The organism is Brevundimonas huaxiensis (genome assembly GCF_014218725.1).
Classification (GTDB): Bacteria; Pseudomonadota; Alphaproteobacteria; order Caulobacterales; family Caulobacteraceae; genus Brevundimonas; species Brevundimonas huaxiensis.
Map to the genome: position 1 here is coordinate 114,070 of NZ_JABBJE010000005.1, position 57,671 is coordinate 171,740.

The 57,671-nt window shown below is 66.7% G+C and carries 42 protein-coding genes, 1 tRNA gene and 1 pseudogene (2 of these 44 only partly in view); 28 read left to right on the forward strand and 16 right to left on the reverse strand.

Annotated features, from left to right (window positions below):
• From HF680_RS11310 to HF680_RS11320, 3 genes are all read left to right on the forward strand, one after another.
• On the forward strand, nucleotides 1-324 hold the 3' portion of the coding sequence (locus HF680_RS11310) for a TIGR02300 family protein (RefSeq protein WP_017504360.1). The gene continues 138 nt to the left of window position 1, outside the view; 324 of the gene's 462 nt are visible here — the last part of the coding sequence; the start codon falls outside the window, past its left edge; its stop codon occupies nucleotides 322-324.
• A 289-nt stretch (nucleotides 325-613) separates the two neighbouring features.
• Nucleotides 614-689, forward strand: a tRNA-Ala gene (locus tag HF680_RS11315).
• 390 nt (nucleotides 690-1,079) lie between these two features.
• Nucleotides 1,080-2,321 (forward strand): hypothetical protein, encoded by a 1,242-nt coding sequence (locus tag HF680_RS11320; protein WP_185225126.1) that lies wholly within the window; start codon nucleotides 1,080-1,082, stop codon nucleotides 2,319-2,321.
• 53 nt (nucleotides 2,322-2,374) lie between these two features.
• On the opposite strand, the gene HF680_RS11325 is transcribed toward HF680_RS11320, so the two are convergent.
• The 13 genes and pseudogenes from HF680_RS11325 to radC form a co-directional block, all read right to left on the reverse strand.
• Entirely contained in the window at nucleotides 2,375-3,259 is an 885-nt protein-coding gene (locus HF680_RS11325) for a phage exclusion protein Lit family protein (protein ID WP_185225127.1), read from the reverse strand.
• Nucleotides 3,260-3,306: 47 nt separating this feature from the next.
• A complete protein-coding gene (locus tag HF680_RS11330) occupies nucleotides 3,307-9,237 on the reverse strand; it encodes a tetratricopeptide repeat protein (protein ID WP_185225128.1) in 5,931 nt (1,976 codons plus the stop codon).
• Nucleotides 9,238-9,429: 192 nt separating this feature from the next.
• The gene (locus HF680_RS11335) at nucleotides 9,430-10,338 is read right to left on the reverse strand and encodes a PD-(D/E)XK nuclease domain-containing protein (protein ID WP_205196228.1); all 909 of its coding nucleotides are present in this window, start codon (nucleotides 10,336-10,338) and stop codon (nucleotides 9,430-9,432) included.
• Nucleotides 10,339-10,821: 483 nt separating this feature from the next.
• Nucleotides 10,822-12,072 (reverse strand): DUF3363 domain-containing protein, encoded by a 1,251-nt coding sequence (locus HF680_RS11340; RefSeq protein WP_185225130.1) that lies wholly within the window; start codon nucleotides 12,070-12,072, stop codon nucleotides 10,822-10,824.
• A 317-nt stretch (nucleotides 12,073-12,389) separates the two neighbouring features.
• A pseudogene (locus tag HF680_RS16265) lies at nucleotides 12,390-13,328 on the reverse strand (DUF2493 domain-containing protein).
• 307 nt (nucleotides 13,329-13,635) lie between these two features.
• Nucleotides 13,636-14,043: a GcrA family cell cycle regulator gene (locus HF680_RS11350; protein WP_185225131.1), complete on the reverse strand. Its 408-nt coding sequence runs from the start codon at nucleotides 14,041-14,043 to the stop codon at nucleotides 13,636-13,638.
• Nucleotides 14,044-14,164: 121 nt separating this feature from the next.
• The gene (locus tag HF680_RS11355; RefSeq protein ID WP_185225132.1) at nucleotides 14,165-14,590 is read right to left on the reverse strand and encodes a single-stranded DNA-binding protein; all 426 of its coding nucleotides are present in this window, start codon (nucleotides 14,588-14,590) and stop codon (nucleotides 14,165-14,167) included.
• A gap of 34 nt (nucleotides 14,591-14,624) precedes the next feature.
• Nucleotides 14,625-14,978 (reverse strand): single-stranded DNA-binding protein, encoded by a 354-nt coding sequence (locus HF680_RS11360; RefSeq protein ID WP_185225133.1) that lies wholly within the window; start codon nucleotides 14,976-14,978, stop codon nucleotides 14,625-14,627.
• Between the two features lie 151 nt (nucleotides 14,979-15,129).
• Nucleotides 15,130-16,140 (reverse strand): DUF4238 domain-containing protein, encoded by a 1,011-nt coding sequence (locus tag HF680_RS11365; protein ID WP_185225134.1) that lies wholly within the window; start codon nucleotides 16,138-16,140, stop codon nucleotides 15,130-15,132.
• A gap of 30 nt (nucleotides 16,141-16,170) precedes the next feature.
• Entirely contained in the window at nucleotides 16,171-20,451 is a 4,281-nt protein-coding gene (locus tag HF680_RS11370; protein ID WP_185225135.1) for a strawberry notch-like NTP hydrolase domain-containing protein, read from the reverse strand.
• A 140-nt stretch (nucleotides 20,452-20,591) separates the two neighbouring features.
• Nucleotides 20,592-22,658 carry a ParB/RepB/Spo0J family partition protein gene (locus HF680_RS11375; RefSeq protein ID WP_185225136.1) on the reverse strand — a complete coding sequence of 689 codons (2,067 nt, stop codon included), beginning with the start codon at nucleotides 22,656-22,658 and terminating at the stop codon, nucleotides 20,592-20,594.
• A gap of 26 nt (nucleotides 22,659-22,684) precedes the next feature.
• Nucleotides 22,685-23,608, reverse strand: coding sequence for a toprim domain-containing protein (locus HF680_RS11380; protein ID WP_185225137.1), 924 nt, complete (start codon nucleotides 23,606-23,608; stop codon nucleotides 22,685-22,687).
• The gene (radC, locus tag HF680_RS11385; protein ID WP_235968947.1) at nucleotides 23,605-24,300 is read right to left on the reverse strand and encodes a RadC family protein; all 696 of its coding nucleotides are present in this window, start codon (nucleotides 24,298-24,300) and stop codon (nucleotides 23,605-23,607) included. Before radC ends, HF680_RS11380 begins: the two co-directional genes overlap by 4 nt.
• On the opposite strand from radC, the gene HF680_RS11390 reads away from it, so the two are divergent.
• From HF680_RS11390 to HF680_RS11485, 20 genes are all read left to right on the forward strand, one after another.
• Nucleotides 24,284-24,793 carry a thermonuclease family protein gene (locus tag HF680_RS11390; protein ID WP_235968948.1) on the forward strand — a complete coding sequence of 170 codons (510 nt, stop codon included), beginning with the start codon at nucleotides 24,284-24,286 and terminating at the stop codon, nucleotides 24,791-24,793. The genes radC and HF680_RS11390 overlap by 17 nt on opposite strands.
• 193 nt (nucleotides 24,794-24,986) lie before the next feature.
• Nucleotides 24,987-26,864, forward strand: a complete 1,878-nt coding sequence (locus tag HF680_RS11395; RefSeq protein ID WP_205196229.1) for a type IV secretory system conjugative DNA transfer family protein — start codon at nucleotides 24,987-24,989, stop codon at nucleotides 26,862-26,864.
• Complete coding sequence (locus HF680_RS11400; protein ID WP_185225138.1) at nucleotides 26,851-27,288, forward strand: hypothetical protein; 438 nt, start codon at nucleotides 26,851-26,853, stop codon at nucleotides 27,286-27,288. The genes HF680_RS11395 and HF680_RS11400 overlap by 14 nt, the downstream gene beginning before the upstream one ends.
• Nucleotides 27,285-28,211 carry a P-type conjugative transfer ATPase TrbB gene (gene trbB, locus HF680_RS11405; protein ID WP_185225139.1) on the forward strand — a complete coding sequence of 309 codons (927 nt, stop codon included), beginning with the start codon at nucleotides 27,285-27,287 and terminating at the stop codon, nucleotides 28,209-28,211. The genes HF680_RS11400 and trbB overlap by 4 nt, the downstream gene beginning before the upstream one ends.
• 94 nt (nucleotides 28,212-28,305) lie before the next feature.
• Nucleotides 28,306-33,651 carry an acetate and sugar kinases/Hsc70/actin family protein gene (locus tag HF680_RS11410; protein WP_185225140.1) on the forward strand — a complete coding sequence of 1,782 codons (5,346 nt, stop codon included), beginning with the start codon at nucleotides 28,306-28,308 and terminating at the stop codon, nucleotides 33,649-33,651.
• Between the two features lie 357 nt (nucleotides 33,652-34,008).
• The gene (locus tag HF680_RS11415) at nucleotides 34,009-34,329 is read left to right on the forward strand and encodes a TrbC/VirB2 family protein (protein WP_185225141.1); all 321 of its coding nucleotides are present in this window, start codon (nucleotides 34,009-34,011) and stop codon (nucleotides 34,327-34,329) included.
• Nucleotides 34,329-34,607, forward strand: coding sequence for a VirB3 family type IV secretion system protein (locus HF680_RS11420; protein WP_185225142.1), 279 nt, complete (start codon nucleotides 34,329-34,331; stop codon nucleotides 34,605-34,607). Before HF680_RS11415 ends, HF680_RS11420 begins: the two co-directional genes overlap by 1 nt.
• A gap of 8 nt (nucleotides 34,608-34,615) precedes the next feature.
• Nucleotides 34,616-37,075, forward strand: coding sequence for a conjugal transfer protein TrbE (gene trbE, locus HF680_RS11425; protein WP_185225143.1), 2,460 nt, complete (start codon nucleotides 34,616-34,618; stop codon nucleotides 37,073-37,075).
• 28 nt (nucleotides 37,076-37,103) lie between these two features.
• Nucleotides 37,104-37,787, forward strand: a complete 684-nt coding sequence (locus HF680_RS11430) for a conjugal transfer protein TrbJ (protein ID WP_317134056.1) — start codon at nucleotides 37,104-37,106, stop codon at nucleotides 37,785-37,787.
• Between the two features lie 11 nt (nucleotides 37,788-37,798).
• Nucleotides 37,799-39,166 (forward strand): P-type conjugative transfer protein TrbL, encoded by a 1,368-nt coding sequence (gene trbL, locus HF680_RS11435; RefSeq protein ID WP_235968949.1) that lies wholly within the window; start codon nucleotides 37,799-37,801, stop codon nucleotides 39,164-39,166.
• A gap of 2 nt (nucleotides 39,167-39,168) precedes the next feature.
• Complete coding sequence (trbF, locus tag HF680_RS11440; RefSeq protein ID WP_185225144.1) at nucleotides 39,169-39,852, forward strand: conjugal transfer protein TrbF; 684 nt, start codon at nucleotides 39,169-39,171, stop codon at nucleotides 39,850-39,852.
• A complete protein-coding gene (locus tag HF680_RS11445; RefSeq protein WP_185225145.1) occupies nucleotides 39,831-40,889 on the forward strand; it encodes a TrbG/VirB9 family P-type conjugative transfer protein in 1,059 nt (352 codons plus the stop codon). Before trbF ends, HF680_RS11445 begins: the two co-directional genes overlap by 22 nt.
• Nucleotides 40,886-42,067, forward strand: a complete 1,182-nt coding sequence (locus HF680_RS11450) for a TrbI/VirB10 family protein (protein ID WP_185225146.1) — start codon at nucleotides 40,886-40,888, stop codon at nucleotides 42,065-42,067. Before HF680_RS11445 ends, HF680_RS11450 begins: the two co-directional genes overlap by 4 nt.
• The gene (locus HF680_RS11455; RefSeq protein ID WP_235968950.1) at nucleotides 42,064-42,567 is read left to right on the forward strand and encodes a S26 family signal peptidase; all 504 of its coding nucleotides are present in this window, start codon (nucleotides 42,064-42,066) and stop codon (nucleotides 42,565-42,567) included. The genes HF680_RS11450 and HF680_RS11455 overlap by 4 nt, the downstream gene beginning before the upstream one ends.
• Nucleotides 42,561-43,172 (forward strand): lytic transglycosylase domain-containing protein, encoded by a 612-nt coding sequence (locus HF680_RS11460; protein ID WP_185225147.1) that lies wholly within the window; start codon nucleotides 42,561-42,563, stop codon nucleotides 43,170-43,172. The genes HF680_RS11455 and HF680_RS11460 overlap by 7 nt, the downstream gene beginning before the upstream one ends.
• Entirely contained in the window at nucleotides 43,169-43,477 is a 309-nt protein-coding gene (locus HF680_RS11465; RefSeq protein WP_185225148.1) for a hypothetical protein, read from the forward strand. Before HF680_RS11460 ends, HF680_RS11465 begins: the two co-directional genes overlap by 4 nt.
• Complete coding sequence (locus HF680_RS11470) at nucleotides 43,474-43,659, forward strand: hypothetical protein (RefSeq protein ID WP_185225149.1); 186 nt, start codon at nucleotides 43,474-43,476, stop codon at nucleotides 43,657-43,659. The genes HF680_RS11465 and HF680_RS11470 overlap by 4 nt, the downstream gene beginning before the upstream one ends.
• Nucleotides 43,649-44,014 (forward strand): helix-turn-helix transcriptional regulator, encoded by a 366-nt coding sequence (locus tag HF680_RS11475; RefSeq protein ID WP_185225150.1) that lies wholly within the window; start codon nucleotides 43,649-43,651, stop codon nucleotides 44,012-44,014. Before HF680_RS11470 ends, HF680_RS11475 begins: the two co-directional genes overlap by 11 nt.
• 136 nt (nucleotides 44,015-44,150) lie before the next feature.
• Nucleotides 44,151-45,983 (forward strand): type II toxin-antitoxin system HipA family toxin, encoded by a 1,833-nt coding sequence (locus HF680_RS11480; RefSeq protein WP_185225151.1) that lies wholly within the window; start codon nucleotides 44,151-44,153, stop codon nucleotides 45,981-45,983.
• Nucleotides 45,984-46,459: 476 nt separating this feature from the next.
• The gene (locus HF680_RS11485) at nucleotides 46,460-47,005 is read left to right on the forward strand and encodes a hypothetical protein (RefSeq protein WP_185225152.1); all 546 of its coding nucleotides are present in this window, start codon (nucleotides 46,460-46,462) and stop codon (nucleotides 47,003-47,005) included.
• Between the two features lie 200 nt (nucleotides 47,006-47,205).
• Here the strand turns inward: HF680_RS11485 and HF680_RS11490 are convergent, their stop codons facing one another.
• The 3 genes from HF680_RS11490 to HF680_RS11500 are packed head-to-tail and all read right to left on the reverse strand — an operon-like array spanning nucleotide 47,206 to nucleotide 53,779.
• Nucleotides 47,206-49,443 (reverse strand): DEAD/DEAH box helicase, encoded by a 2,238-nt coding sequence (locus tag HF680_RS11490; RefSeq protein WP_185225153.1) that lies wholly within the window; start codon nucleotides 49,441-49,443, stop codon nucleotides 47,206-47,208.
• Entirely contained in the window at nucleotides 49,440-50,750 is a 1,311-nt protein-coding gene (locus tag HF680_RS11495) for an ATP-binding protein (protein ID WP_185225154.1), read from the reverse strand. The genes HF680_RS11490 and HF680_RS11495 overlap by 4 nt, the downstream gene beginning before the upstream one ends.
• On the reverse strand, nucleotides 50,747-53,779 hold the full coding sequence (locus tag HF680_RS11500) for a tellurite resistance TerB family protein (protein ID WP_185225155.1): 3,033 nt from the start codon (nucleotides 53,777-53,779) through the stop codon (nucleotides 50,747-50,749). The genes HF680_RS11495 and HF680_RS11500 overlap by 4 nt, the downstream gene beginning before the upstream one ends.
• On the opposite strand from HF680_RS11500, the gene HF680_RS11505 reads away from it, so the two are divergent.
• The 5 genes from HF680_RS11505 to HF680_RS11530 all read left to right on the forward strand — a co-directional run.
• Nucleotides 53,726-54,646 carry a HEPN domain-containing protein gene (locus tag HF680_RS11505; protein ID WP_185225156.1) on the forward strand — a complete coding sequence of 307 codons (921 nt, stop codon included), beginning with the start codon at nucleotides 53,726-53,728 and terminating at the stop codon, nucleotides 54,644-54,646. The two genes, HF680_RS11500 and HF680_RS11505, sit on opposite strands and share 54 nt — an antisense overlap.
• A gap of 228 nt (nucleotides 54,647-54,874) precedes the next feature.
• Nucleotides 54,875-55,123, forward strand: a complete 249-nt coding sequence (locus HF680_RS11515; RefSeq protein WP_185225158.1) for a hypothetical protein — start codon at nucleotides 54,875-54,877, stop codon at nucleotides 55,121-55,123.
• A 184-nt stretch (nucleotides 55,124-55,307) separates the two neighbouring features.
• A complete protein-coding gene (locus HF680_RS11520; RefSeq protein WP_292088097.1) occupies nucleotides 55,308-56,192 on the forward strand; it encodes an Abi family protein in 885 nt (294 codons plus the stop codon).
• Nucleotides 56,193-56,681: 489 nt separating this feature from the next.
• A complete protein-coding gene (locus tag HF680_RS11525; protein WP_292088098.1) occupies nucleotides 56,682-57,182 on the forward strand; it encodes an RNA polymerase sigma factor in 501 nt (166 codons plus the stop codon).
• Between the two features lie 15 nt (nucleotides 57,183-57,197).
• A protein-coding gene (locus HF680_RS11530) for a FecR family protein (RefSeq protein ID WP_185225159.1) crosses the window boundary here: on the forward strand, nucleotides 57,198-57,671 show its 5' end (the start). It continues 510 nt past the right edge of the window; the window shows 474 of its 984 coding nt (coding positions 1-474); the start codon lies at nucleotides 57,198-57,200; its stop codon lies beyond the right edge, outside the window.

Here is a 57,671-nt window from a genome sequence, read left to right on the forward strand (position 1 = left end):
CGCCGCGCCCGTCCCGGTTATCCGTCCGACGATGAGGACACGGACGATCAGGTCACGGACAAGAAGGTCGACGGCGACGAGGATGAGGAAGACGACGTCAAGACGCCGGAAATCGACGAGGAAGGCCACGAGCCGATCCTGACGCCGGACGACGAGGACGAAGACTCCCCGGCCGACGCCTCGGAAGAAGCCGGCATGGGCTCGACCGACGGCGACGACGATCTGCTGGCTGACGACGATGACGACTCCGTGCCGTTCATCGAAGACGAAGACGACGACTCGATCGACGACGAGATCGCCAAGCCGTCGCGCGACGACGACTGATCTTTTTTGGGCCTATCGCGCTTCGCGCGACTTGAGGCCCGACCTAATCGAGGCCTGTGGATAGGCTCAGAAACTTGTTGCACCCGCCGCATTTCCCGTTAGGGAGACGCGGCGGGACAGCAGGCCTTTCAATCCTTCCGGTTTGAAAAACCTGCGTATTTTCACCCTTGGGAACGCGGTGAAAATAAATCTCGAAACGGGCTTGATCGCAGAAAAAGCCTGACCTAGTTTCCGCCGCCTCGCCGGGGGCCATCGCAAGATGAACCGGGCGATCCAGACCGACAGGTCCGGGGCTTTAGCTCAGCTGGTAGAGCGCTTGCATGGCATGCAAGAGGTCAGCGGTTCGACTCCGCTAAGCTCCACCAATTTTCAAGGGGTTAGCAGTTCCGCTGCTAACCCCTTTTGCTTTGGGGTAACATCGGGGTAACGAACGGCGTTATTATTTTAGTTGTCTCAGGGCGTTTCGCCGGGTCGCTTCGGGTTCCGAAAAGCGGAGTGGCATTTCGAAGATCCTCGGATCGCCGTCTCGTCGTCAGTGCTCCGCAGCATCCCCTAGAGCGCGCCTAGCGCGACATCGACGATCACGGGCGTTGAAGGGTCGGCTGATCGTGAAGTGCATCAGAGGCCTTTCCATGCCGAAGCCGCGCTGATGGGCGGCTGGAAGCCTTACCGACCACCCTTTTCTGCCTACCACCTCACTCCATCTATAGGGCTCACTCCGGAAACCTCCTGCGGACCGGAACCCGAGGCGCGCGATGAAAGTCTTTTGGTCCTGGCAAAGCGACACCCACCAGGCCTCCGGCCGCCACTTCGTGCGTGCCGCGCTGGAGGCGGCCGTTGAACGACTGGTCGATCATCCCGGACTCGAGGACGCCGAGCGCCCCAGCGTGGATTCCGACACCAGCAATGTGCCGGGATCCCCTCCGATCGCGGAGACCATCCTGCGCAAGATTCGCGAATGCGCGGTCTTCGTCGCCGATGTGACCCCGATCGAGACGACGGTGGGGGGCAAGAAGCTTCCTAATCCGAACGTGATGCTGGAACTGGGTTACGCCTTGGCAAATCTCGGTCTCGAGCGGATCATACTCGTGATGAATCAAGCAGAGGGCGCGTCCCTACGGGCTCTGCCGTTCGATCTGCGCCATTGGCGCGCCCCGCTGACATACGCCCTGAGACGGGACGCCCCGGACGATCAGAAGCAGGAGGTCCTCGCTACCCTGGTGGACGATCTAGTGGCCAGTGTCGGCCCCTGCCTCGCCTTCGTCGCCGCCAACCAAACGGCGCCCCTCCACCCGGAAGGAGTTCCTGCCGATCCGGGAGATCCGGCGATCTGGGATGGCGCAATGCCGACGGTCCGGGTCCGATCCTCGCCGATGCAGCAGGAATCCGACCTGCCTGTGGTCGCGGGCCCGAAGCTGTGGTGCCGGATCATTCCCGCAGGGCCCGTGGAGGCGAGCCGGCAGGACGTCTCGCGACCCCGGAATGGATCCCTCAGCCTCGCGCCGCTCGGCGACTACGCCAACCTCTGGACGGGCGTCTCGCAGGACGGAGCCGCAGCTTGGGTCTGGGAAGCCGGTCAGCAGAAGCTGAACGCCCTCACCCAGTGGTTCCAGGAAACGGGGGAGATCTGGGGTTTCTGGCCAGACGTCCTCACCGACTGGCAGGAGGCTTCGATGTTCAGCGACGTCTACGCCGCTAGAGGCTTGGTGCGCTCTCTCGACGTCCATGCCGCGACCTTGCAGCATTTCGGCGCCGCCTTCCCCTGGCGAATCAAGGTCGGTGTGCGAGGCCTGCACGGCAGCGTCCTGCCCACCTCCGGACGCATGGGGCGCTTGCAGGCCTTGAGCGACCGCGCGGTAGTTGAACGGATGATCCCGGCCTGGTCGGAAACCCTCTCCGGGGACATCGCCTTCGAGTTCATCGGCCGCGTCCACGATGCCTATGGCGCAACGAATCTGACACGGGAGGCATTTGATCGCATGCTGACGAACGGCTGAGGCTGACGCGGCGGCCGCGGCACCTCGCCCTCCCCGGCAGACGATCTTTCCCATCAGTGACGAGGGAAAAGCGCCTCCAGCCGGTCCGTCATCCAATCGAAAGCCGCCACGGGCGCCATATCGCCCGGCATCGGTCCGGCAGGATCGAAGATGGCCTTGAGAAGATAGACGCTGCGCTCAAGGGCCACGCTGTCGTCTCCCAGATCGAACTGGGAGGTCGCCTCACGGAACCGAAGGATGGCCGACGGATGGTCACCGCCGCCCCGTTTCGCCTGCTCGAACACGAACAACCAGGCTAGGGCGACGACGATGGCCAAGGCCCGAAACTCCCTCTCCTCACCCGCAGCCGTTTTCAACGCCCATTGGGTCGCGAAATTATCAGCGTCCCACTCCTGCCGAACCATCAAGTCGCGCCCAAACAGCTTCGTATGATTTTTGGTGATGTGTCCCAGTTCGTGGAGCATGATCCAGCTCACGGCGCCGAGCGCTAGGCTGGTGACCAGGCCGGGCTCGGTCCTCAGCGGCGCCTTGACATCAGGCATGTCCAAGCTTTCCGGCCAGGGTTCGTCCTCCCCCATCAGCCGGCGGGCGTAGTCGACATAGTCGCCGAGCCGGAATTCCGCCCATAGGCGGCCCACATCGACCGACCCGGCTCCCCGCAGTTCCGGATGGCTGGCGAGCCAGGACCCGGCGTCGCTTACATGGAAGGCGGCGTGTGCGAGACACCAGATCCCGCCGAGGCCGGAAGGAGAGACGTACAGATGGCGATCTTCGACGACAGCCGCGAAGAAGGAGGCAAGGTCGCTACGTCGCATCTCGACCGGCGTGTCACCAAACACCTGAGCGGCAAGATCGTCGGCGCGTTCCGGCGCGATCGCAAAGGGCGCGGATGCCGCCATTCGCGCCAGACCCTCGGTCGCCTCTGAGGTGGTCACCATAGTCTGTCTCCCGGTGTCGGCGGCTGCATGTGTTCACGCGGTCAGGCTCACACGGCACGAGCGGCTCGTAGCGCCTTCCAGAAGGGGCCGGCGAGACGGACCGGCGTCCGGTCTATCAGGGCATCGAGGATGTCCCGAATCGCGGGCGCGGTGTCCGGACAAGTGTCGACCAATCGCGCGATGGCCTCGGAGAAACGCTCCGGGCCGCTTCCCTCATAAGATCGCGCCGCAGCCGCGAAGGCCTCCACAAGGCCTTCGAGACGACCTGGGGCCTCCGAGGGCGCCTTCAGCCAAGTGGGGGCGAACGCCGACAATCGGGCGAGAAAGGCCTCGCTAACCTCTTCACTCGTGAACCGGCCGGCCGCCTCCGCGGCGTATCTCAAGGTTTCGACGGGCCTGTCGCGGGCCACGAGCGCCGCGGGATCGACCCGGTCGATCACGCCGTTCAATCGGCCTGCCGCCGCCTCGGGCAGAACCGGCAGGCCGACATTGAAGAGGAAGGCCCAAGCGTTTTCGTTGTCGACGGTCTCCTCCAGAACCTCCACGGCTTGGTTGAGCATCGCGTCAAGGTCGTGCCCGACCAGGATCGCTTCCGGGGTCGGGCGGTCCATCCATGTCGGCCCGACTTCGGGACGGGGGGCGAAGACGCGAATGGAGGGCCGAGGGTCCGATGCGTCCGGAGGCACCGCGAGACCACGCGCCACAGTCTCGACCGTTTCCTTCGGGAGGGCCAACATATGCCCATCGTCGCCCAAGGCATATTCCAGACCCGCCATCAGAAGGGCCGGGCCGTTCACGGCCGTGGGATGGAGGGACGAGTCGCTATGGCCATGTTCCAGGCGCAGGAGATCAACGCCGTCGAGCCGTGGCTTCTGGTTGCGGAAGAACGCGACCACTTCCTCGCCGTCCAGCCCTAGCGTCCCGAGAAGATCCGTCAGCCGGTCGGCGAAGCACCAGGTCACGACATGCTTCTGCAGCGGGGACAGATCATCCCAGTCTTCCTGGCCGGCGAACGCCTGCATCCCCCAGTGCAGAAGCGCGATAAAGAGGCCCCCGAGGCGTGTGACAGCCTCGGCGGTCGCCAGAATTTCGCCGCCTAGATCCGCTTCCACTGAAGAAACAAGGCCAAGGCGCAGCGCGCGAAGACGCTGGATGCGAGCCATTGGCGTGATCGCACGCAACCGACCCAGGTCCACGCCCGTCCATAGGGCGTCCGGCGGCGTAAAGGGCAGGCCCGCTATTCGGCCCAAGGCGGCGATCGACGGAAGATCTTTGCTGAGCCAGTCGACCGCCTGATCCATCCGCGTCTCGGGATCCCGCCAACGGACATAGGTCAGCCAATCCCGGGCTGCGGGCGGTTCGAACGCCTCCACCCCGACGTCGTCGCCCGCCTGCAGAGCAGCCGCCACCCCGTCTAGGTATAGGCGCACCGAACGGTCACGAACTTTGCGGGCGAGCTGGATGCGGCGGTCCGGCTCGGCTTCGCCGAGGAGGGCGGCCTCGAGCTCGGACCGGTCCTCGGGGAGGATGTCGCACTCCTCGAACAGCGCCGCCAGGCTGCTCTCGCGTACCTCGGGATCCCGGCTGAGCAGGCCGAAGTTCGAATCCCTCAGACTGATGTGGAGATCGCCCGAGAGATCGATCCTCCAAGGCTCGTCCTGCGCCCGCCGAATCGTGACCCGCCCCTTTTCGTCGCTGAAGGGCGCCGCCCCGCTCTCGCCATTCATGGCATCGGCGACGGCGGACCAGAAGACGCTGGCCGCGAAGGTCTTGTCCTCGACCGTGATCGCCGTCGTCTCCCCGAAGCCCAGATCCTGCATGAAGCCCAGATCGGCAGACATGGCGTCACGCAAAGAGTCCGGTAGTTGGGTAAGCACCGCCCGAGTCAGAGCGCGCACGCTCTCACGCGCCTCGGCGCTCAAGGTCTGGCCTTCCATATCGTCCAGTCGGAAGAGATCGCGGGCCCAGTCGATCGTACGGGCCGCCGTAGCCGGATCTCTCTCAAGGCGATCCATCAGCACACTGTCATTCAGCCAGGCGAGGTAGTGTTCCCGACGCTTCCAGGAAGGGTCGCCATAAGCGCTACTGAGCTGGAACGCCGCTGCGACGAGACCGGCGAAGTTCAGGGCGGCGACAGTCTCCGCCCCGTCGGCGATCGCATTGTCCTCAGCGCCGGCCCCGGGCCGAGGCAGCGTCTCGGCGCGTAGGCACCGCCAGATCCAGTCGCAGTGCGCCCGGGCGGTGTCCACGGAGATCTGCGCGTTCCATCGCGCGATCACGGCCCCTTCACAGATGCGCCGAAGATGCAGCAAGAAGGGCAGTTCGAGGGGGCGCTCGTCAGGTTCGCCCGTGGGCGTGAGCCGCAGCTTGTCGGCTAGGGTTTGGGCCAGGGCCACGTTCCTGCGCAGGACCGATAGGCCCTGCGTCTCGACCACCACGCCGTCCCGCACCTCCGCCGCCGCGAGATGATAATCGATCTCGGCCGTCTCGATTGGCAAGAAGAGGGCGCCGCCCTGTCGCAACTTGGTCAGGCGGTCGAAATAGCCAGCGTCATCGATCCGTTCGGCCCGTCGGAGTTCACCGAGGATGTCGAGCACCCCGACGATCGGCGCCTGTCCCGCGTGGGCAAAGCTGCTGAGGTAGCGATCTTCCACCCAAAGCCGGTTTTCCGTAGCCTCCCCGGCGGCGCTCATGACCTCGGCCAGGGACCGGCCGACGGCGCTCCTGGAGAAGGCGTCGTCGTTGGGATCAATCTCCAGCGCCCCACGACCGACGAAAGCGTAATGCGCTTCCGCCTGTCTTGCGATCCGACGCCGCAACCGGGAAATTGAGAGGACCAGATTGGCGGTTCGCTGGAGCGTGTCCACGAGCGCACGGGTCCGCGCCAATGACGCCGCGTCCATAAAGACTGCATACGTCGAGGCCACGGCGTCGAAAGCACCCATCTCGAAGAGGCTGTCCAGCACGTCGTCGGTGAAGACCAGCATCACGCCGGGCAAGGGCCAGCTCGACGCGGCCGCGGGCGCGGAGCACGGCAGGGCCTCACGCCACCGTTCGAGCTGTTCAGACGAGGCCGCGCCGGCCGCTTCGATTCCGAAAAGGACCTGCCCGAGCGCGAAGCCATCCTGCGGCGTTTCACCATCGGAGCCAACCGTCCGGGCGTCCGGCGGCGGCTCCAGACCGATGCGGCGGCCAACCTCCGCAAGGATCCGCCGCGCCGCCGTGCCTCGCCTTGGTTGATGATGGCGGGTGGTTCGCTCGATCTCCATCAGGGCATGCGAGGTCGCCGCTCCAATGTGCAGCCGTGGCCCGAGGGCCTCCAGCACCGGCAGCAGATCGAGCTGATGTGCAATCAACAGGGCGCTGATGTCGAGATGGTAGCGGCGTTCCCCCAGAGGCGCGGGGTCGATCCCGGCGTCCTCGCGCGAACCGGCGCGCAGGAACAGGGGGCGAGGCGCGTGCGGCGTCAAATTATAGATTTCGGCCAAGCTGGCGCCGGAGGCTTCGGCCAGAAAGTGAGTCGGCGCGATCGCCCGCTTCCACTTGTCGTCCAGTTCCGCGGCCCGCTCGCGTCCTCGCCCCAGTTCCTCGACCAGCTCATCGATCGAGACCTTCCAGACGCCTTTGCCCTCATCCGCCAGTCGACCCACGGCGACGAGCAGGTCCGGCTTCTCTCCCTCGACTCCCAAGTTGAAGCTCAGACCGTACGCCTGCAGCGCCATGGCGTCGTCGAGGTCGCGGTTGACTGCGTGGCGCCAGAGATCGCGCGCGAGCTCCGGGTCCTGGGACACGAGGTTCTGGGACCAGACCAAGGCGTCCATTGGCTCCAAGGCGCCGCCTTCGAGCGCGGCCTTCACCTTCGGAATGGCGCCCTCCAGATCGCCGAGGTTCAACCGCAAACGGGCTTCCCGCAGCCCGTCCGTCACCGTCCGGCTATCGGCCGCTAGGGCGGCGGCGCGGCTGACCGCCTGTAGAGGATCGCCGACCTGGGCCAGAGCTTCGGCCTCCACCCGGCGCAGATCGAACGGGAGGCGGCCGCCGGGGAAGAGGCTCACGTCAGAGCTGAGGATGTCCAGCGCGCCAAGCGGATCGCCATCGTTGTAGGCGGCGATCGCCGCGATACGGCTTGCGGCTGCGGTGGCGAAGCGCTGAAGGCCGGCGCGATGACGGGCGAGGACGCTCCACCGCTCGCCGTTGCTAAGGGCCGCAGCCTGGGTCAGGGCGGTGAACGGCGGCGGATCGGCGCTGATAGCCGATTCAAACTGCGACTCCGCCTGCGCCCAGTCGCCTGTCCTGTGGGCCGCTGCGAGCGTAGCGGGCACGATCTCGTCGCCGGAGGGCGCGGGGCCTAAGCGATCGCGGACATTCTCGACTTCCGCACGGACAGCCTGCGCCACACCGGTCGTCAGGGCCGTCTCGACAAGCGCCAGCAAGGCGGGTTCGTCAGCTTCCTCGGTCAACCAGTCCAGCGTCTGCGCTTCGCCGGGCGCCAGGTCGCCCTCCTTGAGGGCCCGGGTCAAGGCGGCGCGCGATGAGGTCAAATCGACCTCCAAATCACGCATCAGCACCCAGCCAATAACCTGTGTGTCGCGCGGATCGGCGGCGAGCATCCGGGCCGCCTGGTCGGCCGCCTCCTCACGCCGGGCGGGCAGATTGCCGAGGCAAGCCAGCACCCAGGCCTCGTCCGCCCACCGGCTCTGACGTAGCGGATCGCCGGCCGCCAGACGTCTGAAGCGTTCCAACGCCTGCTCCAGCCGACCCGTTGACGTATCGTCGCGACGGACCAGCATCCAGTTGAGAGGATTGGGGTTGAGAACCGTCGGAGGCGGCGCCAGCGGGGAGAGGGCCTGGGCGTAGAGGGCGGTCGCCAGGGTCCTGGAAATAGCCGTGTTGTCGGGGTCGATCATCTCGGCCCGTTCGACCGCGGCCAGACCGGCAGACCGCTCCCCACGCTGCAGATGAAGATAGGCGCGCAGCCGCAGCGCTTCGGGATCGTCCGCCTCCAGGGCGTCGAGATCGGCCTCCGCCTCCTGGGGTTTGCCGGTCACGAGCAGGAGACTCGCGCGTAGCGCCCGGCCTTTCGCCGTGGTCGGTTCGCCCAGCGCCGACAAGCCCGCCGCCGCCCCATGCGCATGCATGGCGATCAGGGCCGCCAGACGCGGCTCCACGCTCGGCGCATACCCGTCGGCTTCGGCGCTGAAAGTCCGAGCGCCGTCGATATCGCCCCGGCTCAGCGCTGCCGATCCCTGGAGCCTGACGATGCGCGATCTGAGATCATCGGGCATGCTGTCCCAGCCAACGCCGGTCCTGAGGTCCGCCAAGACGGCTTCGACCTCCGCGATGTCGCCCCGCTCAAGGCTTTTCGACGCGACAGCGAGGGTCTTCTCCGCCTCGCCCGTGAGCGCCATGGCGAAACTGTCCAGACGGTCCCTGAGATCGGTTCGGGCCGCGTCTTCCGTCCGCGCCGCCTCCGCATCCGTATCGTCGCAGATCCTGTCGACCCAGTCCCGACCGCCGAGATACTGAGACACCATTCCGGGCTGACGCCGCAGCTTCTCCTGGAGCTGCCGGGGCGACCAGACCTCGAACTCCAGGCCAAAGGTGGCGAACCGAGCCTTTGCCGCCTCGATGTCCGCAATTCGAACGCGATGATGGGTGTCGGCGGTGACGGCGAGAACGAACCGTTTCACCGATTCCGCCTTCCACCGGGAATCCCAATGCCGAAGGAAGTCATCGCACCAACCGGCGATCTCCCCTTTGACGATCTTCTGGTAGCGTTTGCAGGAAACGACGATCAATCCCTGCGGCGTCTCGCCGAACGCATCGATACCATACTGAGCATCGAAGCGGGTGTGGTAGAGGTCCGCCCGTGTGACGCCCGGCTCCTTGTCCAGCAGCGAACAACACAGCTCCTCGAAATCCTCCGAGGTCAGCTCGGCGAACTTCGGCGGATCCGCACGGCGCAGGCTCGGCGTCACGCTCTTGCGAGGTCGCGAATCACTCTCCTTGGACGTCTCAGGCCGCTTCATGCATGAAGGGTAGGAGTTTCAATCGCGAAGTCGAACAACGGAATGCGTGAAGCGGACGCCCCGTCCACAGGCGGATGGGGGCCGGTCCGCGGTTCGACCAATCCGTCAATATTCCCTGACGATCGCCCACCCTCGTGTCCATCAGCGCGGCGGCGAGACCACCACCTTGATCTCCTTCAGCCCGGTTCGCGACCCGGACAGGTCGGACTGGAAACCGGTGGCGTTCTTAAGGTGATTTCCCGGGTCGTAGACAAGGCAGACCAGCCGATCGACTTCCTGGTTGGCGCCGTAGTCAACGAAGTCGTTCGCCAGCTCTTTCTTGATCTTGCCGGTATCGGATGTCTTCCTCACATACTTCAACTCGATCATGGTCCGGAGCGGCTTGATGAAGAACTCGCACCGGGAAGCGCTACCGCCTACGGACGGGCTCCATTCCTCTTCTCGGACATCAGGGAAGTAGGCCGCCAGGATCGATCGGAAGAGATACTGACAGTCCCATTCGTCGTTGATTGCATAGGTCGCGCCGCCATGAGGATGGGTCTTGAGCGCCAGCACGCTCTCGTGGAACCGGCGTGTCAGCGCAACGACCAGATCGAGCGCGGTCTGTTCGGGATCGATCGCGGCGGCGGGCGGCGCGGGCCTGCGTGACAGGGCATGATCGATGGCACCCATAACATGAAAAACCTGGCGGCGCGCGACGTCGACGATGTGCGGCGCACCGACTAGGTTGTGCTTCTTTTCGTAATCGGCCTGCTCCTTGTCCAGGTCGTCGGCCATGGCCTGAACGAAGGCGCGGTACGTGACTAGGCCCTGCTCGAACTGTTCCGGCGACGCAAACATCTCGTTCGGGATCCGGATATCGGCGACGAATTCCTCGGAATAGTGATAAAGGTTGGAGATCACGTCGCGCGACGCGCCATGCCAAGGATCCTTCCAGGACCCTGGATAGCCCTTGGCGTCCTGCATGGCGTTGCGGAACTCTTCATCGATCGCTATCCGAGCCTTGCGGAGATACTCAAGGCTCTCCAACGCCCATTCCATCCTGTCCATATGTCGGCATCTCTTGTAGGAGCGCCGCCGTTCCGGCGACAACGCCGTCACTTGGGGATCCCTAGCTGCTACGACCAGTTCGTAAGCCGCTGGCGCATTCGAATTTCGGTTCTGGCACCCGAAAGCTGAGAGCGAGATCGAGCGTGAATCCGGGCCAGCCTGCGCCAGTTCCTCCGGATCCATTGCAGTCAGCGAAATCGGTGAAGAGTTGCGACCTCGGGACGAATGCCGTGAGGTCGCGACAAAAAGCGGACCAGGCTTCGAGCCACAAGACAGCGGACTGCGTGGAGACTGAATGGGCAAGCGAGCGACGGGCAGACGTCGGAAAAGGCCGTTTGCGCGTCCGACGCAGGAAGCCCGGCTCCAGGTCGAATCCTTCGGCAATCCGCCCGAGGACCATGAGGCTTTCAAGACGGCGATCCTTGAGGCTGCGACGGCGAACGTGGGCGCCTTCCATCCCGACGTCGCCACTGATGGCGGGCGCTAATCGCGCGCCAGGCCCGCGCCTCGCTGAGCGCCCTGGATAACCTGCGCGAGACCGCGCGCGTCCAGGGCCAGGGTGACGGTCTTGCCGACGGCGGGCGGCGTCTTTCCAACACCCAGCCGCCCGTAGTGCTCCTGACCGTCGCCGGTCCGAACGACGACATAGGGCGAGCCGCCCAGTTCGTCGTGGAAGCCGGACTTCATGACCCGCCCCCGCACGGGACCGCGGTCGAGTTGCTGGACCTTCCCGGCCCCTTCAAGCCGTCTCTGATTGAGCGTTCGGATCACGTCCTTCGACAGTTGCAGCCGGCGCAGCTTCGCTTCCAGATCGGGCGACAGCCGGAACCGGCGTCCCGAACGCTGCGCCAAGCCCAGCCTTTCAAGGTGACGCAAACGACCCCTCGTCAACGCGGTCCAGGCGTCCGTGCCGCCGACCCCGTCCTCGACCCGCCCATCGGCGTCGGCCGCAGCCATCAGTCGCCTGTCGAAGGCGGTGAAACGATCGGCCTCGGTCTCGCGCCAAACCCGCCGCTCGGCATCCTGGCGGCTGAGGTCTCCAAGGCGTTCCTGCGCCACTTCCTGAGCCCGGGCGCGAAAGCCGTAGGCGATGTAGTCGCGCGGGATGACGAGGTCCCGGCCATCACCGCGACGCCCGCGAACCAGCACATGGGCGTGCGGCTGGTCCGTGTCGAAATGGCAGACTGCGAGCCAGTTCAGACCCGGCTCTCCGAGGTCGTCGGCGACTCGTGACAGAACCTCTCTCGTATACCCCTTGAGATCCGCGATCCGATCGCCGTGTTCAGGCGAGATAATGAAACGGAAGTGGTGTCGGTCTTTGGCCCAGCCCTCTGTCGCGGCGCCCGCGTCCACGCCGTCGTGGACCGGTCCGAAGAAGGCGGCCTGCTCGCCGTCCTCGCCAGCGCCCATCCGGCCGAGGTAGCTGATGTGCGCGGCCAGGGCCGCACCGCGCGCGAACCCCTTGCCCATGTGTCGGGATACGAGCGCCTTCACCATCACCCGCTGGCGAACGTCGAGCCGGAAGGGTCGGCCGGACCGGTTCTGGGCGGCGCGCAGGCATCCCGCCCGATCCCCGTAGGCGAACAGACGCGACGCCGCGAGGCGCTGGAACATCGCCACACGCACGCTGGTCTTGTCGGATTTCAGGCGCTGCGGCAGGCGGACACGCAGGGTCGAGACGTCGTCCCTTGACGCTGCGGTAAGCCGCACCTCGATGGCGGTTCGGACCTGCATGGCTGGCGTCCAGCTGTATGACGCGGTTCCGGACCGCCAACTCAGCGCAAGTCGACGACCGTCTCCGCAAGGCCTGCAAGTGTCTGTCAGGGCAGGAGAAAGCAGAAGCCCAAAACCCCTCTTTTATCTTGCCCTAAGCCCCTCATCTGACGATTCCGCACCATAAGCCTCAACCGTGATCATCAGCCGTCAACACAGCCCAATGCCTCTACGGCGGCCACGACAGGGAAGGTGACCGCAGGCCCGACGCTCCCGGATGACAAAGAAAAACCCGCCCGGCCGAAGCCGAGCGGGTCGTTGATGTCAGTGTCGATGTGTCAGGCTGCGCGCGCCCTGATGGACACGTGCCGCAGCCCGGTCTCCATCGCCTTCTGTCCGAGATTGAGCGCCGGTCCGAACGGCCGTTGATCCGCCCGCGCCCGATCTACCGAATGGACCAGGGTCAGGCAGATCTCCGGCTCGAGCGCGATCAGCTCGTCGTTCGCCCGGAAGGGAGCCGCCTTGCCGTGGGTGTCGAAATCCGCGCGGGCGAGGATCAGTTTCACTCCCTTCTGCTGGGCCCATTTGATCGCCAGCTTCTCGGAGCCCTTCGCCCCGGTCGTCGCCAGAGCCATGTCCGGCCATTCCTGTTTCGCCCAGTTGAGGGCGTCGAAAATTCTCCCGGCATCCTCCGAAGTGTCGGCCGTCGGCGCGCCCCGGAAGGCGACCACCGGACCGCCCGGGTCAGCCTCTCCCGTCTTCCGATTGCGGATCGCCCGGATCGCCTGTTTCGCTTCGAGCTGGGCCGCCGTCAGGTGCGTGCCGCGCCGCGTTCCCCGCCAGGCCGTTCAGACCTCCCCGGTCGCGACCGTCCAGGTCTCGGAGGCCGCGTCCCGGATCAGTTCGCAGGCCTGGGTGGCCGCATCGCCCGCCCGGGCCTTGGCCGTGGCTTCCTGGAGCTCGACGTCGGCCGCTTCCGATCCGTCGAAATCCCGGTCGAGCGCGCGCATCGTATCGCGCGCCCGGTCCGCGTCCCGTTCGATCCGCCCAGCCGCCGAATGGAACGCGCCGATCAGGGCCTCTCCCAGGATCGTCTGGTAGTCCTCCAGCGCGGTGTCCGAGATCACGTCCACCAGCTCGGTCATGATCGCGCGCCCGAGCTGGATCAGAGCGTCTTCGGTCGGGTGCGGACGCCCGTCGCCCAGGGACGCGGTCAGGTCATCGAAGGCGGAGTCGGACTTCGACGAGGCGAAGAAGGGAGCATTGGAGTGGGTCATTGGAACATTCCTTGAGAATGCCGTGCGCCCCATGCGCAACGACCCCGGTCTTGGCCACAGCGGGGTCCCCGGCAGTCACCGGAGCGGAGGGCTCTTTGCCCTCCGTGGAGGGGAACGGCGCAGCCGTTGACTTCCGGGGTGCTGTGACAAGTTCGGAGGGCGTTGTGTGGGGGCAAGTCGTCGTCGCCCTTCGCGACGACGACACAACTCGGCGCATCGCTTGCGCCGATGCGGACGAGGAAGCGTCGATCTTCCTGTCCGTCGACGCCGGCGGGCCGGCGGCGCTCCCCAGGATGGTGAGCCGTCCTCAAGGCGTAACGCCCGCTAGGCGCATAAGGCCCTCGACCGACATCGGAGCGGGCCTGTAGGCGATGGTCGCGTGGGCCGTGCAGAAGGCTCCGCGTGCAGCGGGACGTCCGCAAAGGCTGAAGGCGGCATCGCCGGGTTCGCCGTAAGGCCAGCGGCACTCCGTCCGCTTCACCGACAGGATCGTTGCGGCGCCATCCGGCGGCGGCTCCGGAGCTTTCAGATCCGCTGCCTCTCGCCGAGGGCGGCCGCCAGAGCGCGCTTGCGAGAGGCCAAGGCGCGAGACCTTTCCGAGGACGGCATTGCGGGTGAGACCGCCGCCCAGCTCTCGGGCTATGGCTTCGGCGCTTCGCCCCTCGGGCCACAGGCGTTTCAGTTGATCGATCCGGTCTTCGGTCCAGGCGGACATGGCGGTCTCCTTCATCGAGCCCCGATGGCTCGCCCGGCCGCGCCCTTCCTCCCGTCTCCGCCGCCAACATGAAGAGGGCCCGGGGCGCGACGCGCTCCGGGCCCTCCAGTCCTCGCTCCGATCAGAACGGAATGTCGTCGTTCAGGTCGTAGCCGCCACCCGCCTCCACGCCGCGGTCGGCGACGCCTGAGCCGCTCGCGGCCGGTTCGCTGGCGGCACGCCGGTTCTTCAACCGAATGTCGCTGACGACGAGGCGCAGGTCGTAATGTTCGACCCCGTCCTTGCCCGTCCAGGTGTCGTTCTCGACATGGCCCTGGATGACGACGCGGCTGCCCTTGCGGGCATAGGGCTGGATGTAGTTCGCAGCCGTCGCCTCGTTGAAGCAGATGCAGTTGAAGCCGGTGGTGCGCTCGCCGGGCTCGCCATTGGCGCGCCGGAAGCGTGTCGTTTCCAGGACGCGGAAGCTCGCGCGCTTCTTGCCTGAGCCCTGCGCCGCCAGGATCGAGGGATCGGCGGCCAGATAGCCTTCGAGGGTGAGGGTTTGCATGATCAGTCTCCTTGATGATGAGTGGAAGGGAGGGTCAGGCGGCGACCCGGTCGTCCGCCGCTTCGGCCTGGCGGTCCTCGGCCCAGTCGAGGACGGTGAGCCGGTTGATCACCAGCTCCTTGGCCGTCCGTTCCGACCCGTCCCGTGCCGTGTAGGCGGTGTCGATGAAGGCGCCGATGACGACGGCCTCGCATCCTTGCGCCAGCCCACGGGCGATGACCTTCTCGTTGAGGCCCTTCGACCAGCTGACGCAGTTGACGCCAACCAGCCGGGGCTTGCCGGCATTGTCGGTCCCGCGCTGCTCGAGCAGGCGGAAGACCGCCTTGCCGAAGTCGTCACTGATCTGGGGATCGGCCGCGAGGCGGCCCGTGAACACCATGGTCTGCATGTCAGTCTCCTGTTGATCCGAAGCCGCCGGGGAGCCGATCTCCCCAATCCCGCTTCGCCCGAGACCTCCCTTCCTCTCATCCTCCACGTGAGGGCTTCTGCCCGAGCGTTCGCCGGATCTCCCGACATCGAAGAGAGTTTGCGACCTGGCGTCAGATTTCTGCAGCCCCTGCCTCGACCCTGGCCCGCACCCACTCCACATAATCCGCCACCGCATCCTCGACCCCGTAGCCCGGGGGGCGATCCCGGCCCCAGGGGTCGACCATCGCCATCTTTTCCCCAATGCTCTGGATGCGGTTGGACCCGAAGCCGGCAATTACGGCGGCAGCCTCTCTCGTGTCCTGGCCGTAGACGAAGCGGCGGGCGCGTTCGATGACTCGAGCATTGGCGAAGCGGGCGAGCTTCACGAGGCCAAGGCCGCCGACCAGCCGTCCAGCGAAGAGGCGGGAGTGGGTCGCCAGAAACATGCGGCGAGGCCCTATCGGGAGGAAGAGATAGCTGTCTTTCGCCTCGAGACCATTGGTGGTGATCATGGGGTGATCGCTCGTTAGCAAAGGGGGCGCACCGTCTGGCAGTTTCAGGACCTGCCAGGTCATTCCCGCCAAGAAGTTCGTGATGCGCGGATGGGTTAGGACGGAGGTCAGAGTTTCGGCCAGGAAGGCCTGAACCTGTTCGGGCGTGTCGGTCTCAGCGTACTGGTCCGACGCCTTTGTGGGCATCCCGGGCCGCCAGACAAACCGTTCATAGATCGCCTGGACGTCGGGCCGATCCTTGCGCCGCCATTCCTCCAGCTTCTGTTTGAGTATCTCGATTGACGCGGGCGTGCGTGTCAGCAGCGTGGTCAGCAAGGCGGCGAAGGCGCGCCGGGCCGCGTCGTCGAGGGCCTCGTCACTCCGCATCCGATCGAGAGCCGTTGCGGCCGCTGAGTCGATCATAGCCATCAGCTGCTTTTCGAGGGCGTCGGAACGGGCACCTAGGGCCGGCATGGCATAGAGGTCGAGCCCGTACCCTGTGCCGCCCGGCGCAGTCCACCGAGGGGCGACACCCTGATAGCGCACTGCATATTCGACCAGTCTCCCGTCCGAGCCAGCCCAACCCTTCAGATAGCACTCCGGGAGGAAGTGGTGCTTGCGCGCCTTGTTGGAGGGATGCCGTGTCGTCATCCCGTAACACTACTCCAGATCCGCCTCGCCTTAAGCTACGGCACCCTCCAAGACGGATTGCACGGGGTGGCGTCGCAGGACAGCCTCCACGACCTCAGGTCTGTCGATGGGACTGAACAGGCGTGGCGCGTAGGCGATGATCTCAACGAAGCAGCCAAGCGCGACCAGGGCGTCACGGTCGGTGCGGCCCCCGACCACTTCCAGCCGCCAGCGGTCCATGACCCTTGATCGCTTGAGCCAAAGCCCCCCCGAGAGGGCGAGCTGCACATTGCGGTCAAGCACGGCCGCAGCGGTGCGACCGCCGTCGGCCCAGGCGTCGCCGACCTCGGTCAGGCCCAGCGCCGTCTTCAGGCTGGCGGCCTGCACCTCGTCCAGCACGCGGCCCAGCCAACGCCGACCGTCCGGCGCGCGCACACGGCGAACCGAACATCCCTTGGACGGCAGCTTTCCCCAGATCGGCAGCAGAAGCCCGGTCGCCAGGGTCAAGCGCCGCGCCCGCCAGGGATCGGTCCCGGCGACCTCGCCTTCCCAGGCGGCGCGCCATCCGGCCTCGTCGATCTCGGACCAGGCCGATTCCTCGAAGACCTTCTCCGGCGTCACCTGATGCTGGTCGGGCCGCAACAGGCGGACAGCAGGCACCAGACGGTCGTCGTCGGTGGTGGTGGTCAGGCCGAACTCGGCCAGGGCGGCCCGCCCCGAACGCGCGTTGACCACAAGGCGGAAGGCTGCGCCCTCCGCGCCGCTCAGCGCCGCGTCCGAGCTGACGATCTCGCGCCGGACCTTCAGTTCGAACGTGACCAAGGCCGTTTCGGCCCCGGTGGAGACGTCCGTTCGGATCACCTCCTCCTCCACGACGGCCAGTTGCGCAGCTTCGATATCCTCCAGCCCGCGATCCAGATCGCCCGAGGCAGAGGCGCGCTCGAGGAGGCCTGACAGGATGGCGTCGAACTCGGCGAACAGCGCATTCTGGTCTGCGATGCGCAGAGCGAGCAGGCGGTTCAGGAAGGTATGGATCGGCGGCAGGTCGTCCGACGGCTTCAGGACTCCGTCGGCGTCGCGTAGCTTCAGGCCGGTCTTCATCTCGAAGTCCTCCAGAGTCATGGCCGACAGTTCGCCGAAGCCGAGGGCGCCGTAGAAGACCAGCAGGGCCCGGCGCGCCCACGGGCTCTCCAGATTGTCCTCGGCCCGGAACAGACCCGCGCCCGCCGTGCGGCGTTCCCCGCGTGTCAGTGCTCCGAGAGAGTCGAGCCGTCGCGCGATGGTCGAAGTGAACCGCTTCTCGCCGTGGATGTCGGTCGTCACCGGCCGAAACAGCGGCGGGCTGGCCTGATGCGTTCGATGGCTGCGGCCAAGCCCCTGGATGGCGGTGTCGGCTCGCCAGCCGGGTTCAACCAGATAGTGGGAACGACGTTGCTGGTTCTGGGCCGACAGGTCGGCATGATAGCTGCGTCCCGTTCCCCCGGCGTCGGAGAAGACCAGGATGCGTTTGCGACCGGACATGAAGGCGTCGGTCTCCGAGCGCGCGGCCGAGGCGCCGCGTCGTTCGACCAGCCGGCGACCGTCGCGCACCACAACCCGCCGCGCCCGCCCGGTGATCTCGGCGACCGCCTCCGTGCCAAAGGTTTCCAGCAGTGCGTCCAGCACGCCGGGGACGGCCGGCAGCAAGGCCATCCGTTCGATCAGGTCCTCGCGACGCCGCAAAGCCTCCTGACTGACCGCCGGCCGACCATCGACCATGACCGGGACCAGGGTGACGGCGCCGTCGTCACCCTCGATCGCTTCCATCAGGTTCACCGGGAAGGCCTCGCGCAGATAGTCGAGCACATACTCGCGCGGGGTCAGGTCAATGGAGAGGTTGTTCCACTCCTCCGGCGGGATGGAGGCCAGCCGGCGTTCCATCACCGCTTCGTTTGTGGAAACGATCTGGACCACGGCGGAACGCCCTTCGGCCAAATCGGTGCGAATAGAAGCCGCCAAGGTCGGCGCCTTCAGTCCCGAGAGAAGGTGACCGAAGAAGCGCAGCTTGGCGCCCTCGAAGGCGGAATGGACGGCCGAGGCGGCCAGGCCGCTCTTCGCCTTGCCTTCCTCGTCGCTGAAGCCGGTGGCCTTCAACGCCTCGGCCAGGTTGGCGTGGATCAGCTGGAAGGCGTCGGCCCAGGCGTCCCAGGTCCCGATGTCGTCCTCGGTCAGGGCGTGGAACAGCGGCTCGTACTCGACGCCCTCGAACGAGAGCGATCGCGCCACATACAGCCCGAGCGCCTTCAGCTCGCGCGCCACCAGCTCCATGGCCGCCACCCCGCCCTTGTCCATCGCGTCCAGGAAGTCGTCGCGGGTGACGAAGGGCGCCTCCGGCCCGCCCCACAGGCCCAGACGCACTGCGTAGGCCAGGTTTTCCGCCGTGGTCGCCCCGGTCGCCGAGACATAGAGGACGCGCGCGTTTGGCAGCCGGTTCTGAAGCGCCAGACCCGCCATCCCCTGAAGCGACGCCTTCTTCGTCCCCCGCGCCCCCTTTCCGCCGCCAGCGGCGTTGGCCATGGCGTGAGCCTCGTCGAAGGCGATGATCCCGTCGAAGTCTTCGCCCAGCCAGGCGACGATCTGGTCGAGCCGCGACGCCTTCTGGCCGCGCGCGGGCTGACGCAAGGTCGCGTAGGTGGTGAACACGATCCCCCGGTCGAGTCGGACGCCTTCTCCCAGCTTCCAGCTGTTGAGCGGCACGAGATTGTGGGGGCCCCCGCCGATCGCGCTCCAGTCGCGCCGGGCGTCGTCCAGAAGGGCGTCGTTCTTTGACAGCCAAAGGGCCTTGGTCCGCCCCTGGGCCATGTTGTCGGCGATGACCGCGGCGATCTCCCGCCCCTTGCCGCAGCCCGTGCCGTCGCCCAGGAAGAAGCCTCGCCGCAACTGGACCGCGCCCTCGGCCTCCTCCCGCGAGAGTCTCAGCTGATGCGCCGCGTCGCCCGGCGTCCACCAGGCCGGCAGAAGGCCTGCGTGGGCCTCGCCCGCGTAGATGACGGTCTCCAGCTGGGCGTCTGAGATCCGGCCCTCGTCGCGCACTGCGGGCGGCAGGACCGGTCGGTAAGACGGGGCAGGCGGGGCCACCGAAGCCATTGGACCGGACTCGACCAGGGCCGACGGATGAGGCGTCTCCACGGGCAAGGCGATCCGTGCGAGCCGGTGCGCCTGATAGAGGCCGACGTCACGACCCTCGCCGCTCCACGGCCGGGTCTCGTAGGCGACCGGCGAAGCCCCTGCGAGGAAGCCGAGCCGTCCAGAAGGGAGTGCCAGCGACCGGTCTCGGGGCGCGAGCAAGGTCCGGGCGGCGAGCTCAAGCCGAACCCGAGGTTTGGCGGTCGCCCGCTCCGGTACGGCGGCGGCCAGGGCGGCGCAGGCAGCGAGGTCCTCGCCGTTCGTCAGAAACGCGATCTCCGCGCCTGCCTCGCGCCGATCCAAGACCAGCAGCCCCGTCTCCACACTGGTCCCGTGTTTGGCGAAGGCACGCGGCGGGAAGCCGCTACGGGCAAGGACGCGCCCCCTGGCGCTCAGCCGCCGCATCAGGCCTTCGTCGGTCAGGGCCGTCATCGGCAAGACGGCGGCCAGGCGTCCGCCATCGGCCAAGGCCGCGAAGGCCGCCGTCAAATGCGCCTCAAGATCCGAGAATGGTGGATTGCAGACCGCCACGTCGAACCCGCCGGCGCCCGGCAGCAGATCCTGGACGTGGCGTCCGTCCACGCGAGACCGCGCCGCCGAAGCAAACAGGCCGTCGAGCAGCGCCGCACGGCCATCGGCCAGTTCGTTCAACGTCAGAACCCCGCCGCAGGCCTCGGCCACGACGGCGACCAGACCCGTGCCCGCCGAGGGCTCCAGCACCTTGTCGCCGGGTCGGACCTGGGCAGCCAGCACCACGAGCGCCGCCAGCTCCGGCGGGGTGGAGAATTGATCCAGCGCGAGCTGATCCTCGGTCCGTCGGCTATGGGTCAGACCCAGGCTCCCGACCGTCGCCAGGAGGGCGGTGATGCCGGCGGGCGCGTCCTCGAGCCGCGAGATTTGGGGGGTCAGCCGCCGGATCTGCAGCACGGTCGCCGCCTCGATCGCCTCATAGGCGTCCCGCCAGGCCCACAGTCCTTCGGCGTCCGACCCGCCGAAGGCTGTGGTCATGACGCTGGAGACCATCCTGCGGTCCAGCGGACGGGACCGGGCCAGATTGGCGGCGAGCGCCCGGGCGGCGGCCAGAAGGTTGGCGGCGCGGTCACAAGCGCGCGGCGTGGTGAAAAGGAAGAGGCTGGCTGCCCGAGGGGGCGTCTGGACGGCGGTCATGGGATGGGCTCCGGTCGCCCGGAGCGGCGGGCGCATCCCTCCGGTCCTCCAGGCTCGTCCCGGCCGCCCTTCCTCCCGCTCCCATGACGAAGGCCCGCCGCGACGATGTCGCGACGGGCCTCGCCCGCTTCGAGCCCGGATCAGGCGGCCGTGTCGAGCGCCGCCTCGCCTTGGGGGGTCACCTCGAAGGCGCCGACGCCGTCGTCCGGCTCACATCCGTTGTCTTCGGTCGCCTCGCCATCCCGATCGTCAACCTCGAACGCCGCAAACGCATCGGTCTCTGGGGCCGTGGTCCAGGACAGGCTCGCCGGCGCCCATCCCTTTTCGGCGGCGTTCTCCTCGACCCAGGGGATCAGGTCGGCCTTCTTCAGCAGCGCCGCCCTGACGTCGGCCCGGTCCATCTCTTCCAACATCTTCAGGAGGAGGGTCTTGGAATGCGGCTTCAGGAACTCGGCGTCGGGGGTCCAGTGCAGGGTGATGTCCGCGCCGCAAAGCTCGGCGAGTTCGGCGGCCTCGGCCCGAGCCGACTTGCGGATCAGGGTCGTCCGCTCCTCCCGGATGTCGAGCGTCAGGGCGGTCAGCTCGGCGAGGAGACCCATCTTGTCGCCATGGGCGAGGCCATTCACCCAGGCGATGACCGTCTGGCCCGACGCCTCCCAAGCGGCGCGCCGGTCATCGAGCCTCTGGCGAACGTCGCCGTCCAGCGCCTCGATGACGCGACCGCCGGCCGGCTTGAAGGCCGATGCGGTCAAGGCGAGGGCGGATTCTGACCGCTGGCCGAAACTGCGCACCGCCAGCTGATTGAACAATCGCGCAATCAACGCCGTGAAGGCGGCGCCGGGGTCGTCGGCCAGGGCGCGGATCAGGCCGCGGGTCGCCACATCCGTCCGCACGGCGTGGAGAGCGTGGTTCACGCCTTCCGTCTCCGGTTCAGGCGTGTCCACCTCCGGCGGTTGGTAGGTCCGCGCTAGGGCGACGCTCGACAAGTCGGGACCGACCTCGTCCCCAACCGGGGCCTCGATCTCCGGCTCCACAGGCGTGAAGCACTGGACGTCGATCCCGGTGCGCGCAGCAGGCCGCAGGACCATGGTGGTCGCCACGCGCCCGCGCCAGCCTGCCTGATCCATGGCCAGGCGGGCGCGGATCAGGACGTCGATCGCGGCGTCGACCGGCCCGGCGTCGGTCGTCCGGGCGAGGACCTCCTCGACAGCCTCAACGGCTGCGTTGAAGGCGTCGCGTTTGTCGCGATAGTCCGCCATCTCCGCAGCCGAGAGCTGGCCGCCGTAGACGTAGCCGGCGGCTTCCAGATCGTCCGGCAGGTCCGGTTCGGGACCTGCCGTGACTTGAACCGTCAAGCCTTCGGCCTCGTAGATCAGGGCGACCTCGCGGGCGCGTCTGGTCCAGACCTCGGTCAGAATGGCAGGGTCCAACAGAACCGGCGGCAGTTCGCCGAAGAGGTCGGTCTCGGTGCGGCCGCCGGCCAGGGCGTAGCGCTCCGGGCCGATGAGCGCGCAGCGGGCGTCGCGCGCGGTGACCCGACCCTCGTCGAGCCTCTCGGTCACGCGCCAGTCCTGGAAGCAGTGACCCTCAAGGGTCATACGGGCGATCTCAGCCTGCTCGTCCATATCGGAAAGCCGCGCGAGCAAACGCGCCTGCCGCAGGTTCAACCGCCCAAGCCGCAGCGCCTGAAGCGCAACATCCGGCAGGCCGGAAAGCGCCGCCAGACGTTTGACGTCGATCTCCGCATAGCCGAGCGCTTTGGCGATGGCGGGCACGCCGAGCTTGCCCTTCAGCATCCGGCCGATCGCCGCGATGATGTCGGCGACATGGACCGGAACCGCGGTGTTGGTCAGCAGGACCGCGGCGGCCTGACGCGCCGGATCGGTTTCGACGAAGACGTCAACGAGAAATCCGTCGTCGATGCGGCCCTGTTCGACCAGAAGGCGCAGAGCCAGTAGCCGCCGCCTTCCGTCGAGCGCCATATTGGCGGCCTCCTTCTTTCGGCCCGGGCGCACCGTGAGCGGCTGAAGCTGGCCGGCGGCGAACAGGGTTTCCGCGAGAAGCGGAATGTCGTCGTCCGGCGGCTCGCCGAAGCGAAGATTCTCCGGAGCGATGTCGAGATCTCGCAGGTGGACCAGCGGGCGATCCCGGGTGGCGGCGACCTGGAACGGCGTCGAGACGACGGCGACGGCGGTGGAACGGGGCATGAGAAGTCTCCTGCCGACGGCGGGGCCTATCCCCGCCCTTCCGGCGCCCGGCCGTCCCCTTCCTTTCCCTCCGTCCGACCGCCTTGGAGCGCCTCGTTCCAGTCGCCCCACGGGGCTGGAGGAAAGGCGAGGCTCGCCTTCACGCCATCGCCCTCCAGCCGCCTCGCCAATCGCATCGCCGCCCTCTCCCCGGCTGCGCCGCGATCCCCTGCGATCACGACGGCCGCGACGCTCTCAGGCGCCTGCCACCGCGAGAGGTTTCCCGCTGACAGGAGCGCCCAGCCCGGCAGGTCGAAGCGCATCATGGCTGACAGGGTGGTAACGACACCCTCCCCGACCAGCATCCGTGCTGCGGGGGCGCACAGGCGCACGGCCGACCCCGGAGGAACCTGGCCCACGGTCTTGCGGGGAACCCGTAGGCCCGTCGCCACCAGACCATTGGGAGCGAGATAGGTGAGTTCGACCGCAGTGAGGTCGCCCGAAGGCGCCCGGATCCCCGACATCATCGCGCGCCCGGTGTGTGGACCCTGGCGATATACGGACAAGGGCGCAGACGGATGCTCGAGCAGGTCGTCAAGGTCGGCTCTCCAGGTCACGCCGCGTCTCGTCAGGTGACGTCCGACCACACCGGTCTCGGCCGGCCGGATTCCGCCTTGCCAAAGCACACGCGCGACAGCCCGTCGTCGGGGTTGATCGATCACGAGCGCATCCGGTGATGTGACGCCGCCCAGGATGCGGCCGCTGTGGTCGATCAGGCCCCGCCGCAGGAGGTCGTCCCGCACTTCCCGCCACTCCGCCGCGCCAAAGGTGTGGATGACGACGCGGCCTGCGCTCAGGAGCAGAGAGACCGACCTGTCGGCCTTCCTGTGCCCGGGCGCCGGCACATTGGCGCGAAGACCGCTCTGGTAGAGCTCTCCGCCGAGGGCCGCCACGATCTGGCGCAGGCTCACCGGAAATGTCCGAGCGCGCGCAGGCTGGCGGTACCGTCTCGTCCGACGACGAGATGATCGTGAACCTGGATCTCGAACACCTTGGCGGCCTCGACGATCTTGCGCGTCATTTCGATGTCGGCGCGAGACGGCTCGGGATCGCCCGAAGGGTGATTGTGCACGAGGATGATCGCTGCAGCCGAAACCTCCAGAGCCCGGCGAACTACCTCGCGTGGATAGACGGGCGCATGGTCAATCGTGCCGTGGGCCACGAGTTCGTCGCGCAGGAGCCGGTTACGCTTGTCCAGAAACAGGGCGCGGAACTGCTCACGAGGCTCTTCAGCCAGCGCGACGCGAACGTAGGCGAGCAAGGCCGTCCAACTGGTGATCACCGGCCGTTTCGAGGCTTCAGCCCGGACAAGACGTTCGCTGAGAACGCGGAGCAACTTCAGATCGGTCAGCGCCACGGGCCCCAGGCCGCTGACGCGGGCCAGTTCCGGTACATCGGCGGAAGCGATGGCGGCGATGTCGCCGAACCGGTCGAACAGGGCATTCACGGCGGGGGCGGACACCTGTCTCAGGCTCCGGCCGAGCAGAAGCGCCAGAAGGGCGCGGTCGTCGAGGTGCGCAAGCGAACTCGTGTCAGGCGAACGCCCCACTGGGTCAATCGCGGGTTCGAGGTCAGGAAGCGGTCGCATGGCGGTCTCCAGCAAGGCTCCCAATCGGAGCGTTCCCGGCCGCCCTTCCTTTCTCCCCGGCAACCCGCTTCACGATCACAACGGATCGGGCCAAGCTGGACAGATGAAATGGTGGCTCATCCTCCTCGCTCTCGCCTTGCCCACGATCGCCCATGCCGATCCCTGCGAGGGGTGGCTGCCCGACCGCCCGGGACAGGCCTTCTCAGGGCAGGTCCGCTACGTCGGTGATGGCGACGGGCTTTGCGTCGGCGACCGCACGAACCCCTCCACCTGGATCGAAGTCCGGCTGGCCGATTTTGATGCGCCCGAGCTCAACGCCTCAGGCGGTCGTGCCGCGCGGGATCAGCTGCGTCAGCTGGTCATGGGACGACGGCTCGACTGTGTCGCAACGCGGGGGCGCAACGGCCGGGTGGTCGTCTACGATCGCGTGATCGCGACCTGCCGTGTCAACGGTCGTCGAGTTGGAGACCTCATGCGAGCCGCCGGGGTGCGCGAAGGCGGCAACTGATCCTTCTCGGGTCAGCAGCGAGCCGATAGCGACAATATATTGCGGGCCGCGCCGATGAGGCAAAGCCGCTCACGTGCAGGATGGCCCTCTATATCCGCGGCGTCAGCGCCCGGCATGCAGATTTGCGGCCAGAAAGTCGCCGCAAACGGCGCTCTCCCTCGAAGGATCGAAGGTCTTCGAAGAGATGGTCGTCATGCCCCTGGCGCGCCTCGCCAGCCTCGCCGCCGCGATCCTCGTCGCACTCCAGGCGGCCACCCAAACTTTCGCCTGGCTCTACCACTACCACCCGACACTTGGATCCGCGTTGCGCCTGGACAAGACGGGGATTTATTGGCCGTGGATGATCCTGGTCTGGCGCCAGAGGTTCGGCGCGGCCGAGGCGGACGCTTTCGCCCTGCCGCTCTCGGTCTTCATGCTTTTGATGGCCGCAGGCGCCGGGGCGATGCTCCTGTTCGACGGCGGCACGGTGAAACGCACCCGGGGTTGGGGCGGTCTCGCGGAGGCCGACCGAGCGGGCTTGAGGCATAACGCCGGATGTGTGCTGGGCCGGCTGCAGGGCCGGCTCCTGGCGACAACGGACCTCCGCCCGACACTCGTGACAGGAGGCACCCGCGCCGGAAAGGGACGCGGGCATGTCGTGCCCACTCTCCTGAGCTGGACCGACAGCGTTCTCGTGCACGACCCGAAAGGCGAACTCTGGCGGGTGACGGCAGGCTGGCGTGCCGGACACAGCCACACGCTCTACTTCAACCCGCGAGACCCGGCATCCGCCCGCTTCAATCCGCTGGCGGAAATCCGGCCCGGTCCGCAGGAGCTGGCCCAGGTCCAAAGGTTGGTGGCCATCCTGAGCGATCCGGGCGGCGCTCGCGACGACGAGGCGATCTGGGACAAAGCGGCGTCGGAAATCCTCGAGGCCGTCATCCTCCACGTGCTCTACACCGCGCCGGATGAAGACAAGACGCTCCTGACCGTCCGAACCATCCTGGCCGATCTCGACGCCGCCGCCGACGTCATGGTGCGGACGCTCCATCGGCTGGGCCCCGACGGCGCTCCGGAGGTCCACCCTTTCATTTCCACGGCGGTGAAAGGATACGCCGCGATGCACGACCGCTTCCGGACGTCGGTCCAGGGCACGGCGCGTAGCTATCTGAAATGGCTGGCCGGCGATGATCTTGTGCGCGCGCTTTCGGCGTCGGATTTCGCGCTCGGAGACCTGATGTGCGCCGAGACGCCGGTCTCCCTCTACGTCCAGGTCGCGCCCGCCGACGCCGTGGCCCTCCGCCCGGTCATCCGTCTTCTCTTCTATGCGGCGGCGCAGGCCCTGACGACCGATGAGCGGGCCGATGACACCGGCCGCGCGAAGCGGCGGCATCTCCTGATGCTCATGGACGAATTCCCGCTGCTCGGCCGCCTGGCCTTCTTCGAGAAATCGCTTCGCCTTATGAGCGGCTACGGGATCAAGACCATGTTCGTCGCCCAGTCGGTTAACGACATCGTCGAGACCTACGGGGCCAACAACACCATCCTCGACAACTGCCACGTCTACACCGCCTTCAGCGCGCTCGACCCCTTGACCCAAGACAAGGTCTCGAAGCTCACCGGTACGGTGCTTGAGCGCAAGACCAGCCGCAGCGGTCCGGCCGGCCTGGGAGCTGGTCGCAACTCTGTGTCGCGATCAGAGGTGGAGCGCCCGCTTCTGGAACCCGGTGAGGTGCGCGCCTTGCCTGACGAGGTGCAGCTGACCTTCGCCGCCGGGCATCGACCCCTGCGGACAAGGAAGGTCCGGTATGACAAGGAGCGGCCCTTCCGGGCGCGCGCCGACCGGGCGCCGCCCGACCAGACGGCCGGCATCGATACCCCCGGCGCGCCAATCCACCCGTGGGGGGGACGCCGTAGTCTGGGCGAAGATCCGGAAGCCGCCCTGCCCCTGTTCAAGGAGGTGGAAGCGGCGATCCATGATCGCCGGGTCGCGGCCAAAGCGGCCGAGACCTATGAGCGGATTTCGACGGCCTTCGCGGCGGAGCAGGCGGTGCTTGACGGTCTGCAGGGAGACGGCGATGCGCGGGCGTGAAACGGCGGCGACGCGGATCCAGGTCTATCTCACCGATCCGCGCGTGGTAGCGGCGCTCCAGCGTGAAGCGCGCGCGGCCAATATCCCGATCAGCCAAGCGGCGGGCCGGTCTCTTGCGAAGGGATTGGCCAGAAGCCTCCCGGCCGATCCGGACGACCGGTTGCTTCAACTCGACCGGGCCCTGAGAGACCACATGCGGTCCACGGCGCGGGATGTCCAGATCATCCAGGAACTGGTCATTGAAGTTGCCCGCGCCTTCTTCATGCGCCTGCCGGACGCCATCACCGACCAGGATCCCGTCGCCCGGGCCGCGGTCGATCGGCGGATCGAACGGTTGCTGGACGACACCGCCGCGCGGTTGATCTCGGGCGTGAGACCGCAGCGCGAGGATATCACGGCCGGGTCTTTGGGCCGCGCCGAATGAGTGTTCACCCCATCGTCGGCGAACGGAAGCTGGAGGCGCTTCGCCACGCCCTCGGGGCCGACGTCCTCGCTGCGCTGACGGATCCCCAGGTCGTCGAGATTCTCGCCAATCCCGACGGACGCCTTGTCCTGGATCGTGTCGGTTCCGGACGCGCGGATACCGGTCGCCGGCTTGAGCCGGAGGCTCGCGAGCGCGTTGTCCGGCTGATCGCGGACTATGTCGGCGACCCCGTGACCCGGGAGAACCCGCGTCTCGCCGGCGTGCTGCCCGTCACCGGGGAGCGGTTTCAGGGGTTTCTCCCGCCGGTCACCGCCGGGCCTGCGTTCTCGATCCGGAAGCGCCCGACCGTCATCTGGACGCTGGAGGACTACGTCCGCGACGGCGTGATGACGGAGGCCCAGGCTGAGCTCCTGCGCGGCGCCGTGCGGGAGCGCAGGAACCTCTTGATCTCCGGCGGCACCGGTTCGGGGAAGACGACGCTTGCCAATGCGCTGCTCGCGGAGCCGGCGTTCGCGAACGATCGTGTCTTCCTGATCGAAGACACGCCCGAACTTCAATGCTCTGCGTGGGATCTCGTCGCCACGCTCACACGCCGCCACCCTGTCCCGATCGGCGTCGTCGATCTGGTTCGCGACGCCCTGCGGATGCGGCCCGATCGGATCGTGGTCGGCGAGATGCGCGAGGGGTCAGCCGCGCTGGAAACCCTCAAGGCTTGGAACACCGGCCACCCGGGCGGTCTCTCGACGATCCACGCCAACTCGGCGCGTGAGGCCCTGTCGCGGATAGAGAATCTTCTCGCCGAGGTCGGCGTGTCAATGCCGCGTAGCGTGATCGTCGAGGCCATCGGCGTCATCGCGCACATCGGTCGCACGCGTGATGGACGCCGTCTCGACGAGGTGATTCATCCGCAAGACCTAGGCTGACGAAGTCAGCGCTCGTCACGCCCAAGTTGAAACCTAGATTAACGCCAAGACTCAACGTGTGCATAGTCGCGCCTTCAATGGTCTGGATCGACACGTGCCACAATCTCCCGAACTCGCCGGTGGCGCCGGTTTCAAATTCGAGGACGAGGTCAGTGGGGCCTACCTCGCCTCGCTCCTGACGCGTACGGCCGCGCCCGGGACCGGCGATCGCGTGGTCACGCGCGTGGCCCTGCAACAGCGCGACTTCGGCGAGCCCCTTGATGACCTGATCGTCGACTCGATCGGTCTCGACGGGGGCGAAGCCCGACTCAGCGTGCAGGTTAAGAGCAGCCTGACGATCAGCGCGGCGACGTCGAACTCGGATTTCCGCGAGATCGTCCGGGACGCTCTGGCCACCCTGCGCAAGACAGACTTCCGCGAAGGCGCGGATCGCTTCGGCGTGGTCACCGGATATGTCGCGACCCAGAAGGCCAAGACACTCAACCAGCTGATCGATTTCGCGAGGAACAGCGTCGAGGCGGTCCACTTCTTTGATCGGTTCAGCAGCAGGGGCCATGCGAGCCAGGAAGCGCGGATCCTGCTCACCGACCTGAGAGCGCTGGCAGACGCCTACAGTCCGGCGCCGATCTCCGATGGGGAACTCCACCGGCTTATCAGCCACTTCGCGCTGATCGAGTTCGACTTCCAGTCGTCGGCGTCTCGCGCGCGCTCGGACGGCGTCGCGCGCGCTGCACAAGCTTTGACGGATGAGGCGGCGGGTCAGGCTTCGCTCCTTTGGTCGCGGCTGTGCCATATGGGCGGCCTCGCGGCCAAGGCCGCTGGCGTGTTCGACCGACCGAGACTGCTCAGGGAGGTCAAGGCGGTCGCTCCCCTCCAGGGGTTGGGCGCCCTTAGACCCGATCTGCTGCGACTGTCCGAACTCTCACAGGCCTGGGTCTCCGATATCGAAAAGGATGTGAGCGGCGTCACCGTGCCACGCGCCGCCTTGCGCAAAGCGCTGATTGAAAAGATGGCCGCGGGTCGACTGGTCCAGATCACCGGCCTGCCGGGCAGTGGCAAATCCGTGCTCCTGAGGATGGAGATCGAGGACGCGCTCGCGCAAGGGCCGGTTCTTTTCCTGAAACATGACCGTCTGTCCGGGACCAGCTGGACGTCCTTCGCCACCGCCAACGGCCTGACCGCGGCATCGCTCGACGACGTGATGGCTGAAGTCGGCTCCGTCGGCACCCCGACCCTGTTCATTGACGGTGTGGACCGGATCGAGAAGGAGCATCGGGGGGTCGTGCTCGACGTCGTCCGGGCCGTTGCGACGGTCGAGGGGTTGAAAGACTGGCGCATCGTGATGACGCTGCGCGACACCGGGATCGGCCCCTTGCGCAACTGGCTGGGCAGCGCTTTGTCGGCGCTCGGCGTCCAGACACTCGAGGCGCCTGAGCTAGACGATTCCGAAGCGGCTGCGTTGGCCTCGGACATCCCCTCTCTGCAACCGGTCCTGACCTCGAAGGGGGCTGTTCGGGAAATCGCCAGACGTCCCTTCTTCGCCAAGATCCTGCAACAGGCCAGCATGGCGGGCGGCGACGCGACCGTTCTCCATTCAGAGGTGGATCTGATCCGGAACTGGTGGCTCAATGGCGGGTACGCCGCGGACGGCAAGGACGCTCTTCTTCGCCAACGCGCGATCGTTGATCTGGGACGCAGGCGGGCCCGGGCGCTCAGCAAGCCGATCGCGATCGCCGGACTGCAGACCAGCACCGTTGAGCAAATCCCTGATCTCGTTTCCGACGGAATCCTCAAGTTCGTCGTTCCGGGCGTCTCCCTGCGCTTCGCCCATGACATCTTCTTCGAATGGGCCTTCTTCCAGACCCTCGTCGACTGCGCTGATGACTGGCCGGATGAACTGGTTGAGGCAGGCCAGCCGCCAGCGTTTGCACGGGTCGTGGAACTCTTCTCCCAATCCCTGTTCCCGTCAGAAAAGTGGGCGATCACCCTTGGAAACCTTTCGACCCAGCAGATCCGCAGTCAGTGGATCAGGGCTTGGCTCCTAGGCCCAATCGGCTCGACGGTCTTTCCGAACGAAGCGAAAGCCTACGAGGATGTGGTCTTCGTGAACGAGGGCGCGTGGCTCTACAAGGCGCTGGTCTGGTTCCAGGCCGAGAGAACCACGCCGAACCCCGTCGTCATCGGCGGCGACCTGCCCCCGGAAACCCGGATCCGGATGGCGGACTCCCTGGGTTGGCCGTCGGATGTTGAGAGCTGGGCCCGCCTGATCTGGTTCCTGGTCGAGCGGATCGACCGGGTTCCGATCCGGCTACAGCCCCAGGTCATGGCCGTCTTCACCGTCTGGCAGAACATGTTCGCCGACATGAAGAACCCTGTTTCCGACGTCCTGCTCACCGTGGTCGGTCGGTGGCTTTCCAATTTGGGCGACGGCCCTGACGACAGCATCTCGAGATGGCGCCGGCGACAGGACGGCAGCTCTCGCCGTACCGCGTATGTCACCCTCATCCTGCGTGCCGCTCGCGCCTATCCCGATCACGCCACCGCCTATCTGAGCACGCTTGTCGCGTCCGAAGACATCGATGAGCCTGAGTTCGAGGAAGTGGTCGCCTTCTCGCCGATCCTGGCCGAAACACATGGATCGCTCCTCGTTGAGGTGACCCTGAAGCATCTGAAGGAGGAGCTGCCGGCCGACCAGAAGGAGCGTGAATTTCGTGAGAACGAACGCGCCGCCCGGCGACGCCAGGCGGCGATGGCCATTCCGGAAGCGGAACGGACGGTCGATCAGCAGCGGGTGGCGGACGGTCTGGGCATGTCGTTCGGTGGCCGGTCCTTCTCGTACCACGACTGGAAACGGCTCGCCCTCGACCGCGATCTGAAGACATTCTTCCCCGCCTCTCCACTGAGGCAGCCCTATCCCGCCCTGTTTCAGCATGCGCCGGACGAGGCCATTCGCTTGGTGACCGACCTGTCCAACCACGCCATCACCGCGTGGCGACAGCTACACACCCTCGACTACGAAACGCCGGGCACGCCGATCCCGATCGTGCTGGATTTCCCGTGGGGACGTCAGACCTTCTGGGGCGGTGAGCGCGAATATCTCTGGTCGCGCGGATTGCAGGGACCCAAGGCGCTCGGCTCCGGCTATCTGGCGCTCGAAGACTGGGCCGTCGACCAGCTTTCCAAAGGCGCGGACCTCGACACGCTGATCCGGCGGATCATCGACGGCAATACCTGCGTCGCGGTCCTTGGTGTCGCCGTAGCCCTCGCGCTGCAAAGCGGGACCCTGTCCGCCGCTTCCGCCGTGCTTGTTCAGTCCCAGCGTCTCTGGGCCGCGGATCAGGCCCGATTCCACAAGGATCTCGTGGAGTCGCGCGCGGCCCTAATCGGCTTCAAGGCCGATCGCGACCGGGCGCATGTCGAGGCGATCGAACGGGCCCTGGCCCGTCCGATCCGTCGTATGGAGCTCCGCAACCTCGGCCAGCGCTTCGTCATCGGCGGGGGCCCGCTGTCAGACGCGGTGCGTGCGGTGATCGAGGCTTTCCCGACCACTCTACCCTTCTTCTACGAAGAGCACCGTACGAACAACGAAGCGGTGGCCTACCACACGGAACGAGCGGTGAAATTCGCGGAGGTTGCGGATCTCAAGACCTACGCCATCCAGCCGACAGACAATCCCGGCGAGGTGGCGGTCTTCCACACCCCGCCCTCGCTCGACAGCGACGAGGCGGTTGTGGCGCGGGCGGCTGCGGCCAGGACCCTTCTGGAATCGAGCCTCTGGTCGTGGGCGGCCGGGGCCTTCGAAACCGGAACCTTGGGAGAGCGTTTCACGCTGACTTCAGCGGCCGTGGCCGCACGGACGATCGATGCTCCCGGCCTATTCCAAGACGTTGGAGAGCTGGACGAGCTGGTGGGCATGCGCAGAGGAGCCGTCGCCGCCGTCGCGGCCCTCCTGCTGAAGCACCGGCACGACACCGTTGAAGACGATCTCGTCTGGGCGCGCGACGTGACCTTGCGGGCCCTCCAGACCCCGGAACGCCAGGACGCGCTGTGGACCGCAGGAATGATCGTGCCTTGGCATCAGACCATTTTCGCTTGCCGGGCCATCGCTTCCGACTTGAGAGCAGGGACGGGCGATGACGCCTTGGCCGAAGCCTTGCTCGGTCTGATCGCCCATCCGTTACAGGCTGTCGCCCTGTCCGCCTTCGCAGAAGCCGTGGCGCTGATCGACGTCCGACCGCCGCTCGGCTGGGCCGCGCTCGGCCTTGCGTTCGATCTTTGCGACATCAAACCCAGACGCGGCCGTAACGGTTACAACGATCCTCTTCACACCCCCGCCGATCTCCGGGCGGCGGTGACCCGGGCGACGACCGCCTATCGAAAGGGCGAATTCGGCACGGCCTTGCCTACCCCGCCGGCGCCTTGGCTCGAGGCGGCGGGCCCGAACCGTCGTCGGCTGGAGGCCATGGCCGAGCCTGAGGACGAGTCGGAGGACGGCGTAAAATGGGTGATGAATCCCCGCTCCTGGGACCATCACCTGGCGGCGGAACTGCTTCGCCACATCCCGGTCGAAGCGATCACTCGAACGGATGGTCGCGAGGCCTTCCTGCTCTTCGTGGATCAGATGCTGGAGTGGACCATCCAGAAGATCGCGCCCTCCTGGAGCCGCGACCAACGCCGCCAACGTCCCGACACCTATGACTGGGACCCCGAGCTGGGCCGTCTGCTCAGCCGTGTAGCGGGCGTGCTGGAGATGGACGCGGTCCGGGACCGGGTTCTGACGCCAATCACCACCTTGGGCGGGTCGGACCCTTACACCCTCTTGGCGCCGTTCACCGATACCTTCGTCTGTCGCTATGTCTTCGACGCCCCCGTGCCGCCCGCCCACGTGATGGAGGTTCTCGATGTTTGTCTTGATCGGCTGCTGAAGGATTCCGTCTTCTCTCGAACCAGCTACCGCGCCGGAGAACTCCACGGGTTCGACCAACCCGCGCTGGTGAAAGCTCTGTTGTTCGTCCAGATCGATGAATTCGCTGGCGGAGCCGCCCGGTTCGTCAACCGGGATTGGCGAGATGTCGGCATGGTGCTGGGCCACGTCGCGAAATTCGTAGCGGCGGCGGGCTGGTCTCCGTTCGTGATGACCCAGTTTCTGACGCTCTGCGAACGCGCCAGGGATCACTATCCGCCAGAGCATTTCGCCGACCTGACGCTGGCCGTCCTTAGGCTCGGCGATGGCGAGGAACTGCCGGGCTGGCATGGAACCACCCTTGCCGCCAGGATTGCCGGTCTGGTGCAGATTTTCTCGGAGCGGGCGGCGCCGTTGTCTCAAGACCTAGCGCTCAAGCTGCTCCAGATTCTCGATCAGTTGGTCGATCTCGGTGATCGCCGCAGCGCCGCGCTGCAGCAAGGCGAGATCTTCCGCGAGATTCAGCTCACGTCCTGACTGAGCTGAGGGTCGCGGAAGAGGCTGATCGTCTCGGCGTCAATATTCTGCAGGCGCCGGAAACCGTGCTGACCGGCTCACGCCCGGTCAAATCTTGCGGCGGCATCGCCCGGAAACCCAGGCGATAGTCTGGCGAAATCGGCCGAAACCCTTGCCCGGCAGGCAAACGGCGTCGTTACCGGCAAGTCGTCTGCAAGTCGAAATACATGCAACCAGTATGAAACTCGAATCGTCCAGGATCCAAACTCCATCGCTCGGATAATATATTCACAGGACGCGTTGACGGCCTGTGGATACTTTGGCTTCCTGATGACCGTCAGCGCAAACCATTGCGCATCGGCTTCAGGAACTTAAATCATGCGACGTTTACTTCAACGTGGCCTTTCGGCCGCGACGGTGACTTGCGGCCTTCTCATCGCTGGCCAGGCAATGGCGGGCGGATCCGGGATGCCTTGGGAAGGCCCGCTTCAGCAGATCGTGGAATCCATCACCGGCCCGGTCGTCCAGGCCGCCGCCGTCGTGGCGGTGGTGCTCTTCGGAGCCGGCGTGGCCATGAGCGAGAACGGCTCATCCATGCGGCGGGGGCTGGGCATCCTGTTCGGCCTGTCGATCGCCTTCGCCGCCTCGACCTTCTTCCTGCAGTTCTTCGGATTCGCCGGCGGCGCGGAGATCGCCTGATGCCTGAAACGCTGTCCGATCACCGTCCGGCCGGCTGGGATCTGCCGGTCGCCGGCGCCCTGACCGAGCCCGTGACCCTGGCGGGCATGCCGCGGGACTACGCCATCCTGATGGGCACCGTCGCTGTGGTGCTTGGGCTGGCTTTGCGGATCTGGTGGCTGGGCCTGCTGTGGTGGGCGGTCGCCCATGCCATCGGCCTCTATGCCGCCCGGGCCGACAAGCGGTTCTTCGACGTGCTTCGCCGCCACCTGGCCCTCCCCGGCCATCTCGATGCGTGAGACTGATCATGCGCTTTCTGGATGAACATCGCCGCCGGCCTGCGCTCCTGGCTGATCATCTGCCCTGGGCGGCCATGGTCGCGCCGGGGGTCGTGCTGAACAAGGACGGCTCCTTCACCTGCGGCCTGCGATTCCGGGGGCCCGATCTCGAGTCGGCCTCGGATCTGGAGCTGATGTCGGTCCGGGCGCGGCTCAACAACGCCCTCAAACGTCTGGGCAGCGGATGGTGTCTGCATGTGGAGGCGCGTCGCCGTCCCGCCCAGGCCTATCCCAAGAGCGAGTTCGAGATCGCCGCCGCCTGGCTCGTCGACGCCGAGCGCCGCACCCTCTTCGAGACCAGCGAGCCGGCTTACGAGACCGACTACCGGGCCGCGTTGACCTGGCTTCCACCGGCGGACCAGACCCGCCGGGTCGAGCGGGTTCTGTTCGACGGAGCCGATCCCGCGAGCCGGGACTGGCGCACCGCGCTGGACGCCTTTTCGCGCGAAACTGCACAGATCGTCGACCTTCTGGCCGACGCCCTTCCGGACGTCGCCATGCTGGACGATGCGGCGATCCTGACCTGGCTCCACGACTGCGTTTCGCCCCGAACGGTCCATCTCGAACTGCCCGCGACGCCGATGTTCCTAGACGCTTGGCTCGCCGATGCGCCGCTTCTGGGCGGGGTGGCGCCGACGCTCGACGGTCAGACGCTGAAGGTGGTCTCGGTGCGGGGTCTGCCGGCGAGCACGCGGCCAGGGCTGCTCGACGCCCTCGGCGCCTTGCCCTTCCCCTATCGCTGGAGCGCTCGCTGGATCGGCCTCGACAAGGCGGATGCCGAGGTCGAGCTGGTCAAACTGCGCAAACGCTGGTTCGCCAAGCGCAAGGGCGTCGGCGTGCTGCTGCGCGAAGCCATCACCAAGGAGGAGGTCCCGCTCCTCGACACGGATGCCGCCGCCAAGACCGACGAATGCGACGGCGCCCTGGAGGCGCTCGGCTCGGACGCCTGCGCCTATGGCTATCTGACGACGACGATCACGGTGATGGCGCGCGACCCCGACCGGGCGTCGGAGCAGGCCCGGGCGATCGAGGCGACGCTGAACGCCCAGGGCTTTGTCGCCCGGACGGAGGATCTGAATGCGGTCGAGGCCTGGCTCGGCTCCCTGCCGGGCGAGCCCTATGCGGACGTCCGCCGCCCGCTGGTCTCCACCCTGAACCTCGCCGACCTTCTTCCAGTCTCCGCCGTCTGGGCCGGACCGACCGCAGACCCGCGCCTGCAGGGGCCGCCGCTGGCGGTCGCGCGAACCAGCGGGTCCACGCCTTTCCGACTCTCCCTGCATGTCGGCGACGTCGGCCACGCCATGGTCGTGGGGCCGACCGGCTCTGGAAAGAGCGCCTTGCTCGCCTTTCTGGCTCTCCAGTGGTTCCGCTACCCGAAGGCCCGCGTCGTCGTCTTCGACAAGGGCCGCAGCGCGCGCGCCGCGACCCTGGCCGCCGGCGGGCGCTGGCACCCACTGCAGCCGGGCGGAGACTTCACCCTCCAGCCGCTCGCCCGGATCGAGGACGAAGGCGAACGCGCCTGGGCCTCGGAGTGGCTCGCCGACGCTGTCCGCCTCGCAGGCCTGGACCCGACGCCGCGCGTCCGCGAAGAGATCTGGGCCGCGCTCGGCGCCCTGGCCCAGGCCCCCGTCGCACAGCGCACGCTGACCGTTTTCACGGCCCTGGTCCAGGACAGGGCGGTGGCGGCCGCCCTGGAGCCCCTGACGCTCAAGGGACCTCACGGCGCCCTGATCGACGGCGTCGCCCCGCAGGACGAAACGCTCGCCGCCTTCGAGTGCTTTGAGCTCGAGAGCCTGATGGCGACGCCATCGGCGGTCGCCTCCGTGCTCGCCGCCCTGTTCCATGAGATCGAGCGCGGCTTCGACGGCCGGCCCACGCTCCTGATCCTCGACGAGGCCTGGCTGTTTCTCGGCGAGACAGCCTTCGCGGCCCGCATCCGCGAATGGCTCAAGACCCTGCGCAAGAAGGGCGTGGCGGTGGTGTTCGCCACCCAGTCGCTCGACGACGTCGTGCGCTCGTCCATTGCGGCGGCCCTGATCGAGAGTTGCCCGACACAGATCTTCCTGCCCAACCCTCGCGCGCTCGAGCCGGCCTCGGCCGACCTCTACCGGATGTTCGGCCTGAACCGTCGCCAGCTGGAGCTGATCGCCTGGGCGACGCCCAAGCGCACCTACTATTGGCGACAGCCCGATGGGCGGCGGCTGTTCGATCTGAAGCTGACCGGAGCCGGCCTCGCGCTCTGCGGCGCCTCGTCTCCGGCTGACCAGACCCTCATCGAGAGCGTGCTGGCGGCTCTCGACCCGGCCGATCTGCGGCCGGACCGCTTCGCCCGCGAATTCCTCAAAGCCAAAGGAGTCCAGCATGTCGACAATGTCTTCGACAGCTTCGATCCGCCCGCCCCGGAACCCGTCCGGTACGCGGCGGAGTAGGTCCTCGGTCCTGGCGGCGACCGCCCTGGTGCTCGCCGCAGTCGCAGGCTTCCCGCCGCCCTCCGCCGCCCAGCAGATCGTCTACGATCCCCGCGCCCATGTGCAGACCAGCCTCCAGGCGGCTCGGCAGTTGGAAAGCCTCGCCAATGACGCGCGGGCGCTGGCCAATCAGGCGCGCAGCCTCGCCGCCTCGCCCTACAGTCATCTCGCCGGGTCATCGGAGACCCTGCGCGACATCGGCGAGCTGGCGCGGACCGTCCGGGGCACGGCATCGACCCTCGACGGTGTCCAGCGGCAGTTTGCCGATCTGTACCCGGACGACCTGTCTCTCTCGGATCTCACGGCGCTCGGCGCCGACCGGTCCACGACCGCCCGACGGACCGCCGAGGATCTGGCGCGGACGGCGGCCGAACTGGAGCGGCTGGCCCAGAGCCGGGACGGGCGTGTCCGGGGCGCCATGGCCGCCAGCGAGGCGGCGGAGGGCGAAACGGCCGCGATCCAGTCCTCGACCCAGATGTTGTCCGTCCTCGCGGAGGATCTGGCCAGCATGCGGACCCTGCTTCTGGCCCAGTCCCGGCTGATGGCCGAGGGCGCGGCGCGCCAGGCCGCCGAAAGGGACGCCGCGATCGAGGCCCGGCGCCGCTTCTGGGCGCGGGGCGCGTCCACGCCGACCGCCCCGTCCTTCAACCCCTTGCCCCACGCTCGGGACTGAGGAGCGCGATGATGGCTGGCCCCGGAATGGAGACCCCGAACGAGCTGATGGTGGTGTTTTCCGACACCGTCACCGCCGGCTTCGACGCCCTGTCCGGCTCGGTCAATGGGGTGTTCGGACTGCTGATCGCGCTCGTGGTGGCGCTGACGGGCATCCAGTGGGCGCTCTCGCCCAACCGCGACGTCCTCGCCTCAGGCTTCGGCAAGGTGCTGCTGATCGGGGCCTTCGCCTGGCTCATCAATGACTGGCAGGCCCTGTCGGAAACGATCTACGCCGGCTTCCTAGAGCTCGGCCTCACCGCCGGCGGAGGCTCCCTGTCGCGCGCGGAGTTTCTCAATCCGGGCGCCATCCTCCAGCAGGGCTGGGAGATCGTGAAGGCGCTGGGCGAAACGCCCGCACCGGTCGAGAACCCGCTCGACGTCATGGGAAACATGGCCGACGCCCTCATCCTCGGGCTGGCCATGATCGGCATCATGCTGGCCTTCGCGATCCTGGCCCTGCAGATCATCGTCTCCCTGCTGGAGTTCAAGATCGTCACCCTGGGCGGCTTCGTCCTCCTGCCGTTCGGCATCTGGAACAAGACCGCCTTTCTGGCCGAGCGGCCGCTCGGCTACGTCGTCTCCTCCGGGCTCAAGGTATTGGCGCTGGCCATCGTCGTCTCGGGCGCGCGGACGATCTTCGACCAGCTCCAGCCCTCGGCCAATCCTGACATCTACGAGGCCCTGACCATTCTGGTCGCCGCCCTGCTGCTGGCCATGCTGGCGATCTTCATCCCGAACCTCGCCTCGGCCCTCGTGACCGGTGGGCCAGCCCTGGGGGCGGGCGCAGCCCTGACGAGCGGATTGGCTGTCGCCGGCGCCGGGGCCCTCGTGGCGGGCGGCGTGGCGGGGGCCGGAGCCATGGCCGGGCGGGCCGCCGCCGTCAGCGGGTCGTCCAAAGCCGCCGCAGGCGCGGCCTCCGGGGCGCGCTCCTCCGGAAGCGGACCGTCGTCCGGGAGCTTTCCGCCGGGCGGCGGACCTCGACCTTCGCCAAGACCCGCGCCGGGCTCCGGCGGCGCTGCGGCGGCCTCAACCCCCTCCCGCGCGTCCGCCTCTCCGCCCGCAGGATCGGGACCATCGCGGTCGACCTCGGCGTCGCCGGCCGAAGAGTCGGCCGATCGGCCGGCCTCGGCGCCGTCCCTCGGCAAGCCGGCGCCTGACGCCGAGCGCCGCGACCGGCCTTCCCTGTCGGAGGAGAGACCGCCGGGTGCAGGCAGCGGTCGCACCGCCGGCCGATCCGCCGCCCTCCAGGCCTTCTTCATCGCCAACTCGGCTCGCGCCCTGATGCCGGCCGGCGAGAACAGCGGCGCCCTCAAACCCACCGTCAGACCCGAGGATTGAGCATGCATCCCTTCTTCAAGCCCAAACGCCCCCTGACCGCGTCCCCTGAAGCCACCCCCTATCAGCGCGCCGGTCAGGTCTGGGACGACCGGATGGGTCTTTCCATCGCCCATGCCCGCAACTGGCGCCGCATCGCCCTGGCCAATCTCGGTCTGGCGGCCTTTCTCGGCGCGGGCTGGTGGGTCCAGGCGGATCGCGCCGTGGTCCGACCTTTCGTCGTGGAGGTGTCCGACTGGGGACAGACGCAGAGGATCACCGCCCTGGACGGCCGTTACGAGCCGACCGAGGCCCAGACCGGCTATGCGCTCGCCCAGTGGATCCGGGACGTCCGCTCTAAGTCGATCGATCCGATCGTGATCCGTCAGAACTGGCTGCGCGCCTACGACCTCCTGAGCCCCAAGGCCTCCGCCTTCCTGAACGACTGGGCCCAGGCCAACGACCCGTTCGCCGACGCCGGCCGGGAAGCGGTCAATGTCGAGGTGCTCAACGTCGTCCGCCGCAGCGAGCGAACCTTCGATCTGCAGTGGCGAGAGACCCGCTTCGTCAACGGTCAGCAAGCGGGGGCCGAGCGCTGGCGCGCCCTCATCACCGTCGCCCATCAGCCGCCCCGCAACGAGGCGGAGCTGATGCGCAATCCCCTTGGCCTCAAGATCGAGGATGTCTCATGGACCCCCGACGCTTCCTGAGCGGGACGGCTGTCCCGATCGCCGCCGCCCTTGCGCTTTCCGGCTGCGCCCTGGTTCATGGCGCCGACGGCGGTGTGGAACCGATCGCGCTCTCCACCCCGATCGGCCTCGCGGAGCCGCCGGCGGTCGCGCGTCCCGAGCCGGCCCTGGAGACCAGGCCCGATCCGGTCACGGCGGCCGCTGATCTCGGCTCCACGGCACGGCCCTATCTCGAGACGGTTGCAGCCTCCGCGTCGCCACGCCGACGTCGGGACGCGGCCGCTCCAACCGACAGCCTGCCTTCCGGACGCGCGGCCATTGCGGCGGCCAACCGGTCGGCGCGCGCCGCCTCCAGCGCGGACGCCTTCGTCGGCGGGGTCCAGGTGTTCGCCTGGTTCGACGGGCGGGTCTACGAGGTCTGGACCGCTCCCTTGCGGGTCACCACCCTGACCCTTGCCCCGGGAGAAACCGTGTCGGCCAAGGCGGCCGGGGACACGGTCCGCTGGCAGATCGGCGAGAGCCAGTCCGGCTCCGGCGTCTCGGCGCGAACCCATGTCCTGATCAAGCCGCTGCAGGCCGGGCTCGAGACCAACCTGGTCCTGACGACGAGCCAGAGGGTCTATCTCCTGATCCTTCGCAGCGGGTCGGCCGACGCCTTCAACGCCGCCATCGCCTGGGACTACGGGTTTGCGTCGCACGGCCCCGAGGCCGCCGAGGGGCAGTCCGGCCTGCCGCCGGTCGATGTCGCAGCGGCAACGCCCCAGGGGCCGATCGATGCCCGCTACAGGATCGACCCGCGTGGGCGGGCGCCGCGCTGGGCGCCGACCGCCGTGTTCAATGACGGCACACGGACCTTCATCACCCTGTCGCCGGACGCCGACATCGATGAGGCGCCGGCCCTCTTCATCAGGGCCGACGGAGACCTCCAGCTGGTCAACTACCGGCAGGCCGACGGCGTCCTGATCGTTGATCGGATCTTCGATGAAGCGGAGCTGCGGCTCGGCGATCGTCGACCGCAGATCGTCCATATCCGCCGTCTTCCGGGAGCCGCCCGATGATCGATCCCCACAGCGCTGAAACCGCCGGAACTCAACCCGGCATGCAGACACCGGCGCCCCCGCCGCCCGTCACGGCTCCCAAGGCCCCGCCGCCGCCCTTGATGGGACGGGCGCCGCGTCCCGGGGCCGTCCGCATCCGCAAGTCTGTCGTCCAGGGGGCGGTGTTGGTTGCGGCCCTGCTCGTGTCCGGATCTCTCGCCTGGGCCTTCGTGGTCCAGCCGCAGATGACGCGCCAGGCTCGCGACGCTGCGGACGCCGAGGGCGCAGGCGAGGCGCGAGGCAGCGTCAGGCCTTCGGACCGCGTGACCGACCAGCCGGCGAGCTATGACCGCCTCGCCCAGACTGACGCCCTGCCGGAGCGCCGGGGCGCGCCGCCCGAGGCAAGAGAGACCGCGACACCCCCACAGCCCGCGCGCATACTTGCGCCCCCGTACAGCACGGCTCCCCGCGCGCCGCGGCCGGCGGACCAGGCGGCCGCCTCGGGGCTCTTCTTCGAGGGGGCACCGCGAAGCGGAACCGTCCAGGCCGCCGGCCGATCAGACCCGGGTCCCTCGCCCGAGATGCGGGACTATGGGGCGATCTACAGCCCGCACGGCCTCCTGGCGCCCGTGTCCCCCTACGAGCTGAAGGCCGGGGCCGTCATCCCGGGCGTCTTGCTGACAGCGGTCGATACGTCCCGTCCCGGTCCCGTCGTGGCCACGGTCAGCCAGAATGTGTTCGATTCCATCACCGGACGTCATCTCGTCGTTCCGCAGGGGACGCGGCTGATCGGACGCCACGAAGGCGAGAGCGCCCATGGCGATCGCCGGGCCTTCCTGGTCTGGGACCGGCTGATCCTTCCCAACGGCAAGAGCCTGATCCTCTCGGAGGAGCCCGGCGTCGATGCGCAGGGCTCCGTCGGGGTCCGCGGCGAGGTCGATCGGCGTCTCTGGCCGCTCGGCGTCGCGACGCTCTTCGCCGGCGCCATCACCACCCTCGGCGAGCTGGCGCGGGGCGGATCAGATGATCGATCGTTCGCCGCCAGTGCCGGGAGCGCCGCGTCCATTGAGGCCTCCCAGGTCGGGGGACGGCTCATCGACCGCGAGCTCACGGTTCAGCCGTCCATCCGCGTCCGGGCGGGCGCGCCGGTCCGGGTGATGATCACCCGCGATCTCATTCTGGAGCCCTATCGCCGATGACCCGTCTCCCTCGCCTTCTCACGGCGGCCATGGTGCCCGCCGTCGGCCTCCTGGCGTTCGGCGCGATCGGGGGACAACGGCCCGCGCTCGCGCTGATCAATGAAAGCCCGAGCCTGCCCAAGGGCGTCTATGTCCGCACGGCGGCCGCCGAAATCTCCCGGGGCGAAGTCGTCGCCATTCGCCAGCCAGCCGTCGTGCGTCCCTATCTGGCGCGTCAGGGCATGCCGCCCGAGGTGCGCCTGATCAAACGGGTGGCGGCGACGGGGGGCGATGCCGTCTGCTCGGACGGCCGCTGGATGATCGCCCCGATGCGCACCGTCCGGATCCACGACAGGGACCGCAACGGCGCGCCTCTCCCGGCCTGGCGGGGCTGCCGCAGGCTCGCCGCCGACGAACGACTGCTGCTCGGCGACACGCCGTCCAGCCTGGACAGTCGGTACTTCGGGCCGGTCACGACCGCCCAGATCGAGGGCGTCTATCGGGAGGCCCTGACATGGTGAAACGCAGCCTTCCGATCGCCGCCCTCGCCGTCCTCGCGGCGACGTCGCCGGCCGCCGCCCAGACACGCATCGACTGGCGTCCCGCCGGCGGGGACCTGTTCGTCGGCGCCGCCGTGGACGCGACGACGCCCGACGTCGCCGGTGTGGAAGCGGTCCGTCTCGCGGATCTGGACCAGCCTTTCGCCGAGGCCATCGCTGAAGCGGCCGACCGACACGGCCTGGACCGCAAGCTGCTCCACGCCCTGGTCGTGGTGGAAAGCGCCTACCGCCCCCAGGCCTGCTCCCACGCGGGCGCCTGCGGCCTGACCCAGCTGATGCCGGGCACCGCCGCCGACCTTGGCGTTCGGGACCGGTTCGATCCCTATGAGAACCTGCGCGGCGGCGCCGACTACCTCGCCCGCCAGATCCTCCGCTTCGGCGATCTGCGCCTGGCCCTCGCGGCCTATAACTCCGGTCCCGATCGGGTCGCCAGACTGGGCCGGATCCCGAACATCACCGAAACGCAGAACTACGTCGTGACCGTGATCAACTGCTACCTGGCGCTAACGGCGGGTCGCGGGGTCCGGTCGTCGCGGGAATGCACTCCGGCGGAGGCCGCGCTATGACCTTCGCGACGGAGCCCCGCGACGGCGCGGATCAAGCGCCCGAGACGGCGGAGACCTTGCTGACGCGGGCGGAGGCCTCGGCCTTTCTGGAGGGCAGGGGCATCCGGATGAAGCCGACGACCCTGGCGCGGGCCTATTCGACCGGCTCGGGCGGACCGCCCTGCCGTCACATCCGGAACAAGCCCTTCTACCCTCTCGACCTGCTCGAAGCCTGGGCCCGGTCCCAGATCACAGCGCCGGTCGCGTCCTCCAGCGAACGTCAGCGCCTTCGGCGCGAGGCCCGCAGCCGGGAGGCCGCATCATGACCTCCCAACGCCCCAGCCTGGAGGCCCTGCTGAACGACCCCTCGGTCAGCTACCCGCTCAAGGCCGTCCTGCTGGTCTGGTGGAGTCGCGACCCGCTCGATGCGGCGAACGACGCCGCGGCCCTCGCCACGGTCATGGGCGACCGCGCGGTCTCGCTCCTGGAGCAGCGTCATGGCCCATGAGCGAGGGCTGGACCGGTTTCTCGGCTGGCGTCAGGTCCGCGACCTCACGGGGCTCGGCCGCACGACGGCGTGGCGGATGCGTCAGGCCGGGGATTTCCCCGACCCGGTGCCGATTTCACCCGGCCGGGTGGCCTGGCGAGAACGCGACATCGCCGCCTGGAACGAGAGCCGGGGCGCCCCGATCCCGACCCGGCGGGCCGCGGCCAAGCCGCGCCCTTCGGAAGTCCGCGTCATCGATACGGCGACCCCTGAACCGGCGCCCTCTGCGGCGATGGCGTCGCCCCATCCCAGACACCGTCCCGCGCGGCGACCGCGATCAACCCTTGCCGAGGGTCAGCTCGGCTTCGACTTCTAGGACTGATGCGGGCAGTCAGCACGGTTTCGATGTGTGGTGTCCCGCCATTTCCCGATTTACCGGCCTACTCTCGCATTGGCGCTGACAGCTCGGCTTGAAAGGCCTAACTATCGCGTATGTGAAATACGGGAAAGTTATGGCGCTACATCTGGTAGGAGAGACGATTGACCGGGCGCGTGCCCACGCCGCCGCTCGCTCGGGCAACCTCGTGGCCCTGGTCCGTGGCGTTTATGTGGACGCAGCCGACGACGTCGATGCCGTGATCATGGCGCACGCGGTGCGGATCGCCGCCTATCTTTATCCCCGCGCCTATCTGTCCGGCGCCTCGGCTCTCCTGTTGGCGCCCACATTGGACGGCCGCCTGTTTTTGAGCGGGCGTCGCAACCAGCGAACACGGATTCGGGGTCTGGAGATTATCCAGAACCAAGGGCCGGATGCTCCGTCCACGGTTCCCGCCATCGTCGCTGACGCGATGGGCGAAATTCACATGACGGCCTCGTCCCCCCGCCAGCGTTTTCTGGAGGCCTTCCGCATCCGCAGCGAGCATGCCGGTGCGATCGACCCCCTCATGCGTCGCCGGATGGCGGAGCGTCTGATCGAAGAATACGGCGACGCGCGCCAGGCTGCGGACGCCGTATGGGTGCTTGGGCGTCTAATCCGCTGGACTCGCGAAGCCGAGGCCGCCGAACGCTTTCTCGACGCCGCCCATCCGGCCCAGGCCCCCGCGAATGCGGCCCGGGTGGGTCTGACGGTGGCCTGGCACGGCGCGCCCGTCGGCGAGCTGACCCACGACGGTGTCGAGTGGCGCTGGGCCGCCACCGCCAAGGGCCAGCCGCCCCTGGTGCGGCCGACCCGCCCCGGCAGCCTTCCCCCCTTCATCGAATCCCTGCTGCCGGAAGGCTGGCTGGCCGAGATTCTGGACGCTCGCGACGAGCGTGAGCTCCTGCGAACGGGCCGGCGCTACATGTCGAACATCGCCATCGTCTCCGACCCGGCCGAGCTGGCTGAAGTAACCCCGGACGTGCTTCAGGGCCGTCTGGCGCAGCACATCGACGACGGGGTCTTCACCGGCCGCTACGAGGGCCCGACACGTCGATCCCTCGAAGAGAGCTTCCAGGCCAATCTGGCCAAGCTGTTCGCCTCCCGCGACACGCCGCGTCTCTCCGGAATCCAGATCAAGGCGCCGATGTGCCTGACGACGGGCGGCGAGCTCATCCCGTCAACGGGGGCGCCCTTCACCCATATCCTGAAGCCGGCGGGCACCAACGGCTTCGAAGACCTGCCGATCGTCGAATGGATGGGGTTGGCGCTCGCCCGCGCCGCCGGTTTCGAAACACCCGACGCCGCTCTTGTCCCCATGCCGGACGGCATGCGCCCGGCCCTTGTGGTCGAGCGGTTCGACATCCGCCGCACGGACAACGACGCGCGCCGATATGCGCTGGAGGATTTCTGCTCAATCCTCGAACTGCCGCCCCTGCGCAAGTACGAGGGCTCCATCGAACGCACGGCGCGTGGACTGCGCCCCCTGTCGACACAACCGGCCCAGGACCTGGAAATCCTTTACCGGCGGGCGGTTTTCGCCTGGCTCATCGCAGACGGAGATATGCACCTGAAGAACCTGGCCCTGCTGAAGATCGCCGACCCCGGCAGCGAGCATTTCGACGAGGTGCGCTTCGCCCCGGTCTATGACGCCGTCACCACGCGGATCTTCCCTGGCCTGGACAACGATCAGATGGCCCTGACCCTCAACGGCAAACGGGACCGTCTGACCCCCGAGGATTTCCAGGCGCTCGCCCGAACCATAGACCTTCCGGTCGCTCGGGCCGCGCAACTGACCGCCGACTGCGCCCGGCGCACGGTGGACGGACTGCAAGCCCTGCCGGTGCCGGAACGGATCGCCCCCGGCGCGGATCGTATCCGAGACCGGATTTCCGACATCGTCCGCCAGCGCGCGGAGCCTTTCGTTTAGGGCCCAGCTAAACCAATGGCGTCGCGCTGCAGGAGACGACGCCAGATTCCGGTTCGCCATGAAAGGCCCGTCGCCTAAGCTGCGGTAGCCCGGTGCGGCCCACGCGTATGTCCAGGCTTCGGCTAAAGGCGTGGGCGCATGCGAATCTCACATGTTCTCAACGCCCGGCGCACATTTCAGCGGCAGCTTTGTAGTGACCGGCTTTACCGGTATGGACACGTCATGGCGTTATCCTAATTCGCACCTGAGCCAATCTTGGTGGAAGTGCACGGGACTGAGAGGGGATCATAACTCTCTCGCCGTCGCCGAGGATCTTGGATCCGTTGAAACCGGGCACTGGGGACATGGGGCCTTGGAGCCTTGGGGCCGACGCAGTTGAGCCCTCAACTCCGTCGGCGGTAAACGAAGATGACGCGACTATGTATCGGGCTGGTGCGCGCTGCATCCGCCCCTTATCCGTGCCGGGAGCTCAGCCGATGAAATCCTTCGCGCAGGCGCTTCATTCGGACGACCGATACAGGATCATGATGATCGACGATCCCGTTGCTGGGCTCCGACCGATCACCTTCGAAGATCACCACGGGATGGTCGCGCGTCTCCGACTTCCGATCACGGCCCCCGAAGCCATCCAGCGCCTCTACGGCCGCGCGCTTCATGCCCTTCTGTATGGCTGGTTCGACTATGAGTTGATGGTAGTGGCCTGCGGACAGGCGCTGGCCACGCTCGAGTTCTCACTCAAGATGCGGTTGGGCAAGTCCGCCTTGAAGCTGAGCGGCTTGAAGCCAAGGCTGGACCATGCGGTGAAACACGGCCTCATCGCTGCGCCAAGCCCAAGCGCTTGGGGAGACGACCATGCCCTGTTGGCCTCGATCCGCAACGAGATCGCTCACGGAAGCGATCATGTTTACCCGCCGAACATGGCGGAGGTCATTTTCGATAGGTGTCGCGTTCTGATATGCGAGGTCTACGGGCTCCCTGAATCCGCGGAAGGGTCGACCCTTATTGACGCCTCCGCGCCATAAGTTCGATCTAGATCTCAATGTCATTCGGCATGATGTTGTCGCAAGGTGCCTCGACAAATCCACTTTCGGATAAAGCGCAGATACGCCTCGCCTTCGAAATCCCGGGAGCTGGAAGTTGGGTCAAGGGGCAGGATCACGACACCGTTGTCGTGTGAGAGCGCTTTGATCCGCGTCATCAACGCCAAGGCGACCGACTTCGCTCAGCACAGATCGGGATATGTCTTTCCCTGAAGGAGATTGGCCGATTGAGAGACAGAACCGGCCCAGCTGCTCAAACAGCCGACCGCGCCCTTATGTCGTCGCGCCCAAAGTCTGCGCAACAACGAGGGAGGGGCGAACATGTCGTACTTGGCCTTCTGCAGGTTTGCGACGAACTCACTGAGATCATCCGCTGCCACGTCTCCCGGCAACTTTTTGATAAAAGCCGCCACCTCCAACGGGGTGGCGTCGGAGACCGTCACGCCCAAGTCGTGGGCCTCGCAGTCGAGTCCGGCCGCCGTCAGACAGACCGCGAGGACATCGTTCATCGCTGTGCCCCTCCACGTGAAGATGTGGGTGTCGGCACCGCTGGCGACCAGTGCGTTTTCCGCCAGATCGAGCGCGTGGAATACTGCCCGCCCTTCCTGCAAAAGCTGCACGGCCGTCTCGTCCAGGAAGGCAGGGAGATCGTCGTCCAGATAGACGGCGCGGATTTCCGCCGCGAGCCTGTCGTCGATCGGCTCGACCGACTGCCGGTCGAACTTCGGCAATCGCCCGGCGGGATGCGGCGTGACCGTGAGCACCTTGGCTCGATCATCGACGTCCGCGACCCGCCAACGGCGTCCCGCGAAGGCCAGAAGACTGCCCACTGCCAGGACATTGGAGATTGGGATGGAGCCAAGGGCGCGTGTACCGTGGATCAGCCTCCACTCCTGGTCCGTCTCGAACACGGCATAGAAGTCGCGGGCAGCGGTAAGCTCCTCGCCTGTTGCGGCGAGCATCAGCGTTCCATCCGGAGCCTGTTCGATCAATCCAACCTCCGGTGCCGCGATCCATCGCAGCAACTCGACGAAATCGCCGGGCGTCAGAGCCGCCAGAGGTCCAGCTGCGCAGAGGGTTTTATAGAGGGCGTCAGCCCGCGCACCGCCCTGCTCAGTGATGATTGAGAGTATCTGATGGATCGCTACAGTAACGACCGCCGGATCGTCGCCGGGCGTCTCGACGAAGCGACTGAGGAGAAGGCGGACAGCCGCGACCGCCCGGACGACCTGGGGCCTAAGGCGGTCGATTGGGTCCGAGACACGACCGAGGTGTCGCTCCCGCGTATAGATGCGGAGAATCGCAGGTGTGTCCTTGCGCCGCCCGCTTCGGCCGAGCCTTTGGCGCAGCGAGGCCAGGGATCGAGGCGCGCCGAGCTGAGCCACCGATTTGACAGATCCGAGGTCGATGCCGAGTTCCAAGGTCGTGGTGGCGATCGCCGTCGTCGGCAGGGTTCCCGCCTTCAGGCGGGTTTCGAGCTCCTCACGCAGTTCCTTGGACAGGCTGCCGTGGTGGGGGAAGAACTCATTGGGCACGCCCGCCCTCTCGGACCGGCGCAGGAGGCGGTCCGAGAGGGCCTCGACGTTGCGGCGCGAGCCTCCGAAGAACAGGGCGTTGTCGCCCCGAAGAACGGAGAAGGCATGGTCCGCGATCCGGTCGAGGGCCTCGTCGCCGCCATCGATTTCCAGATTGTCGCCTGACGGGCTGCTTTCGGCTGGCTCGAGATAACCCCGGACCTGAAGCCTCAATTCGGGCGCGGCGCCTTCCGGCTGGATAATCTCCACCGACGTGGGGGCCTGCGCGTTCAGCCAGGCGGCCGCGACGCCCATGTCGCCCAAGGTAGCGGACAGGCCGATCCGCCTGGGCCGGCGCGCCGACATGAGCTCGAGCCGACGCAGCAGGCTAAACAGATGGAGGCCGCGCGGCCCCTGAAGAAAGGCATGCAGTTCGTCGACGATGATGGCGTCCAGAGATCCCAGAAGCCGGCGCGCATCCGTCGAGCGGCGAAGAAGAAGCGCCTCGATCGATTCTGGCGTGATCATCACTACGCCGCGAGGCTGTTTCAACACTCGTTGCTTGGGGCCTTGGGGCGCATCACCATGCCAGCGAACGAGGCCGATGCCCATGCGCTCGCACAGAAGGTCCAGCCGCCGGTGCTGATCGTTGATCAGGGCCTTTAGCGGCGCAACATAGAGGACCGATACACCGGTCTCCTCTCGCGCGGCCGCCTGCGTGAGGAGTGGCAGGAAGGCGGCTTCCGTCTTGCCGGCCGCAGTCGCCGCCGCGATCACGACGTCCCTATCGTTTCCAAGGATCGTCCGGATCGCCTCGTCCTGCACCGGCCGCAGTTCGCTCCAACCTTCGTCGCGTATCCAGCGGCGAACGTCGGGATGCAGCCGATCGAAACTCGTCTCGGTCAAAGCCGCAGCGTCGCCAGTTCGTCGTCCCCATCGCCCTCGACCTCAAGGTCCGCGCCGCCATCGGTGTCGTTGGCGATATCGACGCCGCCGATCAGCTCAACCCAACCCTTTCCGGGGTTCTGCTCCAGCACTGATAGAAACTGGACGAACGCCTTGATGGTGTTGCGCGGCGTCCGGAAATAGGCCTCGCCGATCCGCTTGTTACAGTGGTTCATGAACAACGGCAGGGCCTCGTCGGGGACGAGGTGCTTTTCCGCGTCGCCCATGGCGAAGACGGTTCGCAGGTTGAACAAGAGGATCAGCAGATCTTCCGGGGTCAAGCTCTGAAGCCTAATGACGGGTCCGGACAGATCGATCAGACCATTGGTCGCAAAGGCGTTCTCCACCAAGCGGCTCTGTAGGGCCTGGTAGCTGTACAGGCCGCGCCGGCTGTCCATAAGGAACTCCGGGGTTCCCCCAAAGACGAAGCCTATGCCAGACGCATTGCCCTGCAGGACGTCGTTCACGATCCGCAGGATTTGCTCGAAATTCTGGTTCCGGGCCTGGGCGCTCTGGAGTTTGTACAGGTTGACCATCTCATCGAAGACTATGACCAGCCCGGCGTATCCGGCCAGCCGGACGAAGGCCGCGAGCAGTTTGAGGCTGTCGTAGACGTCGCCGTCGTCGATGATGTTGCGCACGCCCAGTGCCTGCCGGGCCTCGGTCTTGGTGGTGTATTCGCCTCGTAACCAACGCAGCGCCGCCGCCTTGCCCCCAGCGTCACCGTCCTCGCTCGCGCGCCAGTAAGCCTTGAGCACCGCCGCGAAATCATAGCCGCCATTATGATCCTGCAGCGGGGCCAAGCGTTCGTCGATGACCCCCTCGACCCCAGCTCCGCGCCCCTCGGCGTCGCGCACGCATTCGGTGACAAATTTCTCGACGATCGAGGCGAGAGCATTGCCGTCGGGCTTGGTCCGGGTCGCCATGTTGCGGACGGCCTCCGCATAGAGTCCCCTCGCCTGGCCGCCGGTCGCGTGGATCCGCCTGTCGGGTGCCAAGTCGGCATGGATAGTCACGCATCGCCGTTCGAGAGCAATCAATCGGACGAGATTGAGGAAGAAGGTCTTGCCGGCGCCGTACTCTCCGATGACGAACCGGACAGCCGAACCTCCGTCGGCGATCCGGTCCACGTCGCGCACGAGAGCATTTATCTCAGCGGATCGGCCGACTTGGATATGTGGGAGGCCCGACCTCGGAACGACGCCGGCTGCAAGGGCCTGGAGGATGATGTCGCGATCACGCGGCTTGAGCGTCGGTGTGGAGGTCATGCAGCCAGATCCAGAGCGAGAAGTTGAAGTCGGAGATGTTCGGGTGAGGTCAGATCCTCGTCGCCTTCGAGGACTGGCTCGTCGAAGCGGTCAAAGCCCCAGTCGTTGATCGTCTCGATCGCGCCGTCTGGGAGAAGCTTCAGAGCCTTGGCGCGAGCCTCGAATGTCCAGCGGTCAAGCCCGCCGCCATCGACGACGGCCCCAAGCAATTCGGCATGAGCGACATCCAGGCCTTCGAAGCGCGCCGACGTCGTTGCGACAACCACCGGTGAAGCGATAGGGCCCTCATCCTCCGCGAAGATACCGGCCAAGAGACTGGACACCTCAGCCGTTTCCAGACGCAGCCGCGCCAGGCGGGTGGGATCGATTTGCACGCTGGTCGGAACGACAGGTTCTTGGGGGATAGCGAGACCGTCTTTGGCAGCGGGCGTGGCCTCGGCCACGATGACCGGTTCGTCGCGCGATGCCGGGGCCCGGTGGAGGGCCGCGTAGACCTCGTCTTGCGGCAGGCCCAAGGCCTTGTAGAGTTTCTCGAGAAAGCGGACTTCAGCCGGCTGTACCCGGCTGTCGGATAGCACCGACGCCACGGCGGCGCGTGCCGCTTCGGTCCTGAGCGGAAGAGGCAGTTTGGACAGTTTTGCGATCGCCGCCAGTTGGCGCGGCCGATCCTGAAGCAGCCACATCGCATAGGCCGAAAGTCGTGTCCGCTCTTCAGGCCGCAGATCCTTGACCGCGCGGATCTCGGCCTCAATATGGTCCAGCTCAGCCGCGACCACTTCGCCGTCAGAACTGGCCGCGATCGCCGAGATCTCCGCAATCGTGCGGCCTGATCGGTACGCGGGCCGTTCGGCGTCGATCTGACCGCCGCCCGCCGCTCGATAAAGCACCACTTGGCTATCCGACGTAAGGCTGGCGTCTCCGTATCGGCGATCCGGTTCGAGCGCGATCTGCAAGCGATCCAGGACGATGCCAAACTGGCGATGAACGCCCACCGGCACCTTGCCCTGGACCTGATCCAATCCGATGAGGTCGCAGAGCCGGGTGACCGCCATCGGGACGATCGCGTGTTCTGCTAGGATGGCGTCGAACTCAGCCTTCAAGGCCCGCGCGCTCAGCCCCCATTCCGTCTCGACAAGGTCGTCAGGCAGGCACAGCGCAGCCTCTAGTGTGTCTCTAGCCTCGGGCTTCCGACCGAGTAGCCGACTGTAGGCCTCGAGATCAGTCTGGCATTCCGACAGGAGGTCGCGAAGACTGCTTAACGGCGCCGCGACAGCCGCGATGTCGGGCAGATCCCCAAGATCGAGGGTCACCTCGAATGCGCTGCTGGCGCTGCGATATCGGCCGCTTAGTCTACGCTTGGGAGCGCGGACTTTGAGTCCTTCAGGATAGCGCCTGTCAAAGCGGAGGCGCCACAGTACCGCGAGTTCCTCGAAACATCTTGAACCAGGAGTGCGTAGATAGGTGTCAGGCAGACAGAGCGTCCACACGAGGCAGTCGTCGGCGTCGAACGGAATCTGTTCCGCGAGGCGCGCGCCGAGATAACGCCTGGCCGGAAGTGGAATCTCGAACTCCCCATTGCCCATCCTCGGAGACAGGGTTGGTCGTTGAACAACGTCTGAGCGCACCAGCTCGGCAGCTTCGAGAAAACGGCGCGCGTAGCCATCGAAGGAATAGTTGTCGCTGTAGGCGGCCCTGAGCCGGGTGACCTCCGCAATGATGGCTTCGGCGTCGTGGAACGCCCTGTCGATGAACAGGCGGCGTTCCAGGCCGTAGAAGAACAGGAAGACATAGCCGATGCCGACCGGATCGGTCCGTCCACCCGCAAGCCAGTCTAAGTAAGACCGACGTGCGTTCGGCGTGAGGTCCCTGTACGATGGCCAGTAAGGCAAACTCGACCCGAGTGGGTCGGCGCCCGAAAGGCTGACCTGCAATGAAGGGTCGGCTAGACTCCGTTCGTTAAGCCACTCCACAGACGCACCAGCATGACCTGCGTAGATCATGCCCCCCGGCACGAACACGGGCCCGATCTGCACACCACGACCGTCGGCGATCCATCCCGGTAACAGCCTTGCGGAAGGCGCTGACGGCACCGCAGACTGTGCGGACGCCACAGCGCGGGTCGCTGCTGGGGGTGATGGGTTCGGCCGCCCCTCGCCTTTCCGGCTCGCAAAAGCGACAGCCTGGTCGAGGGTCGAAAACCCATAGGTCCCCGCAACGTAGCGGCCGTCGTGATAAGTGATGCCGTGTGCGGTCATACGCGTTGCTTCAAGCGATGGCTCGACGGACTTAGCGGGAGCCGTTTCGACCGGTGGAGTAGAGCGCAAGGGCTTCGAAATCTCCGAGACGGCGGCTTCTCTTCCGGGTTCGGCGGCACCTTGGGCGGCAAGCCTCCGGGCGTAGTTGACCGCCTGCGACAGTTCCGAAAAGCCGTAACCCTTCACGACGTAGCGCCCGGCGGTCAGGGCAATGCCGTGGGCCATCATCAGTTCAGCGCGCGGATCGGGCGCGGCGTCCCGAGCCCTGAGCGCGGAGCTCGGAGAGGCTGACAACCCAGGCGAGTCGGCCTGCAACTGACCGACCGGCAACTCCAGCCGGATATGCTGGGTCCGGGAGACCTGCTCATCCTCATATCGTGGCACCCGCGGCGGCGGACTTGTGGCACTGCGTTTTCGCTTTTTTGCCTGAGCATTCATCGCCAGCCAGACGACCGCGACGAAAATGCAAATTGTGATCAGTGCCAACGGCCCGCCCCCCGGATGGATCGACGCTACGTCAAGTGTGGTCCGCGATCTAGTCAAACGGGAATGACGCGCGGCAGCCGTGTGCCAAGTGGTCATCCCCAACTTCCACTGGGATTTCGAAGCAGCATCTGGAGGCCGCCGGTTCGGTTGTTCTAGATTGAGCGGCCCCTCATGCATGGCCCCAAGCCTGAAAACAGATGCGCAAAGCATGGTTTTCTCGCTAGACTTGTCGTGATGAAAACCAGCGTCGATCACCTTCCAGAACCCCAGCAGCAGGAGCTTGCGCACGTCCGCACGACTCTGCTCACCGAGTTCGAGGCCGCCCTCCGCAAGGGGGCCGGCGGAACCTCGGAGTGGCGCAAGGGCGGGCAGGTCCTGAAGATCATCCTGTTCGGCAGCTATGCCCGCAACGATTGGGTCGACGAGCCCGAAAACGGCTATCTCTCCGACTTCGATCTGCTCATCATTGTCAGCCACCCCAAGCTGACCGACATCGCCGACTACTGGTGGGAAGCCGAAAACCGGATCCTGCGCGACTCTTCCGTTGGTCGCATCGTCAACATCATCGTTCACGACTTGGCCGAGGTGAACCGGGCGCTCGGCCGCGGCGAGTACTTCTGGACCGACATCGCTCGCGACGGCGTCATGCTTTACGAGCTGCCCGGTCACCCGCTTGCAGTGCCCAAGCCGATGACATCCCGCGACGCCTTGCAGATGGCGCAGCGCTACTTCGCTCATTGGATGCCGAAAATAGTCGACTCTCTTGAGATCGCAAAGTTCTGCATGACTGCGGGGAAGAGAAACGATGCCGCTTACAACCTCCACCAAGCGGTAGAGCGAGCTTACATCTGCTTCCTGCTCGTCCACACCTTCTACTTCCCGCGGTCCCACAATATCAAATTCCTTCGCTCCCTCGCGGAAGACGTCGATAAGCGTCTGGTCGAGGCGTGGCCGCGCGAGCAGCGCATCGACAAACGTCGGTTCGAAACCCTCAAGCGCGCCTATGTCGAGGCCCGTTACTCAGACCAGTACGACGTGAGCGTCGAAGATCTGAACGCTTTGGCGAGCTGCGCGCGTCGTCTTCGCGATCTGGTGAGTGAAACCTGCGAAGAGCGCTTGGCGACGCTTCGGGCCGCGGCGGCGCCGGGCGTGTAATACGCACTTTAAGGTTTCGTAAACTCCATTGCGATTACACTGCGCGCATGAAAACGCGGGTGGTCTCATTTCGTCTGGGGTTGGAGCTTGTGGCCGAGATTGATCGGATCGCGGCGTTCTACGGCCGCAATCGCAATCAGCTCGTGAACGACCTTCTCGAAACCGCAGTCCGCAACGAAGCGACCACCGACAACGTCGTTCTGACAAAGGGCATAGGGAGAGATCCCGGTGTCCCATAATCCGTCGGACTCCTTCGCCTTCTTTGATCGTGTGGGCGAAGCCTATGTTCGCAAGGCGCTCGTCAACGGAGAGTTCAAGGCGCCGTTGGATCGGCGGGCGGTCCTCTGGCTGGAACAGGTGAAGGAAACCGCGAGCCGATCTTCACAGCGTCGCGTGATCGGGTGGATGATCGCCACGGCAGTCGTGACTTTGGCGACAGGAACAGGCGCCGCTGTCGCGACTCTGCTGGCGCGTTAGGGCCTCCAGAAACCTATTCTCTGAGTCCCGCTCCGGTTGCCGACCCCGACAAACGACGCAATAAGCTGTGCCGCAGTTTCCTGCTGGCATGGCGCTGAGCCTCGGCGCTTTTCACTTGAACTTAACCGCCGGTCGGTTATTTAGAAGGGGTCACGGGCCGCCACACGATCCGCCTTCGGGAGGAGTGCAAAAGGGCGGTCCTTCTCGTTTTGAGATGGCGCTACCTCCTTACACCAAGCCGCACGCGACCCCCAATGACTGGGTAAGGCATTTGCGCGCCCGCGGCCTTGTCGTGACCCGTCCCAATGTGGCGGCGCGCAAGATCGACCGCATCGGCTACGAGCGGCTGCGGATCTATTTCATCGCCAGACGCCAGGTTCACCTGCCCAACAAGCCGTTTCGGGCTGGAACAACCTACGCTCAGATCCTCAACCTCTATGCGTTCGACCGGCTGTTGCGGTCGATCTGTTTCGATGTCTGCGGCGACTTCGAGATCGCCTTCCGAAACAGCATGTCCGAGGCCCTGAGCCAGGCCTACGGCAGCCATCCCCACAAGGCGGAAGGCGCGTTCATCAGCGCCGCCGCCCGCATGAATGCTCTCAACCAGTTGTCGACCGTCTACGCCAAATCCAAGGATGGGCGGGCGCACAACTACATGCGCAAATACGGCGACCCCGTCCTGCCGCCCTTCTGGATGATGAAGGAGTTTCTGACCTTTGGGGCCTCGGTCAAATTCTTCAAGCTGCTCTCAAACCCCGTAAAGACGACCATCGCGGCGTCCTTTGGCGTGCCGACCCATGAACTTTTCACCAACTGGCTCGAATGCCTCGTGGACCTGCGCAACATCTGCGCGCACCACGACCGGCTGTTCAATCGAACCTTCCAGAAGCAGCCCCAGCGCCTGCGCAGCGCCGCAGTGCCGACCGCTCCGGTCAACAAGCTCAAGGCCATCCTTCAGTGCCTCGACTATCTTCTGAACCAGCGCGGCATAACGAGCGACTCCGTCGCGGCAGCGCAGGCCCTCATAAATCGTCATCCTGACGTTTCTCCGGCAGAGATGGGCTTCTAGCCGTACGGCGCGTCGCCCTTTTGGCGGGCTCGGTCGTCGCCTGCACAGCGCGGTGACGCCTCGCCTCGAACCTCTAATAAGGCCTCGAAAGTCGCAGCCATATTATATGGTTGTGAGCTGCCCTCACGAAGCCATCCCTGTCCCGGTCCTGCTGCCGGCGAAGGTCAGGTTGCACGTCCATGGATCGACCCGTGGGCAGGGCTCCGCAACGTCGGTGACGGGGACAAGGCCGTTCGTTCACCCCGCTTGCAAACCCCGCGCCCTTGATTCAGACTTTCGGTGCGTCGCTCTCGGGCGGCGTCGAGGCGTGAGAACCTCGCTTGAGACGATCATTTGAAATCTTCGCTCCGCGGCAGCGGCGTGGCCGGCGCGTATGTCCAGGCCTCCGGGACAAGCACTTGGGGGCTAAAGGCGTCGGCGCATGCCTCAAGCATGGTCTCAACACCCGGTGCTTCGGCCGGGCTCGCCTCATCATCTGGAGGCGAGCCCGTGTCGGATCGAACTGGAGGTGTGGGAGACAAGGCGGCCGACGCCGGCCTCCATGACCTCTATCGCGCCTATTCCGGCTGGCTGAAGGGACGGCTGCGCAAGCGCTTCGGGGACGAGACCGAGGATCTCGCCCAGGAAGCCTGGCTGCGCGCGGCGCCCTACAGTCGCGACGGGCGGATCGAACACCCCAAGGCGCTACTGCTCAGGATCGTCGACAATCTCGTCATCGACCGGGCCCGCCGCCGAGGGCCGCGTCCCCTGGAGTCGAGCGACCGGGTCGGCGCGGATTCGGGGGCGGATCCGGCCGCCCAGATCGATGCGGTCCTCCTCAAACAGATCGTCCTGTCGATGCCGCCCAACCTGCAGGAGGTCTTTGTCTTGAGCCGTTTCGCCCATCTGGAGTATCAGGAGATAGGCGAGCGTCTGAACCTCCCCGTCACCACGGTCCAGTGGCGGATGCGCAAGGCCCTCGAACACTGCGCCGCCCAGTTGCGGCTGTAGCCGATGGGGAACGCCATGAGCGACCCGCAAAGCGCCGCCGGCGCTGCGGACCGTGAAGCCGCCGAATGGCACGTCCGCCTCGGGGAGCGCCCCGTGTCGGCCGAGACGCTCCATGCGTTCAAGATCTGGCGCGAAACCGCGGGCAACGCCGAGGCCTATCGCAAGGTCGAGGCGCTGTGGCGAACCACCGGATCCCTGTCATCGGACCCCGACATCCAGGCCCTGACCCAGGCCACGCTCCGGGCCTCGAAGCCCCAGGCGCGTCGCGCGGGCTCACGACGCCTGGTCCCTGCTGCACTGGCGCTCGTCTCCGTCGCGGCGATGGCCGTCGCCCTTCTCTTCTGGCTGCCCACCCGCGGCGTCTACGAGACCGAGGTCGGGGGCCGGCGGACCGTCGCCCTGGATGACGGCACCCGCGTACAGCTGGATACTGACACACGGCTGCGCGTGCGGTTCGCCGCCGGGGAACGCCGGATCGTGCTCGAACAG

Coding starts and splice junctions, on each gene's coding strand:
- HF680_RS11355 (WP_185225132.1), bottom strand. CDS start 14,590: ATGCAAACCCTCACCCTCGAAGGCTATCTGGCCGCCGATCCCTCGATC.
- HF680_RS11505 (WP_185225156.1), top strand. CDS start 53,726: ATGAAAACCAGCGTCGATCACCTTCCAGAACCCCAGCAGCAGGAGCTT.
- HF680_RS11465 (WP_185225148.1), top strand. CDS start 43,169: ATGACCTTCGCGACGGAGCCCCGCGACGGCGCGGATCAAGCGCCCGAG.
- HF680_RS11400 (WP_185225138.1), top strand. CDS start 26,851: ATGCGCGGGCGTGAAACGGCGGCGACGCGGATCCAGGTCTATCTCACC.
- HF680_RS11320 (WP_185225126.1), top strand. CDS start 1,080: ATGAAAGTCTTTTGGTCCTGGCAAAGCGACACCCACCAGGCCTCCGGC.
- HF680_RS11415 (WP_185225141.1), top strand. CDS start 34,009: ATGCGACGTTTACTTCAACGTGGCCTTTCGGCCGCGACGGTGACTTGC.
- HF680_RS11475 (WP_185225150.1), top strand. CDS start 43,649: ATGGCCCATGAGCGAGGGCTGGACCGGTTTCTCGGCTGGCGTCAGGTC.
- trbF (WP_185225144.1), top strand. CDS start 39,169: ATGCATCCCTTCTTCAAGCCCAAACGCCCCCTGACCGCGTCCCCTGAA.
- HF680_RS11480 (WP_185225151.1), top strand. CDS start 44,151: ATGGCGCTACATCTGGTAGGAGAGACGATTGACCGGGCGCGTGCCCAC.
- HF680_RS11375 (WP_185225136.1), bottom strand. CDS start 22,658: ATGCCCCGTTCCACCGCCGTCGCCGTCGTCTCGACGCCGTTCCAGGTC.
- HF680_RS11365 (WP_185225134.1), bottom strand. CDS start 16,140: ATGACGACACGGCATCCCTCCAACAAGGCGCGCAAGCACCACTTCCTC.
- HF680_RS11470 (WP_185225149.1), top strand. CDS start 43,474: ATGACCTCCCAACGCCCCAGCCTGGAGGCCCTGCTGAACGACCCCTCG.
- HF680_RS11455 (WP_235968950.1), top strand. CDS start 42,064: ATGACCCGTCTCCCTCGCCTTCTCACGGCGGCCATGGTGCCCGCCGTC.
- HF680_RS11460 (WP_185225147.1), top strand. CDS start 42,561: ATGGTGAAACGCAGCCTTCCGATCGCCGCCCTCGCCGTCCTCGCGGCG.
- HF680_RS11445 (WP_185225145.1), top strand. CDS start 39,831: ATGGACCCCCGACGCTTCCTGAGCGGGACGGCTGTCCCGATCGCCGCC.
- trbB (WP_185225139.1), top strand. CDS start 27,285: ATGAGTGTTCACCCCATCGTCGGCGAACGGAAGCTGGAGGCGCTTCGC.
- trbL (WP_235968949.1), top strand. CDS start 37,799: ATGGCTGGCCCCGGAATGGAGACCCCGAACGAGCTGATGGTGGTGTTT.
- HF680_RS11340 (WP_185225130.1), bottom strand. CDS start 12,072: ATGCAGGTCCGAACCGCCATCGAGGTGCGGCTTACCGCAGCGTCAAGG.
- HF680_RS11325 (WP_185225127.1), bottom strand. CDS start 3,259: ATGGTGACCACCTCAGAGGCGACCGAGGGTCTGGCGCGAATGGCGGCA.
- HF680_RS11390 (WP_235968948.1), top strand. CDS start 24,284: ATGGCGGTCTCCAGCAAGGCTCCCAATCGGAGCGTTCCCGGCCGCCCT.
- HF680_RS11335 (WP_205196228.1), bottom strand. CDS start 10,338: ATGGACAGGATGGAATGGGCGTTGGAGAGCCTTGAGTATCTCCGCAAG.
- HF680_RS11495 (WP_185225154.1), bottom strand. CDS start 50,750: ATGACCTCCACACCGACGCTCAAGCCGCGTGATCGCGACATCATCCTC.
- HF680_RS11350 (WP_185225131.1), bottom strand. CDS start 14,043: ATGTCCGCCTGGACCGAAGACCGGATCGATCAACTGAAACGCCTGTGG.
- HF680_RS11485 (WP_185225152.1), top strand. CDS start 46,460: ATGAAATCCTTCGCGCAGGCGCTTCATTCGGACGACCGATACAGGATC.
- HF680_RS11395 (WP_205196229.1), top strand. CDS start 24,987: ATGCCCCTGGCGCGCCTCGCCAGCCTCGCCGCCGCGATCCTCGTCGCA.
- HF680_RS11360 (WP_185225133.1), bottom strand. CDS start 14,978: ATGCAGACCATGGTGTTCACGGGCCGCCTCGCGGCCGATCCCCAGATC.
- HF680_RS11370 (WP_185225135.1), bottom strand. CDS start 20,451: ATGACCGCCGTCCAGACGCCCCCTCGGGCAGCCAGCCTCTTCCTTTTC.
- HF680_RS11420 (WP_185225142.1), top strand. CDS start 34,329: ATGCCTGAAACGCTGTCCGATCACCGTCCGGCCGGCTGGGATCTGCCG.
- HF680_RS11450 (WP_185225146.1), top strand. CDS start 40,886: ATGATCGATCCCCACAGCGCTGAAACCGCCGGAACTCAACCCGGCATG.
- trbE (WP_185225143.1), top strand. CDS start 34,616: ATGCGCTTTCTGGATGAACATCGCCGCCGGCCTGCGCTCCTGGCTGAT.